Raw genomic sequence first — 50528 nt, forward strand, 5'->3', positions numbered from 1 at the left:
CTGGCGGCAGGGCTGGCGCTGGGCGTGGCGCCGGCGCTGGGCGTGGCTACGGGTGGCTGGTGGCCGCGGCCGGCGAGCATGGTGGCCACCAGGGTGCCGTGCTCAGGCTTGGCGCCAATGCTCTTCTGGCCGTCGGGGCTGCCTGCCCCGGAGATGTCGACTCCGCCGGCTAGGACGCCCGCCAAATCCGCGTGCTTGCCGTCCACGCCGCTGTCGATCACGGCGACCTTGACGTTGGCGCCTTTGGAGACCTCCCACGCCTTGGTGATGCCGGACTCGGCGAGCCAGTACTCCTTGTCCCGCCAGGGGTCCGCGTGGGCCGCGGGGGCCGCCGTCAGGGCTGCCGCGAGGGTGCCGCCCGCAAGGGCCAAGGCCATCAACGCGGAGGCGGTCCGGCGGGGCCGGGCTGTTGCTCTGGTCATTCGGGTCCTATCGGCGGGACAGCGGGTGGGCTGCAGACGCGGTGGCGCTGCGCAAAGGGTGTGCGGTTCCGTTCGATCCGGGGTTGCCTCCGGCTAGCTGATACTGAGGGCGATCCCGTCAAGAATATCGTGCTCGCTGGTGACCGCCGTGCTCACCCTGCCTTCTGTGACCTGTGCCAGCCGTTCCAGCACGCGCCGCCAAACGAGTCCGCCCGCACCGATCACGTCTACCCGGCCCGCGTGCATGTAGGGAAGTGCCGAACGCTCCGCCCGCGTCATCTCCAGCAGCCCGGTACACGCCCGTCGCGCGGTTTCCATGGGCAGTTCAGTGCCGTGGATGGCCGCCGGCGAATACGCGGGGAGGTCCAGGGCGTGCGCGGTGATGGTGGTGACGGATCCAGCGACGCCGACGACGACGGTGGCGCGGTCCAGCGGGACGGTCTGCGCCGCCATATCGATGGCAGCGTCGACGTCGGCCTCCGCCGCGGCGATCTGCCCGGGTGTCGGCGGGTCGCTGAGCAAGTGGCGTTCGGTCAGGCGGACGCAGCCGACGTCGACGCTTCTGGCGGCAATGACGCCGTCGGCGTCGCCCAGGACGAATTCGGTGCTGCCGCCGCCGAGGTCGACCACGAGGACCGGATTTCCGCCGCGGGAGGGCAGCACGCTGCTGGCACCTGCAAAGGAGAGTGCGGCTTCCTCGTCGCCCGTAATGACCTCCGGTTCGACGCCGAGGAGCTCGCGGATCCCGTCGATGAACACCTGCCGGTTGCGGGCGTCCCGGGTGGCCGACGTCGCGACGAAGCGCACCTTGCCGGCGCCGTGGTGGCGAATCAGCGCGGCGTATTCGCGGACGGCCTCGAAGGTGCGGTCCAGGGCCTCCTGGGCGAATTCGCCGGTGGCATCCACCCCCTGGCCCAGACGCACGACGCGCATTTCGCGGACGACGTCGGTGAGCCGCGGGACGGTGCTCCCCTGCTCCGTGTGGACGTCCGCGATCAGGAGCCGGATGGAATTGGTGCCGCAGTCGACCCCGGCGACGCGGGTCACTGGCTGGCCCCGGTGTTTTCGGTGTTTTCGGTTTTTTCGGTTTTTTCGGTGTTTTCGGTGTTTTCGGTGGGGTCCGTGCGCGTCTTCCGGACCGGAGCAGGCCGGCCCACAATCGCCGGCAGGCCCTGCGGCCCGTGCCGGCTGAGGTCCCTGGAGGGGGTCTCGCCGCCGGTATCCCAGGCGCCGTCACAGTAGCAGCGGTCCTCGGTCCACCAGTCGCTGATGGCCGCGATGGCTTCGTCGCCGAGCGGATTCACGCCTGGACCCGCGGCAAGCGAATGGCCCACCAGGACGTGCAGGCACTTGACGCGGGCGGGCATGCCGCCGGCTGAGATGCCGTCGATCTCCGGCACGGCGCCGATCCCGGAGCGTGCTCCGGTTTCGGCGCGGGAGGCCAGGTAGGCCTCATGGGCGGCGCGGTAGCCGGCAGCCAGCTCCGGATCGGCGGTGAGCCGGTCGTTCATCCGGTTCATCAGGCCGGCGGCCTCGAGCCGCGACACCGCGGACGTGATGACCGGGTGGGTCAGGTAGAACGTGGTGGGGAACGGGGTGCCGTTGCTGAGCCGCGGTGAAGTGGCGGCGACCAGCGGGTTGCCGCACACGCAGCGGGCCGGGATTTCGACGACGTCGCGCACCGGCCGCCCGAGCTGGCGGCTCAGGACGTCGAGGTCGTGGGGCGTGGGCCGGCGGGATTCCACCGGCGTCCCTGCCGCGGGATCCGTTAAAGGGTCCCCTGCCGTGAGGTTGCGGTCCACTCGGTTCTGGTCCACTGTCGCGGCACCTTCCTGCCCTGTACGGAGTGTCCGGGGACAATCCTGCGGCGGGCGCCGCGTCTTAGTCTGTTGCCGAGCGCCGGATGGAATCCCAGAGGGAGTCCACCCAGGGCAGCTTGGCCGGGTCCTGCGCGGACCCTGCCCCGGCGGCGCCGCCGGATTGTCCGGCAGGAAGATCGCTGCCGAATACCCAGTAGCCCGTCTCACCGGGCATAACCATGTTAATCCGGTCCCGGGCCTGCTGTTTCACGTAGTTCGGATCCTGCCAGCGGGAGACCTGGCGTTTGAGGTCCGTCTGCTTCGACTGCTTGGATGAAATATCGGCCTGCAGGGCGGCGATTTCGGCACGTTTTTCGAAGAAGATCTTGACCGTGGGGGCCAGCATGATGGTGATGGCAATCATGACGACGAACAACGCCAGCATGCGCCCGGAGAAGGCTTTGGCGGGGACGGGATCGAGATTCCCCTCCGACGGTTTGCCGGAATCCGTGCGGGCGTCTTTGCCGGCCGGCAGCTTGGCCGCGGGGCTGCTGTGCTGGCCGGCCGCCTGGCGGGGCTGTCCGCTGCCCTTGCCCGGCGTGTGGGTGCTGGCGGTGCTGCCCGCCGTTGCGCGGGAGCCGAAATCGGCCAGGATAACGTCGCCGCCGTCGCCCGCGTCCGAAGACTTCGGGGCCGCAGGCGTCGCCCGGGGAACCTTGGGTCGGCGGGTAGCCATGTCACTCCTGTAATGCCCGGCCCCTGCCGGGCTGGCGTGCTGCTTTCGTCCTGACAACCGTGGCCTGCACCGGCGGCGCCCCGCGCGGTCGGCGGTCGCCAACCGTGAACGGGACCACAACAGAAACCGGCAGCCATGGTCTTTCAACCATAGCCACCGGTTCCTGGTTTTTGCGGCTGCTAGCCCTTGAAACGCGGGAAGGCGCTCCGGCCGGCGTAGCGTGCGGCGTCGTCGAGTTCTTCTTCGATGCGCAGCAGCTGGTTGTACTTGGCGACCCGCTCGGAACGGGCCGGGGCACCCGTCTTGATCTGGCCGGCGTTGGTGGCCACTGCGATGTCGGCGATGGTGGTGTCCTCGGTTTCGCCGGAGCGGTGCGAGGTGATGGTCGTGTAACCGGCGCGCTGGGCGAGGGACACGGCGTCCAGGGTTTCGGTCAGGGAACCGATCTGGTTGACCTTCACGAGCAGTGAGTTGGCCGTCCGGGAATCGATGCCGGTCTGCAGGCGCTCCGGGTTGGTGACGAAGAGGTCATCACCAACGATCTGGACCTTGTCACCGATGGCGTCGGTGAGGATCTTCCAGCCGTCCCAGTCGTTTTCGTCCAGCGGGTCCTCGATGGAAACCAGCGGGTAGTCGGCAACGAGTTCGGCGTAGTAGGCGCTCATCTCGGCGGAGCTGAGGGCCTTGCCTTCGAACTGGTAGGCGCCGTCCTTGAAGAACTCCGAGGACGCCACGTCCAGGGCCAGGGCGATGTCCTTGCCCGGGGTGTAGCCGGCATTCCTAATGGCTTCCTGGATGAGGTCCAGGGCCGCGCGGTTGGACGGCAGGTTCGGCGCAAAGCCGCCCTCGTCGCCGAGGCCGGTGGACAGGCCCTTGGCCTGCAGGACCGCCTTGAGCGCGTGGTAGACCTCGACACCCCAGCGCAGGCCCTCGGAAAACGTCTCGGCGCCGAGCGGGACAACCATGAATTCCTGGATGTCGACGTCGGAATCGGCGTGCGAGCCGCCGTTGAGGATGTTCATCAGCGGCACGGGCAGGACGTGGGCGTTCGGTCCGCCCAGGTACTTGTAGAGCGGCAGGTCCGCGGAGGCCGCTGCGGCGTTGGCGACGGCCAGGGATACGCCCAGGATGGCGTTGGCGCCCAGCTTGCTCTTGTTGGCCGTTCCGTCCAGGTCGATCATCGCCTGGTCGATGCTGCGCTGGTCGGTTGCGTCGAAGCCGATCAGGGCCGGGGCAATCTGGTCGATAACAGCGTCGACGGCCTTCTGGACACCCTTGCCGAGGTAACGGCCCTTGTCCCCGTCACGGAGTTCAACGGCCTCGTGCTCGCCGGTGGAGGCGCCGGACGGAACCGCCGCGCGGCCGATCTGGCCGTCCGAGAGCAGCACTTCAACTTCTACGGTGGGGTTGCCGCGCGAATCGAGAATCTCGCGGGCGTGGATGGCATCGATAAGCGCCATGGATATGCTCCTTTGGTGAAGCGATCTGGAATCTGACTGCTGGGAACCCAGCTGGAAATCAAGCTGAAATACCGACGTCCTCGTCGCTACCAGCGTAGTCGAGAGCGGGATGGGTTACAGAAACCTATCCAGCCCCCGGACGTCATCAGCCGGAATCATCCGGTCGACGCGGACCCCTGGACCGACTGGAAGCGGCGGATCGCGCCGCGAAGGGCGCGTTCGGCGTCGAGCCCGCTGTCCCGGGCTGCAGCCGCCACACCAAAAAGCAGGTCACCGAGTTCCTCCTCGGTGGCCGGGAGTCCGGCAGCGGTGTGGGTCTGGCCCGCAGTTGCCGGCAGGCCGGCGCGCTCGGCCCGGTCCAGCAGCTTTTGGGCCCGGGCCAGGGACGGAAGCGCGGCCGGAACGCCGTCCAGGACGTGGCCTCGTTCAGGTTTCTCGGCTTTTTTGACCGCATCCCATGTCAGGACGATCTCCTCCACTGTTGCCGGGAAGGAATCCTGCAGTGAGCCGTCGGGCCGGAAAACGTGCGGGTTGCGCCGGACCATTTTGGCGGTGAGGCCGCGGGCGACGTCGTCGAGATCGAAGGCGTGGCGCTCCTCGGCGAGCCGGGCATGGAGGACCACCTGGAGCAGGACGTCGCCGAGTTCGGACTTCAGCTCGGCGTCGCCGCCGGCCGTCTCGATGGTTTCGGCAACCTCGTAGGCCTCCTCGAGGAGGTACTCCACGAGGGATTCATGGGTGAGGGCACCCATCCAGGGGCAGTGCTCGCGCAGGGCAGCGATCGTTTCGACCAGCTCTCCGAGCTGCCCCTGGACGGGTGGATTGTCCTCTTTAGCCAAGCTCGTCGTAGAACTCGTTGATGTATTCAACGAGGGCTTCCTTCTCTTCGAGCGGCAGGAATGCTGCTTCGGCCGCGTTGAGCGTCAGTTCCAGCAGGTCATCGAGGTCGTAATCGAAGGTCTCGACCAGCAGTTCAAACTCGTCCGTGAGCGTCACGCCGCTCATGAGCCGATTGTCCGTGTTGATAGTGACGTTGAAGCCGAGCTGGTAGAGCATGTCCAGCGGGTGGCTCGCGATGCCCTCGCCGAAGCCGGCGATGGCGCCGGTCTGCAGGTTGGAGGACGGGCAGATCTCCAGGGCGATCCCACGGTCGCGGACCCAGCCGGCGAGCTCACCAAGGGTGACCATGCCGATGCTGTCGTTGACCTCGTCGGTGCCGTCGTTGAATGCCGCGTCGGGGCCTTCATCCTCGTCGAACTCAACCGTGACGTCGTCGGCGATCCGGACGCCGTGGCCCAGGCGCAGGGCCCGGCCGTCGACGAGCGCGGACTGGATGCTTTCCAGGCCGGCGGCCTCGCCGGCGTGGACGGTGGCCGGGAAGTTGTGCTCGGCCAGGTAGGTGAAGGCGTCCTTGAAGCGGGAGGGCAGGAAGCCGTCCTCGGCGCCGGCGATGTCGAACCCGACGGCGCCCTTGTTGCGGTGCCGGACTGCCAGTTCGGCGATCTCCTGGCCGCGGTCGGCGTGCCGCATGGCGGTGATGAGCTGGCCCACCTGGATATCGCGGCCGGACTCGGCGACGGCGTCCACACCCGCTTCGAGGCCCGCCTGGACGGCCTCGACTACCTCATCCAGGCCCAGGCCCTTCTGCAGGTGCTGCTCGGGGGCCCAGCGGACCTCGCCGTAGATGACGCCGTCATCGGCCAGGTCCTCGACGAATTCCTTCGCGACCCGGAACAGTCCGTCCTTGGTCTGCATGACGGCGATGGTGTGGTCGAACGTTTCGAGGTAGCGCACCAGCGAACCGGAGTCGGCGGATTCGCGGAACCACTCCCCCAGCGCGACGGGATCGGTCGAGGGCAGCGTGTGTCCCACAGCCTCGGCAAGTTCAATGATCGTGGCCGGGCGCAGTCCGCCGTCCAGGTGGTCGTGAAGGGAAACCTTGGGAAGGCCCTTCAGGTCGAAGTCAAGGTCAGGGGCAGCGTCAAGAATTATCTCAGTCACGTTCCAACCTTAGGGTCGGCGGCCATGCAATGCCAGCCGGGAAACCGCCGGTGCGGACGGTCTCAGGCTTCGGCGTCGACGGGGGCCGGCGGCGGCGGTGCCGCGGAGGCCTGAGTTACGCGGGCCTCGAGGTGGGCGGCCTTGGCATCGGCGGCCAGGACAGCTGCCCGGCTGGCGGCCGCGGCGGCGCCGCGGGTGTCGCGCCAGCGGTGGAGCCAGGTCAGCAGGTGGTCGATCACGATGCCAAGCACGATCGCGAAGGCGATGGCGATGCCGACGCCGAGCAGCGGGTGCTCGTGGACCCAGTTCCCGGCCAGGATGCCGATGCCCGCCGAGTAGGCCACCCAGGTGACAGACGCAAAAATGTCCAGGATGACGAACCGGCGCCGGGGATAGGCGGTGGTGCCGGCGATCCAGTTGACGGCCACGCGCCCCACGGGAATGTAGCGGGCCGTGAAGATCAGCATGGCACCGCGTTTGTCGAGTTCGTAGCGGGCCCAGTGCAGGGCTTTCTGGACCTTGGGTTTGCGCATCCAGCGGAAGCGCTCGACGCCGACGCGCCGGCCCAGCAGGTAGGCCATGTTGTCGCCCGCGATGGCTCCCAGTGCGCCGGCGGCCATGACGAACCACATATTGGGCTGGCCGGAGGTGACGGAGAGTGCGCCCAGGGCAACGATCAGGGTTTCACTCGGGAGGATCGGCACGAAGCCGTCGATGAAGCAAAAGACCAGCAGAATCGGGTAAATCCACCATTGACCCGCGGCGTGGAGAATAGCCTCATTGATGAATTCCACGCGGGCTGTACTCCTAGGAAAGTGATGGAAAAGCGCTCTTCAGTGTCCCACGGCGGAGAGGTATCCGCCACGTTGCGTCCGGAGAATTCCGCCCGCGTTTCCTACGGTTCCGACGGCGGGACGGACCCGGCGCCTTCCGGCAGCCTCCCGCGCACCTTGCTGACGGCGACGTCCACCACGACGCCGAGGACGATCGCGCAGATGACCGCCACGATGGCGCCGAGCAGGTGGTTTTCTTCGAACCACTGGCCGAAGAAAAGCCCGATAGCCACGGAGTAGGCCCCCCACAGCACCGCAGAGAGCGCGGTCAGCGCCATGAACCGGGGCCGCGGGTACCGGGTGGCGCCAGCCGTCAGGTTGACGGCCACCCGGCCGATGGGGACGAACCGCGCCACCAGGATCAGCGAGGCCGGCCGTTTGCGCAGTTCCCGGCCGGCCCAGCGGAAGGCCGCCTGCATCCGTGGCCGGCGCATCCAGGACCAGCGCCGCGTGCCCGTGCCCCGGCCGATCAGGTAGGCCATGTTGTCGCCCACGAAGGCGCCGGCAGCGGCGGTCGCCGCGAGGAAAACCGGGTTCGGGATGTCCGCCGTAGCTGCCACGGCGGCCAGCCCGACCACCACGGATTCACTGGGGATGGGCGGGAAGAAGCCGTCAATCACGCAGCAGGCGAACACGAGGAAGAGCACCCAGGGTTGGCCTGCTGCGGCCAGGATGAAGTCGTTGATTGCCTGCACGGTTTCCTTACAAACAACGGGGTCACTGCTGTGGTGCCAGTGTACTGCCGGCCGGGGATGCGGTCTCTCAGGCGATGCGGTCGATAATGAGCTGCTGGGCGGGCCGGGAGCCCTCCGGTGCGATCACGGCCGCGTGCTTGAGCGCTTCCTTGGCCCGTTCGAACTTCTCCGGGGTGTCCGTCAGGAGCGTCATGAGCGGCTCGCCGGCCTTGACCAGGGCGCCGGGCTTGGCGTGCATCCGCACGCCGGCGCCCGCCTGGACCTGGTCTTCCTTGCGGGCACGTCCGGCCCCGAGGCGCCAGGCGGCGACGCCGACGGCCATGGCGTCGAGTTCCACCAGCACGCCGTCGGCCGGAGCGTAGATGACCTCGGATTCCCTGGCGACCGGCAGCTTGGCGCGGGGATCCCCGCCCTGCGCCTCGATCATCCGGTTCCAGACGTCCATGGCCCGGCCGTCCCGCAGGGCAGCCCGGGGATCGGCGTCGTGGACGCCGGCACAGGCCAGCATCTCCTCGGCCAGCCGGACCGTGAGTTCGACGACGTCTTCCGGGCCTCCGCCGGCGAGTACCTCCACCGATTCCTCGACCTCGATCGCGTTGCCCGCCGTGAGGCCCAGGGGCGTGTCCATGTTGGTGAGCAGGGCCACCGTGTTGACGCCGGCGTCCTTGCCCAGTGCCACCATGGTCTCGGCGAGTTCCCGGGCCCGGGCCACGTCCTTCATGAACGCGCCGCTGCCCACCTTGACGTCCAGGACCAGCGAACCGGTACCTTCGGCGATCTTCTTGCTCATGATCGAGGAGGCGATCAGCGGAATGGCCTCCACCGTGCCCGTGACGTCGCGGAGGGCATAGAGCTTCTTGTCCGCCGGGGCCAGCCCGGCGCCGGCCGCGCAGATGACCGCGCCCACGTCCTGGAGCTGCGCCAGCATTTCCTCGTTGCTCAGCGCCGCCCGCCAGCCGGGGATTGATTCCAGCTTGTCCAGGGTGCCGCCGGTGTGGCCCAGGCCGCGGCCCGACAGCTGCGGCACGGCGACCCCGAAGACGGCCACGAGGGGTGCCAGCGGGAGGGTGATCTTGTCCCCCACGCCTCCGGTGGAGTGCTTGTCACTCGTGGGTTTCACGCTGCCGTCGGGCCGGCGCAGGCTGGAGAAGTCCATCCGTTCACCCGAGGCAATCATCGCCGCGGTCCAGCGGGAGATCTCGGCCCGGTCCATGCCGTTGAGCAGGATCGCCATGTTCAGGGCGGCCATCTGCTCGTCGGCGATGGCGCCGCGGGTGTAAGCGTCGATGGTCCAGTCGATCTGCGCTGGGCTGAGGACGCCCTTGTCCCGTTTGATGCGGATGATGTCGACGGCGTCGAACGCTTCGGTGTTGCTGGCGTGCTTTGTCGGAAGTGTCATCGGGGTTCCTCCAGGTGTTGGGGGCCAAAGGCATCGGGAAGGACCTGGTCCATGGTCCTGATTCCCTGGGTGGTCATGAGCTCCATATCGGGAGCCCGGAATTCATAAAGCAGCTGCCGGCAGCGCCCGCACGGCATGAGGACGTTCCCGCTGGCGTCGACGCAGTAAAACGCGCGGAGCAGTCCCCCGCCGGTCATCTGCAGGTTCCCCACGAGGGCGCACTCGGCGCACAGGGTCAGCCCGTAGCTGGCGTTTTCGACGTTGCAGCCGCTGACGATCCGGCCGTCCCCGGTGAGGGCGGCTGCCCCCACCGGGAACTTCGAATACGGCGCGTAGGCGTTCTTCATGGCGGACACGGCCGCGGCTTCGAGCGCGGCCCAATCGACCGGGATACCCTCCACGGTCAGCCCTTGACGTACGGTATGCCGTCGGCCGCCGGCGGCCTGGAGCGGCCGACGAGCCCGGCCACCGCGAAGACGGTCACGACGTACGGCAGCATGGCCATGAACTGGCTCGGCACGGGGGTGCCGATGATCGTCACGATGCTCTGCAGGTTATCGGCGAAACCGAACAACAGCGCGGCGAAGAACGCCCCGATCGGATTCCAGCGGCCCAGGATCATGGCCGCGAGGGCAATAAAGCCGCGGCCGCCCGAGATTTCCTTGGTGAAGCTGTCGATCGCCACGAGGGTGAAGAACGATCCACCGATTCCGGCCACGGCACCGCCCAGGGTGACGTTCCAGAAGCGGGTTGCGTTGACCTTGATGCCCAGGGTGTCGGCTGCCTGCGGGTGCTCGCCCACAGCCCGGACGCGCAGGCCCCACTTGGTCTTGAAGAGTCCGATCCAGATCACGATCACGGCGACGTACATGAGGTAGCCCACCACGGACTGCTTGAACAGGATGGGCCCGATCACAGGGATGCCGGACAGGACCGGGATATCGATGATCGGCAGCCGGCCGGGCGAGTTGTACTTCGCCTTATCGGACTGCATCACGGTGCTGAACAGGAAGCCGGTGAGGCCGGAGACCAGGACGTTGAGGACGACGCCGACGATGATCTGGTTGACCACATACTTGATGCTGAACAGGGCCAGCACCATCGAGACAAGCGCGCCCGCCACGGCTGCCGCGAGCAGGCCGGCATAGGGGTTGTGGGTCAGGCTGGCGACGAGAGCGGCAGTGAAGGCGCCGCCCAGGAGCTGGCCTTCGATGGCGATGTTCACGACGCCGGCGCGTTCGCACAGCACACCGGACAGCGAGCCGAACACGATTGGCACGGCGAGCGTCACGGACCCGGCGATGAGGCCGGCCAGCGAGATGCTGGGGGTCCGGGCACCGCCCACCACCCAGATCAGGAAGGCGACCACGAAGATGACCGTGAACACGGCCGGCAGCCAGCGCGGGGGACGCCGGTTCCTGTTCGCCTTCAGGGCCAAGGCGTAGCCCGCGAGCACCAGCAGGATCACGGAGAGCACAATCCCGGACAGGAACGCGGGGACCTCGATCGCCGGCAGCTGGAAGAAATCCCCGCCGGAGGAAACCCCGAACTTAGCGGATCCTTGCGGGCCCAGCAGGCCAAAGAAGATGAAGGCGACGACGGCCAGCACCGCCAGCGTGACCGGCAGCTTCCAGGTTACGGGCTTGCCGGACTGCGCCGGCTTGTGGTTCGTGTCCGGCTGCGGTGTTGCCTGTCCCGATTTACCCTGGCCCGATTTGCCTGGTCCCGGGACGGGCGAGGTTGCTGTTGTGCTCATGCGGCACCTCCGGTGGTTACGGCCTGCTTGGTTTTGCCGGCGGTCGCGGCCTGCTTCTTGCGCGGGTTAAGTCCGAAAATCGCCCGGACCAGGGGCGGCGCCGCGATGAACAACACAATGAGCGACTGCACCACGAGCACGATGTCGATCGGGGTGCCGGTCTGGATCTGCATCTGGACGGCGCCCGCGCGGAAGGCCCCAAACAGCAGGCCGGCGGCAAAGGTGCCCCACGGCGAGGAGCGCCCCAGCAGGGCCACGGTGATCGCATCGAAGCCGTAGGTTGCCGCGACACCGTCGGTCAGGACCTTCTCGGTGCCTGCCACCTGCGCGACGCCGGCCAGGCCGGCCAGGCCGCCGGCAATGGTCATTACCAGGACCGTAGCCCGGGGGACGTTGATGCCGGCAGTCAGGGCCGCCTTGGGGTTTGCCCCGACGGCACGGAACTCGAACCCGATGGTGGAGCGGTTTAGCAGCCACGAGACAAACACCGTGGCCGCGATGGCCAGCAGGAAGCCGAGGTGCAGCCGGTACTGGCTGCCGAAGAGCAGCGGGTACACGGCGCTGGGATCCAGGATGGGGGAAATCGGGGTGGTCTCCCCCGGGCGCTGGAACAGCTTCGTGTCGAGCAGGTAGCGCAGGAAGTAGAGGGCGATGTAGTTGAACATAATCGTCACGATGACCTCGTGGGCGCCCGTCCTGGCCTTGAGCACGCCGACGATGCCGCCCCAGACGGCGCCGCCGATGACGCCGGCCACGAGGACCAGCAGCAGGTGCAGCCCGATCGGCAGGTGCAGCGCGAAGCCGACCCAGGAAGCGAGGATGCCGGCCATGATGATCTGGCCCTGCGCGCCGATGTTGAACAGGCCCGCGCGGAAGGCCAGGGCGACGCCGAGACCCGCCGTGATCAGCGGGGTGGCGATGGTCAGCGTCTCCATGAGCGGGGCGAACTGGCCGGCCACTCCTGTCCCGCGGGGGTTGAAGATGGCACCCTGGAAGAGGGCGACGTACGAGCTCGTGGCGGCGGACCAGACGGCGGCGAAGAAATCACCGGGCCGGGCAAAGAGGTAGCCCGCCGTGCTGGCCACTACCTTGTCCGTCATGGCGATCAGCAGGCCGCCGAGGATCAGCGCCAGCAGCACTGCCAGGATGGTCACGATGCCGTTGCCGGTGAAGATCCTGCGCAGCAGCGACTCTGACTCATCCGGGCCGCCGGGGAGGGATCCGCTCTGGGCCGTGGCCGGAACCGCCGATGGCTGCATCGCGCCTCCTGCGGTCTCAAGCGAGGCGACAAAGCCGGCGTCCTCTGCTGGCTCCCTCACCTCAGCGCCCGGAGAGCGCGTCTCTGGATCCGGTTCAGCCGGGGGTCGTGGCTGTTCAATCATTGTTCTCTCCTACGGCGTTGGCTCCTGCGGCGCCGGAGGTGGACTCCTGCACGGGCCGGGCGGCCGTCGCCCGGCCGTCGGCCGGGGTCGTTGCCTGGTTCTTGGTGGCTGTGTCTGCATGCGCGCTCTCCGGGGAAAGCCCGGCCATCATGAGGCCGAGGACGTCGCGTCCGGTGCCGGCCGGAACAATGCCCACCAGCTTGCCCTTGTAGAGCACGGCGATCCGGTCGGCGAGCTCCATGACCTCATCGAGTTCCGTGGAGACGATCATCACGGGCGTGCCGTGGTCGCGCTCGGCCACGATCCGTTTGTGCAGGAACTCGATGGATCCGACGTCGACCCCTCGGGTGGGCTGGGAGGCGATGAAGAGCCGCAGCGGCCGGGAGAGCTCCCGCGCCATGACGACTTTCTGCTGGTTGCCGCCGGACAGTGTCCCCGCCGCGAGCGAGCCTGACGGGGTGCGGACGTCGAATTCATCGATCCGGGTTTTCGCGTTTTCCAGGACCTTGGCCGGGTTCATGCTGATGCCGCTGGCGAAAGGCGCCTGGTCGTAGCGGTCGAGGATCAGGTTCTCGGCGATGGAGAACGTGCCGATCAGCCCGTCAAGCGAGCGGTCCTCCGGGACGAAGCCGACGCCGGCGTTGAGGACGTCCTTGACGCTGCGGCCGACGAGCTCCTCGTCATCGAGCAGGATGGAGCCGTGGACGCGGTCCTGCAGGCCGAGGATGGCCTCGGTCAGCTCCGTCTGCCCGTTGCCCTGGACACCGGCGATGGCGAGGATTTCGCCGCGCGCAATGTCGAAGCTGATGTTGTCTACAACGTGCTGGCCGCTCGGCGCGATGACGGTCAGGTCCTTGACCTGGAAAGTTCTTTCCTGGGGATTGGCCGGGGCCTTGTCCAGGGTCAGGTTGACCGCTCGGCCCACCATCATGGAGGCGAGTTCGGTTGTCGAGGACGAGGGGCTGGCGGTGCCGACCACTTTTCCGCGCCGGATCACCGTGATGGTGTCGGACACGGCCTTGACCTCGCGGAGCTTGTGCGAAATGAAGACAATCGAGGTTCCGTGGCTCTTGAGCTGGCGCATGATGTCCAGCAGCTCTTCGGTGTCCTGCGGGGTAAGCACGGCGGTCGGTTCATCGAGGATGAGCACCTTGGCATCGCGGACCAGGGCCTTGATGATTTCGACGCGCTGCTGCACGCCGACGGGCAGGTCTTCGATCAGGGCATCAGGGTCGACGTCGAAGCCGTACCGGTCCGAAATCTCCTTGATCTTCCGGCGGGTGTCATCCAGGTTCAGGAAGCCGCCCGCCTTCGTGGTTTCCGCGCCGAGTGCGACGTTCTCGGCAACGGTGAAGACCGGGATCAGCATGAAGTGCTGGTGCACCATGCCGATGCCTGCAGCCATCGCGTCCCCCGGGCCGCGGAAGGTGACTGGTTTGCCGTCAACGAGGATTTCGCCCTCGGTGGGCTCGTACAGCCCGTACAGGACGTTCATCAGCGTGGACTTGCCAGCGCCGTTCTCGCCGAGCAGACAGTGAATCTGCCCGGGTTCAACAACCACATCGATGTGATCGTTGGCTACCAGGGAGCCAAAGCGTTTGGTGATCCCCTTGAGTTCAAGTTTCAAAACTCTGACCAATCTCGAAGTGTCCGAATCGCGGGGCCCGGACGGGACGTAGGGCCGCAGCACCAGCCTAGTGCCTGGAGCCGGGCGCGGAGCGGGGTCCGCTCAACGAAAAGCGCCACAGCCCGTGCGGTGGATGACCGGACGGGCCGTGGCGCTGGAGGAGGAAGCTAGACCTTGGGGCTGGCGGCGGATTCAACCTTCAGCTTGCCGTCGGCAATGTCCTTCTCGATCTGGAGCAGCTCGGTCTTGACGTCGGCCGGGACCTGGGATTCCATGTCGTGGAACGGGGCCAGCTGCACGCCGTCGTTCGCCAGCGTGCCAACGTACGGCGTGTTGGTGAACTTGCCTTCGGTGTCCTGCTTGACAACGGTCTCTACGGCCTCGCCCATCTGCTTCATGACGGAGGAGAGCATGATGTCCTTGTAGTCCGGCGCCGTGAGGAAGCCGTCGGAGTCAACCCAGATCAGCTTGACGTCCTTGCCTGCAGCCTTGGCTTCCTTCAGGGCCGCGCCCGCGCCCTTGCCGACCGGACCGGCGACGGGCATGACGATGTCCGCACCCTGGTCCAGGAAGTTCTGGGTGAACTGCTTGCCCTTGTCCTGCTTTTCGAAGTCACCGGTGAAGGAGCCGTCCTGCTTGGCCTTGTCCCAGCCAAGGACCTTGACGGACTTCCCCTTCTTCTCGTTGTAGTACTTCACGCCGTCGGCGTAGCCGTCCATGAAGATGGTGACGGTGGGGATCTTGATGCCGCCGAAGGTGGCAACCGTGCCCGTCTTGGTGGTGGCGGCTGCGAGGTACCCGGCGAGGAAGGCAGCCTGGGCCGTGTCGTAAATGATCGGCTTGACGTTGGCGATCGGGGTGTCGTAGCCGAAGTCGATGATGGCGAAGTGCTTGTCCGGGTTCGCCGTGGCCTGGGCCTTCGTGGCGTCGCCCAGCAGGAAGCCGACCGTGACGGTCAGGTTGCAGCCGGCTGCCACCATGGCGCGCAGGTTCGGCTCGAAGTCGTTGTTGGTCTTGGACTCAGCCTGGTTGACCTTGATGCCCAGGTCCTTCTCGGACTTCTTCAGGCCTTCGTAGGAGGACTGGTTGAACGACTGGTCGTCGAATCCACCGGAGTCGGACACGATGCAGCCCGTGTAGTTGCTGGCGGTCTTGGTGGCGCTGCTGCCCGCGTCGGGGGCAGCCCCGCAACCGGTGAGCAGGAGAGCAGCCGCACCGGCGGTGGCGACTCCGGCCATCGAACCGCGCTTGAGGGTTGCACGCAGGGAGTTCTTCAATGTTCCTCCAGGAAGAAAAGAGTAGGCGCTGCGACAGGAGTTCAATGAGTGTCTGTTGGCGGTATGGCCGCTGGAACGCTGTTTTCACTGATGGGATTCGCAGCACTGCGCCGAGGCGCACTGATGCAAGTAACTTTAGTGGCCTGGGACACGTGCAGGTAGCACAGGTCACCGGGATTCCCCAGATTGTTGAGAATTTGTTACCAATTGGTAGTCACCAGTGCGGGGCGCGCGCACAAGCGCCCCCGGCACCGGTTCCGGGAGGAAACGGCGCCGGGGGCGGCGTGGTACAGGAGCTGGATCCGTCGCTAGATGCGGACCAGCATCTTGCCGGTGTTCGCACCGTCCAGGAGGTCCATGAAGGCCTGCGGCGCATTTTCCAGGCCGTCGACGATCGTCTCGTCGTAGCGGACGGTGCCGTCTGCGAGCCAGCCGGACATGGTCTCGATGAACTCGGCCATGTACTGCCAGTACCCGCCGACCAGGAAGCCCTTGAGCGTGAGCCCCTTGCCGATGGCCTGCATGAGGTTCCGCGGGCCCGACGCGGGCTCGGTTGAGTTGTACTGCGAAATGGCGCCGCACATGGCCACCCGGCCACCGGCGGTGAGCGCGGACAGTGCGGCTTCGAGGTGTTCCCCGCCGACGTTGTCGAAATACACGTCGATTCCGCGGTCGCCGGCGGCTGCGGCCAGCTGCTCGGACACCGGGCCGTCGTGGTAGTTGAAGGCAGCGTCGAAGCCGAGCTCCAGCAGCCGCGCCACCTTTTCCGGGGAACCCGCGCTGCCGATGACGCGGGACGCGCCCATGGCCTTGGCAATCTGCCCCACCAGGGAGCCGACTGCGCCCGCTGCACCTGAGACGAAGACGACCTCCCCGGCCTTGAAGTCGGCAACCTTGAGCAGGCCGGCGTAGGCCGTCAGGCCGGTCATGCCGAGCGCACCGAGGAAGGCGGAGGCGGGGGCCAGATCCGTGCGGGCCGGCGTGGTGGCGCCGGCGTCGAGCACGGCGTATTCGCGCCATCCCAGTGAATGGACGACGGCGTCGCCCACCTTACGGTCCGCCGAGCGGGACGCGATGACCTCGCCGACGGCACCGCCGTCGAGCGCCGCATCGAGTGCGAAGGGGGCCGAGTAGGACTTGACGTCGTTCATCCGGCCGCGCATGTAGGGATCGACGGAGATGTACAGGTTGCGGACCAGGATCTGGCCGTCCTGCAGTTCCGGCAGCGCCGACTCGGCGAGGCGGAAGTTCTCGGGCACGGGGCGGCCGTGCGGACGGGACGCGAGCTGGATCTCCCGCGTCGTGGCGGGAATCGCGGTGGCTTCGGTGTGGGTGCTCATGCGGCGACCTCCAGGATCTTGATGTCGACAGTGATGTTGCCACGGGTGGCGTTGGAGTAGGGGCAGACCTCGTGGGCCTTGGCCACGAGGGCCTCGGCGGTGGACCGGTCCACGGCGGGAAGGGCAATCTCAAGTTCCGCGGCGATGCCGTAACCGGTACCTCCGTCGAGGGCGCCGAGGTGGATCTTGGCTGCGACGGCGGAATCCGTCAGGTCCGCTTTCTGCTGGCGGCCGACGAGGCGCAGCGCGGAGTGGAAGCAGGCCGCGTAGCCGGCGGCGAAGAGCTGCTCGGGGTTGGTGCCTTCGCCGTTGCCGCCAAGTTCCACCGGGCTGGCCAGGGCCACGTTGAGCTTGCCGTCCTGCGTGCGGGCGTTGCCGTCCCGGCCTTCACCCGAGGCGAGTGCTTCTGCCGTGTAGAGAGTCTTCAAGGGGTTCCGATCTGTTGGGGAAATTTGTTGGGGAAATCTGTTGGGTCCGGGGGGTGCTCAGCGGTGGGCGTGGAGCGCGGCGGTGAGCCGGCCGAGAGTTTCCCGGAGGTGGTCGAGTTCGGCTGGCGGTAGACCGGCCGCGTCGGCGAGCCGTTGCGGGATGCCCGTGGCCCGCGCGCTCAGGGCCGCACCGGCAACGGTGAGAAAGGCCTCCACGCGGCGTTCGTCTGCGGCGGACCGGCGCCGTTCCACGAGGCCCAGCGCTTCCAGCCGCTTGAGCAGCGGCGAAAGCGTCCCAGAGTCCAGCCCGAGCTCCTCCCCCAGTTCCCGGACGCTGCGGGGCTGGTTTTCCCAGAGCACCAGCATCACGAGGTACTGCGGGTAGGTCAGGCCAATATCCTCGAGCATCGGCCGGTAGACGGCCGTCGCCGCGCGCGATGCGGAGTACATGGCGAAGCACAGCTGGCGGTCAAGCCGCGGTGCATCGGGGCTTGGCGCTTCGCGCGGAGGTGCATCGGTCATTCAAATAGCTTAGCCCACAATTGAATTGCACACAACCTAAATGCAGGGAGGGCCCCCGCCACGGACGGGGCTTGCCCGCCGCGGAAAGGTGCTCAGAGGTCGCGGAGGGTCCGCAGCGCCGCGGCGGTGAGGACCCTGATGCCCAGGCCCAGGGCGCGTTCATCCAGGATGTAGTCGCCGCGGTGAAGGTCGTATTCTTCGCCGCCGGGGGTCTTGGTCCCCAGCCGCATCATGGCGCCGGGCGTCTCCGCCAGGAACCAGGCAAAGTCTTCCCCGCCCATGGACTGCGGGGTCAGGACCACTGCGCTTTCGCCGATTTCCGCACGTGCGGAGGCCTCGATGAGTGCCGTCTCGTGTTCGGAGTTCACCACGGGCGGCACGCCGCGGGTGTGCTCGAGGTGTACGTCGACGCCGTAGGGAGCCGCGATTTCCTGGACCACTTCATCGAGGATTTTGCCGGCGCTGTGCCAGGCGTCCCGGTCCAGGCAGCGCATGGTGCCGGCCATAAAGCCGCTGGCCGGAATGGCGTTCGGGGCTGAACCGGCGGAGATCTGGCCCCAGACGACGGAGACGCCGCTGCGGACATCGACGCGTCGGGACAGCACAGCCGGGACGTTCACGGCGATCTGCGCCAGCGCGAAGACGAGGTCCTCGGTCAGGTGGGGGCGCGAGGTGTGGCCGCCGCGTCCGGTCAGTTCGATCCTGATCGTATCGGAGGCCGAGGTGATGGCCCCGATCCGGGTGCCGATCTTGCCGACGTCGATCCGGGGGTCGCAGTGCAGGGCCAGGATGCGCGGCACGCCGTCGAGGACCCCTTGCTCAATACAGGCGTGCGCGCCGCCGGGCATGGTTTCCTCGGCGGGCTGGAAGATGATCCGGACGGTGCCGCGCAGGGGCGACTCCTCGTGCATCCGCTGCAGGATCAGGGCGATCCCGAGCATGGTGGCGGTGTGCACGTCGTGTCCGCAGGCGTGCGTCACGCCATGGTTCCTGGACGCAAACTCGAGGCCAGTCTCCTCAATGATGGGCAGGGCGTCGATGTCCCCGCGGAGGGCGGCAGCGACGGGTCCTTCCCCGACGTCCACCGTCAGTCCGGTGCCTTCGAGGCGGCGGGGCTTGAGGCCCGCTTCCTGGAGCCGCTTGACCAGCTTGTCCGTGGTGCGGAACTCCTTGAAGGACAGCTCCGGATGCGCGTGGAGGTCACGTCGGAAAGCTATCAGTTCCGGCAGGAGGGGTTTCAGCCACGGCCCCACCAATGAGGTGGACTCAGCTTCAGTAGTGTAATTGCGCACAGAATAACTCTAGCGAGCGGACAATAAATAGCGGCATCGCGTACGGCGCGTTACGGCTGGTTGAATACCCGATCCGGGTCCGGCGGTGCCGGAGCGGACGCTACAGGACGTCGGTGTCTCCGCTGGCCTTGAGGGCGTCAACGGCCTGCTTGACGCGCTGCGAGTGTTCCTTGGTGGTGACCAGCAGGGCATCGGGGGTGTCGACGATGACGACGTCCTTGATCCCGATCAGGGCGATGACGCGCTTGGTATCGGAGACCACGACGCCGCTGGCGTTTTCCGTGAAGACGCGGGCACCCTCGCCGATCACGGTGACGTCATCGACTTCCTTGGCACTGTTGAGCCGGCCCACCGAGGCAAAGTCCCCGACGTCGTCCCAGCGGAAGGTGCCCGGCACAACCGCGACGTCCCCCGCGGCGGCGGCGGGTTCGGCCACGGCGTAGTCAATGGCGATCTTGGGCAGGGTCGGCCAGACGCGGGCGGTGACCTCATCGCGCTGCGGGGTGTCCCAGGCCTTGGCGATTTCCTGCAGCCCGGCGAACAGTTCAGGCTGGTTGGCTTCGAGGTGCTTGAGCATCAGAGACACGGGAGCGACGAACATGCCGGCGTTCCAGACGTACTCGCCGCTGTCCACGTACTGCTGGGCGACTTCCTCGCTCGGCTTCTCCACGAACTCGACGACCGCCTGGGCGCTCGGGGCGCCGGGCACGTTGAGTTTCTCGCCGGCCCGGATATAGCCGAAGCCGGTGGACGGGTGGGTCGGCTTGATGCCGATGGTGACGATCTTGCCGGCGGCGGCCGTGTGGATGGCCTCGCGGACGGCGTCCTGGAACAAACCGTCCGGGCTGATGACCTGGTCCGCCGCGAAGGAGCCCATGATGGTGTCCGGGTCCCGCTCGTGCAGGATGGCCGCGGCGAGGCCGATGGCGGCCCCGGAATCTTTCGGCTCGCTCTCGAGCACGAGGTCGGCGTCCTGCACCTCGGGAAGCTGGCGTGAGACCGCAGCCCGGTGCGCGGTTCCGGTCACGACGAGGACGCGCTTGCCGGCAAGCGGCTCGAGGCGGTCATAGGTTGCGCGCAGCAACGTGCTGCCCGAACCCGTGAGGTCGTGCAGGAACTTGGGGGCAGCTGCCCGCGACAGGGGCCAGAGGCGGGTCCCCACACCGCCCGCCGGAATCACCGCAATAAATCGGCTCAGGGGTGAAGCGTGGCTCGTCGAATTGTCAGTACTCATCACGGCTACTTTAGCCGAACGCGGCCCGCCGGCCCGTTAACGGGCCGCACACGCGCCCGACACGGGCCCGACACGGGCCCGGGGCGCCCCGCGGACACGGAAATGTGGCGTTCGTCTCAAATCCGGGCGAATTCCGCGCGGGTGACCGTCACCCAGCGGCCGCTGAATTGAATAAGCTGAGAGCGAAGCCTAGATTTAGGCTTACGTTTATGAGTGCTCTCGCAGCAGGCGTTCCCCCCGCGTGGATCCCATGCCAGCGCCGCTGTGTTGCAGGGAGGTTTATTCAGTGCCGACAAAACCAGCTGGCACCTTGTACCGCGGCCGTGAAGGCATGTGGTCCTGGGTTGGACACCGCATTACCGGTGTAGTGATCTTTTTCTTCTTGTTGGTCCATGTGCTGGACACCTCATTGGTGCGCGTGTCGCCCGAGGCCTACAACGCCGTGATCAGCTCCTACAAGAACCCCCTCATGGCCCTGGGTGAAACGGGCCTTGTCGCAGCGATCGTGTTCCACGCCTTCAACGGCCTGCGGATCATCGCCGTCGACTTCTGGAAGAAGGGCGCGAAGTACCAGCGCCAGATGCTGTGGACGGTTCTGGCCCTCTGGGTCGTCGTCATGGTGGGCTTCTCCATCCGCCACCTTTCCCTCGCCTTCGGAGGCCACTAAGCCATGAGTGCAACTGAAATCCAGAGCCCCCGCAGCGCCGCGAAGGTCGGCAGCGACCGGATTGCTCCGCAGTACCGCCGCAACGGTGCCTCCAAGGGCAACTTCGAAATGATCGCCTGGCTTTTCATGCGGCTCTCCGGCGTCGTCCTGGTAGTCCTGATCTTCGGCCACCTGACCGTCAACCTGCTCGTGGGCGAGGGCATCCACGCCATCGACTTCGGCTTCGTGGCCGGCAAGTGGGCCGACCCGTTCTGGCAGGTCTGGGATCTGGCCATGCTGTGGCTGGCCATGTTGCACGGCACCAACGGTGTCCGCACGATCATCAACGACTACGCCGAAAAGGACGCGACCCGTCTTTGGCTCAAGATCGTGCTCTACGCTGCCACCACCGTCATCATCGTCCTGGGCACCATGGTCATCTTCACCTTTGACCCGTGCCCCATGGTCAACGGTGTCCCGCTGCCCGGCGGCTTCTGCCCCGCGCCGTAGCGGCACTAAGCACTTCACGAGATTTCACGGGGCAGGCTCCGCCGCCGCGTGTGTTGTATAACGAATTTTGAGAGAAAGAGCGTCTGGTATGCAGGTCCATAAGTACGACGTCGTCATCGTCGGTGCCGGTGGCGCCGGGATGCGCGCGGCGATCGAATCAGGTCAGCGCGCGAAAACAGCGGTACTGACCAAGCTTTACCCCACCCGCTCCCACACCGGCGCGGCACAGGGCGGCATGTGCGCGGCCCTGGCCAACGTTGAGGAAGACAACTGGGAGTGGCACACCTTTGACACCATCAAGGGCGGGGACTACCTGGTGGACCAGGACGCCGCCGAGGTCATGGCGAAGGAAGCGATCGACGCCGTCCTGGACCTGGAGAAGATGGGCCTGCCCTTCAACCGGACGCCCGAGGGCCGGATTGACCAGCGCCGTTTCGGCGGCCACACCCGCGACCACGGCAAGGCCCCCGTCCGCCGCGCCTGCTATGCCGCGGACCGCACCGGCCACATGATCCTGCAGACGCTGTACCAAAACTGCGTCAAGCACAACGTCGAGTTCTACAACGAGTACTACGTCCTTGACCTGCTGACGGTCGAGGAAGACGCCGTCCGCGAGGACGGGACACCGTACAAGCAGAAGCGTGTTGCCGGCGTCGTGTCTTACGACCTCGCCTCCGGCGAGCTGCACGTCTTCCAGGCCAAGTCCGTCGTGTTCGCCACCGGCGGCGCGGGCAAGGTCTTCAAGACCACGTCCAACGCCCACACCCTCACCGGCGACGGCATGGGCATCGCGTTCCGCCGCGGCATCCCCCTGGAGGACATGGAGTTCTACCAGTTCCACCCGACAGGCCTCGCCGGCCTGGGCATCCTCCTCTCCGAGGCCGCCCGCGGCGAAGGCGCGATCCTGCGCAACTCCGAGGGTGAGCGCTTCATGGAGCGCTACGCCCCCACCATCAAGGACCTCGCCCCCCGCGACATCGTGGCCCGCTCCATGGCCAACGAAGTCCGTGAGGGCCGTGGCTGCGGCCCGAACAAGGACTACGTCCTCCTGGACCTGACGCACCTTGAGCCGGCGCATATCGACGCCAAACTGCCGGATATCACCGAGTTCGCCCGCACCTACCTCGGTGTGGAGCCGTACACGGAGCCGGTACCGGTCTTCCCGACGGCGCACTACGCCATGGGCGGCATCCCCACCAACATCACCGCCGAGGTCCTCCAGGACAACGACACGATCGTCCCGGGCCTCTACGCCGCCGGTGAAGTTGCCTGCGTCTCCGTGCACGGCTCCAACCGGCTGGGCACCAACTCGCTGCTGGACATCAACGTCTTCGGCAAGCGCGCCGGCATTGCCGCCGCGGAGTACGCCAAGACAGCGGACTTCGTGGAGCTCCCCGCCGACCCGGAGGCCTACACGCTGGACCTGCTGGACCACGTCCGCACCTCTGACGGCACCGAGAAGGTCGCTGCGATCCGCAAGGAACTGCAGGACACCATGGATGCCAACATGCAGGTGTTCCGCACCGCCGACACCCTGAACCAGGTCCTGACGGACATTGCGTCCTTCGAGGAGAGGTACGAGCGCATCAGCGTCCAGGACAAGGGCAAGCGCTTCAACCTGGACCTGCTCGAGGCCGTGGAGCTGGGCTTCCTGCTGGAACTCGCCAAGGTCATGACCGTGGCGGCCCTGCACCGCGAGGAATCCCGCGGCGGCCACTTCCGTGAGGACTTCCCCGAGCGCGACGACGACAATTTCATGAAGCACTCCATGGCGTACAAGGATGAGCATGCTCCGGCGGATGGGACGGCGCACACCGCCGAAGTCACCGCCGGCATCCGACTTGCCACCAAACCGGTGGTCTTTACGCGCTACGAGCCGATGGTGAGGAAGTACTAAGATGACCGCTGAACTCGCTGAGCCAGCCTCCAAGATCGAACTCCCGGCCCACATAGGCGGCGGCGGGGACATCCCGTCCTTCGACGTGCACCTGCGGGTGCGACGCTACAACCCGGAGGTCTCCGACGAGTCCACCTGGGATGACTTCCATGTGACCATGTACGGCACGGACCGTGTCCTGGACGCCCTGCACAAGGTCAAGTGGGAAATCGACGGCAGCGTCTCCTTCCGCCGGTCCTGCGCGCACGGTGTCTGCGGTTCCGATGCCATGCGCATCAACGGCCGCAACCGCCTCGCCTGTAAGACCCTGCTGAAGGACCTGGACACGTCCAAGCCCATCACGGTCGAGCCGATCAAGGGCCTCCCGGTGGAGAAGGACCTGATCGTGGACATGGAACCGTTCTTCCAGTCCTTCCGCGAGGTCATGCCGTTCCTGATCAACCGGGGTCACGAGCCGACCAAGGAACGCCTGCAGTCCGCCGAGGACCGCGAGCGGTTCGATGACACCACCAAGTGCATCCTCTGCGCCGCGTGCACCTCGTCCTGCCCGGTGTTCTGGACCGACGGCCAGTACTTCGGCCCGGCCGCCATCGTGAACGCCCACCGGTTCATCTTCGACTCCCGTGACGACGCCGGCGACATGCGCCTGGAGATCCTTAACGACAAGGAAGGCGTGTGGCGCTGCCGCACCACCTTCAACTGCACCGAAGCATGCCCGCGCGGCATCCAGGTCACGCAGGCGATCGCCGAGGTCAAGCAGGCCATTCTGTCCCGCAAGATCTAGCAACCGCTCTCTCCAAGTAGCACGACGACGGCGCCTCTCACCTTTCAGGTGGGGGCGCCGTCGTCGTATCTCCCGTCTCGAAAGGTCCACGTGTCCCGCTCCGAAAAAGTCTCCTTCCAGGGTTCCACCGGGGAAATCCTCTCCGGCGTCGTCGACGTCCCGGTGGGGCCGGTGAAGGGCTGGGGAGTGTTCTCCCATGGCTTCACGCTGGGAAAGGACAGCCCCTCGGCGTCGCGCATGTGCAAGGAGCTGGCGGACAACGGGGTGGGCATGCTCCGCTTCGACAACCTCGGCCTCGGCGAATCCGCAGGCTCGTGGTCCGAGGGCTCCTTCAGCCACAAGGTGGCGGACACCGTGAAGGCCGCCGAGTTCATGCGGGAGTCGGGCCGGCCGGTCTCCCTACTCGTGGGCCATTCCTTTGGCGGTGCCGCGGTACTGGCGGCCGCCCGGGAGATCCCGGACCTCGACGCCGTGGCCACGGTGGGCGCGCCGTTTTCGCCCAAGCATGTGGCCCACGTGTTCGATGCGGCGCTGGACCGGATCCTTAGCGAGGGAAGTGCGGAAGTTGACTTGGGCGGCAAGCGTGTGGAGATCCGGCGGCACTTCATTGAAGACCTCGAGAAGGCGGATCTCACGGACTGCATCAAGGGCCTGCACAAACCGCTCATGGTGCTCCACTCCCCCACGGACAACACGGTGGGGATTGAGAACGCAAGCACGATCTTCCAGACGGCCCGGCACCCGCGCAGCTTCGTGTCCCTCGAGGGCAGCGACCACCTGCTGACCGGGAAGGGCCAAGCGGCCCGGGCGGCGAAGATTATTTCGGCGTGGGCCGATCAATACCTCGACGCCTGAACGCGGCGGCGACGGGCCTCCTCCGGGCCCGGGGCTCCACGGGGGTCTTGCCCGGCTGGACCTTGCGGGCGCCCCACCCGGTCTTCGTGGCAGCGGGCTCACTCGCGAGGTCCTGTTCCCGGATCGCGACCCAGGCTGCGCAGATCACGTAGACCTGGCTGACCAGGTTGAACCAGATCAGCAGGCCGATAATGATCGCAAAGGGCGCCAGGATGGGGTTCTTCCCCGCACTGGCCAGCAGCTGGGTGCTGAAAATCTGCAGCACCGTGGTGCCCACCGCGGCGAGGATGGTCCCTTCAAGCAGTGAGCGCCGGGCCGGTTTAAGCCCCGCGGCCACCCGGAACATGATCAGGGCGGTGCCCCAGCCGAGCAGCAGCGGCACGAGGATCGTGACGGAGGTCGTCAGGGGCCCGGCCAGCAACGGATCGAGCCTGAGCTGTTCGGTCACCCAGCCCGCCGCCGTGCCGAACACCAGCGAGGCTGCCGCGCTGATCACGAGGGCCACGCCGAGCAGGAGCAGGGTGCCGACGTCGCGCAGTATCTGCAGGACCGGGTTCATTCCCCGCGGTCCGAGCTGCATCATGCCGCGCACGCCGTCGCGGACGCCGCTGATCCAGCCCAGGGACGTAAAGACCGTCACCACGGCGGCGATCGCGGCGGCCCAGCCGAGGCTGGCGGGGTTCAGCAGCTCGTAGGGATCCACCAGCCCCTCGCTGCCGTCGACCTTCAGGAGGCCGGGCGCGGTCACGGCCACGCTCTTGATAATTTGGTCAAGCAGGGCAGGCTGCCCGCTGAGGAACAGGCCGGCCAGGGAGAATCCGGTAGCCAGGAGGCCCGTAATGGAGAAGAACATCCTGAACCCGATGCCGGCGCTCATCAGCGGGCCATGCTGGCGGCCGTAGTGCTGGAAGGCGCGCAGGGGCAACAGCGTGTTCAGCCGTGCCAGCAGCCACGCCACCATCGCCATCAGCGACGCCATTCTCCCGCCGCCTGAGCGCCGAACGCGGCCCCAGTCCACCCTCTTCCGGATGACTTCCAGTTTCAGTCCGGCCAGATCGGTGGGAAGTGGCGGCTTAGCCGGCGCCTGCGGTGCCGTCCTGGCCTCTGTCGTGGTGAGGTTCGGTCCCAAAATCAAGTTCTTCCCGTAGCTGCCAAATGCCGTTGTCGTCGTGCTCGTAAAGTCCCATGCTAGCGACCGGGAACGTGGCCCTGTAATCCCTGAGCACCGTTTCGGCCTCGTCGAGGCTTTCCGGGGCAACGTCGTGGGCGACGGTGACGTGCGGGTGGTAGGAAAACTGGAGATCACGTTCCAGGGGCCCGGTCTGCAGCTGCTGGTGCAGGCTGACGCAGTCGCCAAAGCCGTCTTCGACATTGAGGAAGACCACCGGAGAGACCGGCCTGAAGGATCCGGTGCCAGCAATGGTGACCGTGAACGGCTTCTGCCGGCGCGCGACCTCGCGCACATGGTTGCGCGTAGCCTCCCAGTCCTGGGTCATGGTGGTGGTCACGAGCGTGATGTGCGCCGGGACGACGCCGGCCATCGGGTCGCCAAACGAGGCCCGCCAGCGCTGAAGCTCCTCGGCGATCTCGGCCGGGAATCCAAGAATGACGCCGATGCCGATGCCTTCGCTGCGCTGTCCGTACTTCGAGTGCGCTTGCGTCTGCGTCTGCGCGGCAGCTTTGCTGCCGGCACGCGCGGTGACGCGCTGTGGCTCGTGAGCGGCGACTCTGCTGACGGAAGCCATCGCTCTAGCGGACTCCGTGGCTTCCGGCGTACGGCAGGAAGCCAACCTTGGCATAGACGTCCCGGAGGGTGGCGGACGCGATTGCGCGGGCCTTGTCCGCCCCGAGGGCAAGCAGGCGGTCCAGCTCCGCGGGATCGTCCAGCAGCTCGTTCGTGCGGTTCCGGATCGGTGTCAGGCGCTCTGCCACGGCCTCTGCCACGTCCACCTTGAGGTGGCCGTACATCTTTCCCTCGTACGCGGAGACGATGGCCTCGACGCTCTGCCCGGTGATGGCCGAGTGGATGGTCAACAGGTTGGAGATCCCGGGCTTCGTTTCGCGGTCGAAGCGGATCTCCGTCCCGGCGTCGGTGACGGCGGATTTGATCCGCTTGGCGATGACTTTGGGGTCGTCCAGGAGGTTGATCAGACCGGCCGGCGACTCCGCGGATTTGGACATCTTGGCGGTGGGGTGCTGCAGATCGTAGATCTTCGCCGATTCCTTCTGGATGAAGGGCTGGGGAACCGTGAACGTCTCGCCGAAACGGGAGTTGAAGCGCTGCGCTAGGTCGCGGCTGAGTTCCACGTGCTGGCGCTGGTCCTCACCCACCGGGACGCCATGCGGCTGGTACAGGAGGATGTCCGCGGCCTGCAGGATCGGATAGGTGAAAAGTCCCACGCTGGCATGGTCGGAGCCCTGCTTGTGGGCTTTGTCCTTGAACTGGGTCATCCGGGAGGCCTCACCGAACCCCGTGATGCAGTTGAGGACCCAGGCCAGCTGGGCGTGCTCGGGCACCTGGGACTGGACGAAGAGTGTGCATTTGTCCACGTCCACCCCGCCGGCGATGTACTGCGCGGCCGTGACGCGGGTGCGGTGGGCCAGTTCCGCAGGGTCCTGCGGAACGGTGATCGCGTGGAGGTCCGGGATGAAGAAGATCGCGTCGTACTCGTCCTGCATGCGGACCCAGTTCACCAGGGCGCCCAGATAGTTGCCCAGATGCAGCGAATCGGCGGAGGGCTGCATGCCGGAGAGGATGCGCTGCCGGACCCCGGTGGACGGCAGGGCCGGCGTCGAGGCATCGGGGGCGACGGCGGCGTCGGTCACAGTTGAAGAAGAGGTCATTCGTGGAAGCCTTAAAACTAGAGCCGGTAGTCCACTACCAGCGGGGCGTGGTCGGAGAAGCGGGTGTCCCAGGACGGCGCCCGGTCAACAACGGCTGACACCGCGGCAGCAGCGAGGGCGGGGGTGGCCATCTGGTAGTCGATGCGCCACCCGGTGTCGTTGTCGAAGGCCTGGCCCCGTTGCGACCACCAGGTGTAGGGGCCATCGACGTTGCCCGCCAGGCCCCGGTGAACATCTTTCCAGCCGATGTCCTCGCCGAAGAAGCGGTCGAAATACGCGCGCTCCTCGGGAAGGAAGCCCGCACGCTTGACGTTGCCCTTCCAGTTCCTGATGTCCAGCTCCGTGTGGCCGACGTTGAGGTCGCCCACCACGAGGGCATGGTCGCTGTGCTTGGCTAGCTCGCGGAGCCGGGTGAGCATCGCGTCAAGGAAACGGAACTTGTCTTCCTGCTTGGGGGTGCCGGCCTCGCCGGAGTGCACGTAGGCGCTGACGACGGTCAGCTGCGAGGCGTTGCCCGCCGCGTCGCGCACCGTGTAGTCGGCCTCGACCCAGCGGCCGGTCGTGGCGAAGTAGTCATCGCCGATGCCCACCCGGGTGGCCAGGGGCTCTTCGCGGGAGGCAATGGCGACTCCGGCGCGGCCCTTGGCCTCGGCCTCCGCGTGCAGGATGTACCACCCTTCGCCGAGGAGCTCCCCGACGATCGCGTCAGGAGCGCGGACTTCCTGCAGGCAGAGGATGTCGACCTCGCGGGGCTCCAGCCATTCCGCCATGCCCTTCTTGTAGGCGGCGCGAAGACCATTGACGTTGACTGATGCGATGCGAAGGTTGTCCTTCTTCAATGCCGAGCTCACCCGCTCCACTCTAGTCGATGACGGTTCCGGTGACGGGCTCGTCGGTATCGCCCGAGGACCTGATCATGCCCCGCGCATTGGTGGCGGTGATCTCAATGGTCTCCAGCGCCCGGCGGATCGTGTCCTGGTCCGAGGCGGCGCCCTTGGCGCGCTCCTGCTCCACGACGCGGACCTGCACCTGCACGATCTTGAACGAGTGGTCCAGCTTCAGGTCGCGGACCTCGTCGGCGTCCCGGCGCACCGTCACCGTGCGGACGCCGTCGGAGTCGCTAGTGACCGACGACGGCGCCCGGCCGGTTGCCGCGTTGAAGGCGTTCTGCGCTTCCGTGAGCTTGGCGCCGGCCTTCCTGGCCGCCTTCTGGATGCTGAAGACGACATAGGCAGCCAGGGCCAGCCAGAAGCCGGCGATGATCGCGACGACCCACCCGACGACGTCGTTCTGGTTCGCCGCGAAGATCACCGCGACGACGAACGCGACGATGAAGACCATCATTCCTGGTCCGCTGACGCGGAACATCGAGAACTTGGCGGTGCCGGAGGTGTTCGCGGACGGCTTGGAAGACGCGGAGTTGCCCAGAGATTGCATTCCCCCATTATGGCAAACCCCCCGCAGCGCGGCGGCCCGCTTCCACCCGGGGCGAACGTTCCGCCCCGGGCTTGGATCAGGAACGTCGGATCAGGAACGTCGGCTCAGGACAGGACCAAACAGAAGGGGTGGCCGCTCGGGTCCGTGTACACCCGGAAGGACTTTCCGCCACCCGGGAGGCGCGTGGCGCCGAGCCGGAGGACTTCAGCCTCGCCTGCGTCGAGGTCACCGACTTTCACATCCACATGCATCTGCTGCGGATGCCCGGCATCGGGCCACTGCGGCCGGACCAGCCGGTCCACGCGCTGGAATGCGACGGCGGGACGGTCGGCGGCGTCGCCGATCGAAATCCAGTCCGCGTCCTCCTGCACCCGGATCATGCCCAGGAGCTCCTGGTAGAAGCCTGCGAGCCTGTCCGGATCCTCGCAGTCGATCACGAGTGCGTGCCATGTTCCGATCACGGGATCTCCTTATTTGAGGAACAGCCGGCGGAGCCGGCCGGTGGTGAGCAGCAGGCCGCAGGCGATCATGACGAGGTAGTAGCCGATGTGCACCGCCGTCGCCGGGGTGAAGGCTCCCACGCTGATCTGCCGGAGCAGCTCCACGCCGTGCCACAGCGGCATGGCCTGGATGAACCACTGGATGTACTGCGGGTACACGCTCAGCGGATAGAACGTGGCGCTGAACAGGAACATCGGCAGCATCACGAAGTTGATCCAGTCCATCTGCTGGAACGTCTTCATGAAGCTCGTGATGCCCATGCCGAAGCTCGCGAAACCGAACGCGATCAGCACCGCGGCCGGGATCATGAGGACGGCCCACGGCGTGGCGATCAGCCCCATGACGCCCATCACGGCGGTGAAGCCGGTGGCGTACATCAAGCCGCGCAGCAGGGCCAGGAAGATCTCCCCCATGGCGACGTCCAGCGGCCCCAGCGAGGTGTACAGCATGCCCTGGTACAGCTTGGCGAAGTTCATCTTGAAGAAGACGTTCCACGTGGAGTCGTAGACGGCGCCGTTCATGGCGGAGACGGCCAGCAGCGCCGGGGCGATGTAGGCGGCGTAGGAAATCTCCGCTCCGCCGGGGCCCTGCACCGAGCCGACGATCGGCCCCAGGCCCACACCCATGGCAATCAGGTACAGCACGGGTTCAAAGAAGCCGGAGAGCATGACCATCCAGTTACTGCTCTTGGTGGCCATCAGCCCGCGGGCGATCACGGCCCGGACGTTCCGGGAGTAGAGCGGCCCGAACTTCCGGTTGCGTGCGGCCTCCGTGGCGCTGTGGCTAGTGGTGACGGCGCTCATCCGGCCATCCTCCTGATGAACTGGCGTTTTGTCAGGCCCCAGCCGAGCACCGTGAGGGCCAGCAGGAAGACGACGTGCGCGATGGTCAGCAACGGGGCCTCCGGGTAGCCGTAGCTGAAGACCCGGCCCAGCTCGGTGCCGTGCCAGATCGGTGAGATCCAGCCGATCCAGCGCACGGCGAGGGGCAAGGTGTCCAGCGGGAAGAAGGTGCCGGAAAACAGGAAGAGCGGCATCACGATAAACCGCATGACCATGGCGAACTGGCCTTTGTCCTGCTTGATCGAGGCCGCGTAGGCCATCAGCGGCAAGCCAAAAGCCAAACCCGCGAGGGTGGCTACCAGGATCGAGACCCAGCCCCAGCCGCTCGGGGACGCCCCGAACAGCGCGACGACGGCGAAGTAGATCGCGGACTGCAGCAGAAAACGCACAGTGACGGCGATGATCTGTCCGAGGGCGATCTGCTCCGGCGTCAACGGCGAGGCGTGCGGCCCGTAGAAGACGCGGCGCCACTTGAAACCGTCCATAATCGGGAAGGTCAATTCGCTGGCGGCCGTCATGACCGCGGCCGAGACCAGCAGGGCCGGGGCGATGAAGACCAGGTAGCTGACGCCGCCGAAGATTGGGGTGCTGCTGGTGTCGACGAGGCTTGCGAGCCCCACGCCCATGGCGAACAGGTACGCGACCGGCTGCCCGACACCGTACATGATGATGGTCCAGCCGTAGCTCTTCATCACCCGGAGGACGTGTTCGGCGAAGTAGAGCGACCCCCACCGCCGGGCGCGGGCTGCCGAGACCTCCGGCGAATGGGCGCGTAGCGCGGTAGTGGCCGTCGTCTCCGCCCTACTCAACGAGGCTCCTGCCGGTCAGGCGCAGGAAGACGTCCTCGAGCGAGGACCGGCGCACCAGCGACGTCACCGGCCGCAGCCCGCGGGCGGAGACCTCTTCGAGGGCGGCCTCGCCGTCGTGGGCGTAAATCAGGACGCGGTCCGGCAGGGTTTCGAGCCGTTCGCCGATGCCTTTGAGTTCAGCGCCGATGGTGGCGTTGCGTTCCGAGCCGAAGCGCAGCTCCAGGACTTCGCGGGTGGAGTATTCGCGGATCAGGCTGGCCGGGGAACCCTCGGCCATGATCCTGCCCTTGTCCACCACGATCAGGCGGTCGCAGAGCTGCTCCGCCTCGTCCATGTAGTGCGTCGTGAGGATCAGGGTTACGCCCTGCTCCTTGAGCCGGAACAGCCGGTCCCAGAGGATGTGCCTCGCCTGCGGGTCCAGCCCGGTGGTGGGTTCGTCCAGGAGCAGGATCCGGGGTTCGTTGATGAGGGAGCGCGCGATCGTGAGCCGCCGCTTCATGCCGCCGGACAGGGCGTCCACCTTGGATTTGGCCTTGTCCGTGAGCTGGGCGAACTCCAGCAGTTCGTCGGCCTTGGGCTTGAGGTAGCTCATCGGCAGGCCGAAGTAGCGGCCGTAGACCAGCAGGTTGTCCCGGACCTTGAGTTCCTCGTCCAGGTTGTCCTGCTGTGGGACGACGCCAAGGTGCGCCCGCACCTCCGGCCCGTTCTGGTCCGGGTCCAGGCCCATGATGCTCAGGCTCCCGGAGGTCCGCTGGGACACCCCGCCGATCATCTTCATGGTGGTGGACTTGCCCGCCCCGTTGGGACCGAGCAGGCCGAACGCCTCCCCGGCGGGGACGGAGAAGGAGATGCCGTCGACGGCGACCACGTCGCCGTAGCGCTTCGTCAGGTTCTCGGCCGTGATCACATACTGCGGCGGGCCGGTTTCGGCGGGGCTCACGTGAGCTTCCTTGGGGGAGGATTCTTTAGAGTCGAGTTCAGGCACCCAAATCACGGTAGTGGATACTGCCGAACTATGAAAGAGTCTTTTCGTAAAAATCCGGACGTTTGCCGTTCCGCCACCCGATTAGCTCGTTAGCTCCCGTGTTCACTTTCCAGCTGGCGTTCCGCGGTTTCCACCACATTGGCCAGCAGCATCGCGCGGGTCATCGGCCCCACTCCCCCGGGGTTCGGCGAGAGCCAGGCGGCGACGCCGGCCGCGTCGGGGTCCACGTCTCCGGTGACCACGGCCTTGCCGGAACCGTCATCGACCCGGCTGACGCCGACGTCGAGCACGATGGCGCCCGGCTTGAGGTCCGCCGCCTTAATCATGTGCGGTTGCCCGGCCGCGGCGATGACGACGTCGGCCTGCCGGAGTTCCGCGGGCAGGTCCACGGTGCCGGTGTGGGCCAGGATGACGGTGGCGTTGACGTCCTTGCGGGTCAGCAGCAGCCCCACCGGGCGGCCAATGGTGACACCGCGGCCCACCACAAGCACGCGCTTGCCGTTGAGGTTGACGCCGTGCCGGGTCAGCAGTTCCACGCAGCCCTTCGGCGTGCAGGGCAGCGGGGACTTCATGGGTCCGTTGACGTTGGCGACGAGCCGGCCCAGGTTCATCGGGTGCAGGCCGTCGGCGTCCTTGTCTGGATCCATGGCCTCCAGGATGACGTCCTGGTCGATGTGCCGGGGCAACGGGAGCTGGACGATGTAGCCGGTGCAGTCCGGGTTCTCGTTGAGCTCGCGGACCACGGCCAGGAGTTCCTCCTGGGTGGTTTCCTCCGGCAGGTCGCGGCGGATGGAGGTAATGCCCACCTCGGCGCAGTCCTTGTGCTTGCCGGCCACGTACCAGGTGCTGCCGGGGTCGGAGCCCACCAGGATGGTGCCCAGTCCCGGGACGATGCCCTTGGCCGCGAGCACCGCGACGCGGTCTGTGAGTTCGGCCTTGATGGCGGCAGCCGTGGCCTTGCCGTCGAGGATCCGGGCGGTGTGTGCCCGGGCGGCGGTTGCGGAGTCAGCAGCGGTCATGGCGTTACCACTGCTCGTGCTGCGGGTACAGCGGGAAGTCGGCGGCGAGCTTGTCCACGCGGGACTGGAGCGCCTCGATGTCCGTCGCGGAACCGGCCTTCAGCGCGGTGGCGATGATGTCGGCAACCTCGGTGAACTCCTCGGCGCCGAAGCCGCGGGTGGCCAGGGCCGGGGTGCCGATCCGCAGGCCGGAGGTGACCATCGGCGGGCGGGGGTCGAACGGGACGGCGTTGCGGTTCACGGTGATGCCCGCCGAGTGCAGGAGGTCTTCCGCCTGCTGGCCGTCGAGCTGGGAGTTCCGCAGGTCCACCAGGACCAGGTGCACGTCCGTGCCACCGGTGAGCACGGAGACCCCGGCGTCGGACACATCGGCCTGGTTGAGCCGGTCGGCGATGATCTTGGCACCTTCGAGGACGCGCTCCTGGCGTTCCTTGAATTCCTCGGTGCCGGCGATCTTGAACGCGACGGCCTTGGCGGCGATCACGTGCATGAGGGGTCCGCCCTGCTGGCCCGGGAAGACGTTGGAGTTGATCTTCTTGGCCCACTCCTGCTTGGCCAGGATCACGCCGGAGCGCGGGCCGGCGAGGGTCTTGTGGACGGTGGAGGTGACGACGTCGGAGTACGGGACCGGGCTCGGGTGCAGTCCGGCGGCCACGAGGCCGGCGAAGTGCGCCATGTCGGTCCAGAGCAGCGCGCCGACCTCATCGGCGATCGAGCGGAAAGCCTCGAAGTCCAGGTGGCGCGGGTACGCGGACCAGCCGGCGATGATGACCTGCGGCTTCTCGGCGATGGCCTGCGCGCGGAGCTTGTCCATGTCTATCCGGAAGTTGCCTTCCTCCACCTGGTACGCGGCAACCTGGTAAAGCTTGCCGGAGAAGTTCAGCTTCATGCCGTGGGTCAGGTGGCCGCCGTGGGCCAGCGACAGGCCCAGGATCTTGTCCCCCGGTTTGATCATGGCGGACAGCGCCGCGGCGTTGGCCTGGGCGCCGGAATGCGGCTGGACGTTGGCGTATTCGGCGCCGAAGAGCTCCTTGACGCGGTCGATCGCGAGCTGCTCTGCGATGTCGACGTACTCGCAGCCGCCGTAGTAGCGGCGGCCCGGGTAGCCCTCGGCGTACTTGTTGGTCAGGACCGAGCCCTGGGCCTCCATGACGGCGCGCGGGGCGAAGTTCTCCGAGGCGATCATTTCCAGGGTGCCGCGCTGGCGGCCCAGCTCCTGGGCCAGTACTGCGGCGATTTCGGGATCGAGTTCGGCCAGCGGCTGGTTGCTCACGGCGGCTGAGGTAAGGCTAACGGAAGTAGTCACGAAGAACTCCTGGCTTGGCTACGGGCAGTGCTTTTGAGGTCAGGTTACCGGCTGGCCCGCGGCGGCGCCCCTAGATTACGGCTCCCGGAAGACGGGACACGCGCCAGGGACCGGCAGCCCTTGCGGGCGCCGACGGCGGGTTGGCAGCGTGGCGCTGCCAACCGGAAAACATGACCCTCGGCCCAGGCGTACGATCCGTGGTCTTCGTAAGTGCCGCTCCCTGGTGGTTAACCACCCAACGCCAGTTGCGACGGGTTAAGAATACCCCAGGCCCGCCGCCGCGCGCGGGTAGGCTGGTCACCGTGACTGACGACCAGCTGACAGCTTCCTACATCCTGACCCTTTCCTGCCCCGACCGGCCCGGGATCGTGCACGCCGTCGCCGGCGCGCTCCTTGTGGCGGGCTGCAATATTACGGACTCCCAGCAGTACGGAAGCCAGGGTACCGGCACCTTCTTTATGCGGGTCGAGGCGACGACGGCGGCCTCCCTCGCCGAGCTGGAGGCCGCCCTGGAGCCCGTGGCACAGGCCTTCGCGATGCGGTGGAGCCTCAACCCGGCAGGACGCAAGGTCCGGACCCTGCTGATGGCGAGCACTTCCGCGCACTGCCTCAACGACCTGCTGTTCCTGCAGCGCTCCGGCACGCTCCCCATCGAGATCCCGGCCATCGTCTCCAACCACCGTGACCTCCAGGGCCTGGCCGAGTTCTACGGCATCCCCTTCCACCACATCCCCGTCACGCCGGAGACCAAGGTCCAGGCCGAGGACGCGCTGCGCGCCCTGATGAAAGAGCACGACGTCGAGCTCACCGTCCTGGCCCGGTACATGCAGATCATCTCCGACGAGCTGTGCACCGAGCTGACCGGCGAGGCCATCAATATCCACCACTCGTTCCTGCCCTCCTTCAAGGGCGCCAAGCCCTACCACCAGGCCCATGCCCGCGGCGTGAAGCTCATCGGCGCAACGGCGCACTACGTCACGGCTGCCCTGGACGAGGGGCCGATCATCGAGCAGGAAGTCATCCGGGTGGACCACCGGCGCACGGCCGAGCAGTTCGTGCAGATGGGCCGGGACGTGGAGGGCCGCACGCTCGCCCAGGCCGTGCAATGGCATGCAGAGCACCGCGTCCTGCTCGACGGCAACCGGACGGTTGTCTTTAACTGACACCGGTCATTGACTAGGGGTGTGGCAGCTGTGAGGGAAGACCAACTGGCGGGGTTCGTGGCCCTGCTCAAGTCCGAGGGCCGGCGTTCGGTGCTGGGCCTCGCGTGTGGGGCGGGAGCGGACGGGCTGTTGTTCGTCCAGGCCGGCATCCATTTCACCGGCGTTGACCCGTCCGAGGAGAACATCCATGCCGCGCGTGCCCGGGGCCTGGAGGCCTCGGTCGCGGCGGCCGGGGTCCTGCCCTTCGCCGATTCGGCGTTCCCGTCCGTATGGGCGGTGGACGCCTTGGCGGCGCTGCCGCCCGGGGAGTGGGACGACGTCGTCCGCGAGCTGGGGCGGGTCGCGTCCCCGGGGGCGCCGATCGCCGTCGTGCTTCCCGAACCCGGCCACCCCGACCACGGACAGGGTTTCACCGTCCTCCGCTCCCCCGCCTGAAAAACATCCGTACCCGTGCTCAGGGGCGGCTCGCGCTGCGCATGTACCCGCCGAGGAACCCTCCGAGGATCAGCACGACTCCTCCCAGCCGGGCCAGGCGCACGCCCAAACGGTGGCGCTCCCTGCTCCGCGCAACCCACGAGGCCAGGAAGATCAGCGTGGCGGCAAGGTTGGCTGCGGCGTGGATGACGCCGACGCGCCGGGTGGAGTGGTCGGCGCGGGCCCATTCGGCCCAGCCGCTCAGTCCGGTGGGACCGGCGGCGACGACGCCGAGGGCGACGAGCCTCGCGGCAGCCCGCCGGGAGCCCGGGTCCGGGAACAGGTCCAGGAAGATCGCCATGAACCAGGCCCCAAAGGGCACATCGGTGGCGATGACGTGAGGCGGAATGCCGGTCGCGTCGCCGTGGAAGAAACTGCGCAGCCGGCGGTTGGCCACGAGCCGGGCCGCGAGCGGTTCGGCCGCGTGGACGGCCGGGTCGAGGCGGTCGGACTCCTCCAGCCGCTGCATCAGTCGAAGGAACATCCCGTTTCCCGTCATAGCGGACCACCTCCCGGACAGCGCGTTTGATGGCCCCGATCCTACTCAGCGCCGGCCCGGAGGCAAGGGCCCGTGTCCTAGGCTGGAGGCATGACCCCCATCTACGCTTTCGCCGGGGACACCCCGGCCGTCCACGAAACCGCCTTCATAGCACCCAGCGCCTCGGTGATCGGCAGGGCCACCCTGGCGGAGAACTCCAGCGCTTTCTATGGAGTGTCCGTCCGGGCCGACACCGCCGCCATCAGCGTGGGCGCCGGCACCAACCTGCAGGACAACGTGGTGCTGCACGCGGACCCCGGCTTCCCCTGCACCGTCGGGGCCCGGGTCAGCGTCGGCCACAGTGCCGTCGTGCACGGCTGCACCGTCGAGGACGACTGCCTGATCGGCATGAGCGCCACCATCCTCAACGGCGCTGTGATCGGCGCCGGCTCCCTCATCGCCGCCGGCGCGGTGGTGCTCGAAGGGACCGTGGTGCCGCCCCGCTCGCTTGTGGCAGGAGTCCCCGGGAAGGTGCGGCGCGGACTGAGCGACGAGGAATTCGCCGGTGTCCAGCAGAACGCCGCGCACTACCAGGAGCTCGCCCGCGCCCACCGGGAACTGCACGGCTGACCGTCGAGGGACCCTAGTCCAGCTCGATCGGACCCAGTTCCGCGAGCAGCTCGCCGGGACCGGGGTTGCCCGCCGCGGACTGCCCGCCCAGGTGGTTGACGACGCCCCAGACCGCGTTCAGCCCGGTGGTGACGGCACCTTCAGCCCACCCTGCGGTGAAGGACACGTCGTCGCCCGCGAGGAAGATCCCGCGTTGCTCCGCCGGGAGTTTGTCCTGCTTGAAGTGGCTGAAGAGGCGCTGCTGGTAGCGGTAATGCCCGGGAAGGTTCGCCTTGAAGGCGCCCATGAAGTTCGGGTCCGCTTCCCAGGAGACGGTGATCGGCTGGCCGACGATGTGGCCGGCGATGTCCACATCCGGATAGATCTGGGCCAGTGAATGCAGCATCAGCTCCACCCGCTCGTCCGCGTCCAGCGCCAGCCATTTCAGCGCGTCGTCGTTCCAGGTGTAGGAGAGCAGGATCACGGCGGGCTTGTCCGGGCCGTTGTCCAGCAGATACGTGGCACGGTTCAGCCGGTCCGTCAGGGTCATGGACAGGACCTCGCGTCCGGTGGCGGGATCGATGTCCTTCCAGAAGGGCCGGTCCACCATCACGAAGGTCTTGGACGACTGCATGTAGTGCGAGCGCTCAATCGCAGTCCACAGCTCGGCCGGGAACAGCGATTCCTTGGTGTGGATGCGGGTGGACAGGAGCCACGACTGGCAGGTCGTGACGACGGCGGGGAAGGCGGACTCGCGTCCCCAGCGTTCCCGCACGTGGAAGTCGCCGTCGCCCTCACGCGCAATCCGGTCCACGGCGCCGCGCGGGGCGCCGGCGTGCAGCGATGCCAGGGAGGTTCCGTCCGGCCAGTGGGCCATGCCCGACGGCGCGTGCTCCCACAGCGCCTCCGGGAGCCGCTGCGCCCCGCCGGCAATGAGGCGGTGCTGGTCGTCGGCGTCGGTGTATACGACCCGGAGGATTTCCAGGATGGAGTTCGGGAAGTCGGTATCCCAGCCGCCGGTGCCGAAGCCCACCTGGCCGAACGCCTCGCGGTGGGCGAACCCGGCATCCTTGAACGACGCGCTGCCGGCGATGAAGCCGTAGAAGGTCTGTTCGTCCAGTTCCGGGAGCAGCGCGTTCCACAGTTCCTTGATCCGGGCCGTGTCCCGGGCCCGGATGGCGTCCTGCATCTGGCCGAACTTGGCCCCGTCGTTAACGGCGGCCTTCCAGGCCTGCGCGACCTCGAGGAAGAACGGCGGCAGGTCCGCCGCCGTCGTCGCGTAGTGCTTCTTGCCCGCGAGCTCGATCACCGTGCTGGAGGTGGCGGCGGACAGCGGATTCGGGAACTCCTGGGTCTCCAGCCCGAGCAGCTCCACATAGTGGTAGAACGCCTTGCCGGAAACGGGGAAGCGCATCCCGCCGAGGTCCGCAACCACGCCGGGGGCGGAGGGGAAGCTGGCCGTCCGCAGGCGCCCGCCGATCTGGTCCGCCTCGTAGACCACCGGGCGCAGCCCCAGCTTCATCAACTCATAGGCCGTGACCAGGCCGGAGAGCCCGGCGCCGACGACGGCAACCTCGGTACCGTACAAGGCCGGCGGGACTGAGCCCAGCCCGGCCGGATGGGCCAGGAAGTGATCGTAGCTGAACGGGAAATCCGGATTCAGCATGGTGATGGGCGGCACCCCCGGGCCGGAGTCCGGCGTTGAGGGTACGGGTGCCGGCAGTTCGGTGGCGGTGGTCATAAGATGTCAGCCTTCATCGGTTCGGCGTCGGACGTGGCGTCGGACGTGCGTGCGTTGGATAGTTCACGGTATTCCTCGTGGCTCAGGGCTGCTACCCGGGAGTGCCTGCGGCCGTACCCGAAGTACGCCGCCACGCCGACGAGCATCCAGATCCCGAAGACCGCCCACGTCTGGGCGCCGAGATTAGCCATGAGGTAGGCGCACATGACAGCGCCGAGCACGGGTGTCAGCGGAAACAGCGGCACGCGGAAGCTGCGTTCGAGCTCCGGCCGGGTGCGCCGCAGGTAGATGACGGCGACATTGACCAGCGCGAAGGCGAACAGGGTGCCAATGCTGGTTGCGTCCGCCAGTGCGCCAAGCGGCACGAGCCCGGCCGTCAGCGCGACGGCGGAGCCCACGATCAGCGTGCCGGCCACCGGGGTGCCGGTCTTTTGCGAGACGCGCCCGAAGACCCTGGGGATCAGCCCGTCCCGGGCCATGGAGAGCAGGATGCGGGTCTGTCCGTAGAGGACGGTCAGCACGATGCTGGCGATGGCCAGGACGGCGCCGACGGCGAACACCACACCAACCCACGGCTGTCCCGTGGTTTCCTCGAGGATTTTCACGAGGGCCGCTTCGGTTCCGTCGAACCAGCCCCACGGCCGGGCGCCGATCGCCGCAACGGCGACGAGTACGTAGATGGTGGTGACAATCAGCATGGAGAGCAGGATCGCCCGCGGCAGGTCCCGTTTCGGGTTCCGCGCTTCCTCGCCCGCCGTGGAGGCCGCGTCGAACCCGATGTAGGAGAAGAAGACCCGGGACGCGGCGGCGGACACGCCGGCTGCCCCCATCGGCATGAGCGGCTCGAAGTGCCCGCCGTTGAAGGCGGTGAAGGCCACGGCGCAGAAGAACAGCAGGATGCCGACCTTGACCAGCACGATTGCGGTATTGATCCAGGCGCTTTCCTTGGCACCGCGGATCAGGAGCGCCATGGCCAGGACCACAATGACGATCGCCGGCGCGTTGAGCACACCGCCGTCGCCGGGTGGCTGGGAGATGGCGTCCGGGAGCGCCAGGCCGAAGACGGCCAGGGCCTCGTTGACGTACTGCCCGGCGCCGACCGCGACGGCGGCCACGGAGACGGCGTATTCGAGCACCAGGCACCAGCCGCAGATCCAGGCCATGCCTTCGCCCATGGTCGCGTACGTGTACGAGTAGCTCGACCCGGCCGCGGGCACAAGCCCGGCCATCTCCGCGTAGGAGACGGCGGAGAGCAGGGCCGCCAGCCCGGCGATCGCGAAGGAGATCCAGATGGCCGGGCCGGCCAGCGGCACCGAATCGCCGAGGATGACCAGAATGCCGGTGCCAAGTGTCGCGCCGACGCTGATCATCGTCAGGTGCACTACGCCGAAACTGCGGACCAGGCGTGTTCCGCCGTGGCCCGTTTCCGCCTCGGCGACCAGCTGCCCGATTGGCTTGCGGCGGAGCAGTTGCGCGGTGAGGCCGGGACGGCCCGTGGCGGCCGGCGGCCGTTGTCCAATAAGAGTTGGCACAGTCATCGTTGACGTCCTTTTCTTCAGTAGTCGTCGTTTTTCCCACCGCCCAGCCTAGGCGTGTGAGGCAGCTCTCAAAGCTGTGCAAAATGCCCTATAGTCTACATCCATGAGACTTAATGCACTCCCGCACCGGATGGGAGCGCACGTGGCGCCCGTGGCTGCCGAACCCTCCGAGCGGCTGGGCTTCGTCACCCTGGCGCAGTTCCTGCACCAGTTGCCGCCGGAACTGGCGGTCCTGCACGACGGCGGGAACGCCGGGGAGCGGCTGCGCTGGGTGGAGCCGAGCGAGCTGGAGGATCCCACTCCCTACCTGCTCGACGGCGAATTCCTGCTCACGGCCGGCCTGCCGTTTCTGGACGAGGGCGGCGACGAGGACCGGGTGGATGCCTATGTGCAGCGGCTGGTCGCGGCGCGGGTCGGCGCCCTCGGATTCGGCCTGGAACCCTATTTCGCCGCGGTCCCGGCGGCCGTCGTCCGGGCCTGCCAGCGGCACAACCTGACCCTCGTGGCCGTCCCGAACACTGTTCCGTTCGCCGCCGTCGGGCTGGCGTTCTCCCAGCTGCTGGAGTCCGAGAACGCCACCACGTTCCGGCAACTGGCCGAGACGAACAGGCAGCTGATGCGCGCCGTGCTGTCGGCACGGCCCGAGCACGAACTCCTGGCCGCTTTGGTCCACCGGGTTCCGGTCTGGGCAGTGCTCGTGGGCGCCGACGGCCGGGTGCGGGCCCGCGGGGCACGGGGCACCCACCGCGGCGGGACGGAAGCGGCCGTGGACGCGATCCGGCTGCAGCCCCTGTTGGCGAAGCTGCTGGCCGGAAGGGGCCCCCGCGTGGAGATGGACTCGTTCGACGCGGCCGGCTCGGCGCTGGTTTTCGGCTACCCGCTGCGCAGCACCCGGGACGCCAACCTGGGTGCCCTGGTCCTAGGCACCGACGCGCCGCTCACTCCGGCCCAGAACAGCGTGGTCTCCTCTGCCGTCGGTCTCCTGGAACTGCTGGTCCGCCAGCGCACCAGCGGCTCGCTGGCCCCCAGCCAGCTGGCCACCGCGCTGCTGCTGCATCCGGACAGCGTGGCCACCGGCGGGGTTCGGCATGTCAACGGGCTCAAGGACCTCCTGGCCCAAAGCGTCTCGTCCACCCGGTCCGGGCAATTGCGCGTGGTGCAGGGCCTCCGGCCGGCCGCTCCAGCGCGTGCGGACGCACCGGCCGGCGCCCCCGGAACCGGCCCTGCCCGATCCGGCGACAGCCCGGTCCGGGAACTGCTGGAATGGCGCAGGATGTTTGATACCAAGCTGGTGGAGCACACGGACTACGGCTTTGCCGCCATCACGAGGCTGAAGGTCGACGACGCCCTCCTGGCCGGGGTTGAAGGACTCGGCTGGCGGCTCGTGATCGGGAGTGCCACCGAGTTCCCCGGCCTGGCCAGCGCCTACCAACGCGCCTCGGCGCTTCGCAGCCGTGTCGAGGCCACCGGACACAGCGTCCGGGCCGATGAGGTGGCGTGGTCCGTGACGGGACTGCTGGGCAGGGAGGCCGGCGCCATGCTGGCCGCCCGGCTGTTGGCACCCGTGTTGGCGCTCGAGCCGGAACGGCGGGATGCACTGCTCGGCATCCTGCGCGCCTGGCTCGGCGAAAACGGCAGCTGGGACGCGACGGCGAAGGCCACGGGCCTGCACCGCAACAGCATCCGGCGCCAGGTCCGGATGCTGGCGGAGCTGCTGGAGACAGACCTTAACCAGGCCCAGGTCCGGGCCGAACTCTGGATTGCGCTGCAATACACGGGCGATGTGGATCTGCTATCCGCCCCCGGACCGGAAGGCGCTCAGCTGCCCCACGAGCGGTAGATCTCGGTCCGCCGGTCAGCCAGATACGCCACGTCCTGGCCGGCGGCGCCGGGCCGGTCGTGGGGCCGGTCGCCGGGCCGCGGCTCCGGCAGCTCAGCAAACAACAGCTCGGCCCCCGCTCCGGCGGCTGCCAGCAGCGAGCCTTCCGGAGCGGCGACCACGCTGCCGCCCAGGAAATCACAGCCGTCCTCCGTACCGGAGTGGTTGGCGTAAGCCACGGTGAGCTGGTTTTCCAGCGCCCGCGCCCTGACCAGCACCTGCGGAACGGACTCAAATCCCGCAGCCAAGGCAGTGGGGACCAGCACCAACTCGGCGCCGCGCACTGCGGCGGCCCGGACGGACTCAGGAAATTCAACGTCGTAGCAGATCACCAGGGACGTCCTGACGCCGTGGAAGTCCACCACAGCCGGAGCGGCCGCGGCGGGAACGAACGCCTGGCGCTCCGCCGGGCCGAAGAGGTGCACCTTGGCGTAGGTGAGCAGCTCAGTCCCGTGCTCATCGACGAGGGTGGCCGTGATCTGCCACTCCCCCGCCCCGGTGACGGCGGGGAGGCTGTAGACCAGGGCGATGCCGTGCCGGCGGGCGATCTCCGCCAGCTCCTGCCGGATGAGGGGGAGCCTGCCGGGGTCCAGCTCGGATCGAAGCCGCAGCGGCGCATAGCCGACGGGGAAGAGTTCCGGGGTGAGGAGCAGCCGCGCGCCGGCGGCAGCGGCCGTCCGCGCGGCGCCGTCGACCGCCCGACAGTTGGCTTCCACATCCAGCACGACGGCGTTCGCCTGCATCAGGGCCAGCAGCACCATTACCACCTCAGCGTCTCAGCGACGTCCGAGCTTTGTCGCGGACGTTCTTCTCCTCCAGCGTAGCCGTGCCGCACAATCCCCGTCCCAGTGCATTTCCGCCCGCACGAGCCTCCTTCAGTGCGGAATGCCCAGGGGACCCGGCTGGCGATCCGCGGCCGGCATCTTGAGGGCGTCATCAGGGCACGGACAGGGCGTCCGCAGGGCGTCATCAGGCCATGTACAGGGCGTCCTCAGGTCCGCCACCGGGGAACCGTACGTCCGTTCGGACGGGGAACCGGACCAGCCATGCGTTAACTTCTTGACTACAAGCCCGGAATGCGTCACGCTTCATGTCATGCCCTCACCATCGAGCTCAACGAGGAGCCGAACCAAAAACCCCGGATCACAGTCTGCGCTCCGGCACCTGAACCAACAGCGGATCATCGAATGCCTGCTGGCGGGCCCCTCTACGCAGGCAGAGCTGGCACGTCAGACAGGCCTCTCCACGGCGACGGTCTCGAACATCGTCAAGATCATGCAGGACGCCGGGCTGGCATCCACCGAACCCACCACGAGCTCCGGCCGGCGGGCCCTGAACGTCCGGCTCAACAGCAACGGCGCCGTCGCCGTCGGCATCGATTTCGGCCGCCGGCACCTGCGCGTCGTCCTGGCCTCCCTGAGCTACCAGGTGATCGCCGAGGAGGCCGTCCTGCTGCCGTTGGGCCACCACGCCGAGGAGGGAATTACCGCTGCGGTCGGCGTGCTGGACCGACTCCTGGCCGAAAGCGGCGTGGAACGCACCGCACTCGTAGGCGCGGGGGTCGGCATTCCCGGCCCCATCGACCGGCGCACGGGGAGCGTGGCGCAGGGCGCCATCCTGCCCGAATGGGTCGGCATTAACATCCTGGAATGCCTCGTAGAGGCCCTGCAGCTCCCCGTTTTCCTGGACAACGACGCCAATCTGGGCGCCCTGTCCGAGGTCACGTGGGGGCCCCACAGCGGCATCAGCAACCTGATGTTCCTCAAGATCGGCTCGGGAATCGGCGCCGGGCTCATCCTCAACGGGGCACCGTACTATGGCAACGTCGGGATTACCGGCGAAATTGGCCATGCCACGATCCACGAGCTGGGGCTGATCTGCCGCTGCGGCAACAGGGGCTGCCTGGAAACCATCGCCTCCACCACCACCATGATCGAGCTCCTGAGTCGAGGCGAGGACCGACCGCTGACACCGGAGGACATCGTCCGAAAGGCGATCGCCCGGGACTCCGCGACCCTGCGCGTCGTGGACGACGCCGGACTCGCCGTCGGCCGCGCGCTCGGAAACGTGGCGAACCTGATCAACCCTGAGGTGATCGTGGTGGGCGGGCCGCTGGCCGGACTGGGGGAACTCCTTTTGGACCCGATCCGCAGAGGCCTGGTGCGGCACGCTGTACCCGTGATCGGGGAGACCACCACGCTCACGATGTCCTCGCTGGGGGACCGCGCCGAGGCTCTCGGCGCCGCTGCGCTGGTCTTCCAACATGCCGCAATCCGGCGCAACTGAGCATTCGTTACCGGCCTGTTGCGTTAAAGACTTGACGACAAGTCCGTGATCCAGTTTACTTTTTCATCAGACGGCCCTGCGGTTTGTAGGGGCGGACAACGAAGTCATGCATTGGAGGCGTAAGGGCAGATGACGTCCCTCAACACGCACAGCGATCCGATAATTCTCGAGATGCGCTCCATCACCAAAGAGTTCCCCGGCGTTAAAGCATTGTCCGAGGTGAGCCTGCGCGTGAAAGCCGGCGAGATCCACGCCATTTGCGGTGAGAACGGCGCGGGCAAGTCCACTCTCATGAAGGTCCTCTCGGGCGTTTACCCCTTCGGCACCTACACCGGCGACATCGTGTACCAGAGCCAGGTCCAGGAATTCAAGGACATCCGCGCCAGCGAGGCCGCCGGAATCGTGATCATCCACCAGGAGCTCGCACTTATCCCGGAACTTTCCATCATGGAGAACATCTTCCTCGGCAACGAGCCCACCAAGCGCGGCGTGATCAACTGGGCCGAGGCCCGGCTGCGGTCCACCGAACTGCTGGCCCGGGTGGGGTTGCGGGAGGACCCGGACACTCCCATCAAGGAGATCGGCGTCGGCAAGCAGCAGCTGGTCGAGATCGCCAAGGCGCTGAACAAGTCGGTGAAGCTCCTGATCCTGGACGAGCCCACGGCAGCGCTCAACGAGTCCGATTCCCAGCACCTGCTGGACCTCATGCTGGGCCTGAAGGGCCGCGGTATCACCTCGATCATCATTTCCCACAAGCTCAACGAGATTGAGCAGATCGCGGATGAGATCACGATCATCCGCGACGGCAAGGCGATCGAGACGCTGAACGTCAAGGCCGACGGCGTCGACGAGGACCGCATCATCAAGGGTATGGTCGGCCGAACGCTGGAGTCCCGCTTCCCGGACCATGAGCCAAAGATCGGCGATGTCCTCTTCGAGGTCAAGGACTGGAACGTCGGGCACCCGCAGATCCAGGACCGCCTGGTCTGCAAGAACTCCAGCTTCTTTGTCCGCCGCGGCGAAATCGTCGGGTTCGCTGGCTTGATGGGGGCCGGTCGCACCGAACTGGCCCGGTCCGTGTTCGGGCGCTCCTACGGCCGCTACCTCTCGGGCCATGTCTACAAAGACGGCAAGGAACTGCAGCTCAAGAGCGTCCGCCAGGCGATCGACGCCGGGCTGGGCTACGTCACGGAGGACCGCAAGTCCCTGGGCCTGAACCTCCTCGATGACATCAAGGCCACCACAGTCTCGGCGAACCTGCGCAAGATCAGCAAGCACTACGTGGTGGATGCGGACAAGGAATTCTCGGTCGCGGAGGAATACCGGAAGTCGCTGCGGACCAAGGCGCCCTCCGTGGAGGAAGGCGTCGCGAAGCTCTCCGGCGGAAACCAGCAGAAGGTCGTGCTGGCGAAGTGGATGTTCACCGACCCGGACGTGCTGATCCTGGACGAGCCCACCCGCGGGATCGATGTCGGGGCCAAGTACGAGATCTACGGCATCATCCAGAAGCTGGCCAACGAGGGCAAGGCCGTGATCGTCATTTCCTCGGAACTGCCCGAGCTGCTGGGCCTGTCGGACCGCATCTACACGATCTTCGAAGGCGCCATCACTGGCGTGCTGAACAAGGGCGAAGCCAGCCAGGAAAGCCTCATGAAACTCATGACCTCCACCCGCAAGACCGCCTCACCCTCTGGGACCATCCAAGAATTAGCCGAACTACCCGGAAACAAGGACTGAAACAATGAACGCGCTCAAGAAGCTTTTTGGCGGCAACACCCGCCAATTCGGCATGATCTTCGCCCTCGTTGCGCTGATCGTGTTCTTCGAGATTTTCACTGAGGGCCGCACGCTCACGTCGGGCAACGTCATCAACCTCTTCAACGGCAACTCCTACATCCTGATCCTCGCCATCGGCATGGTTCTGGTGATCATCGCCGGCCACATCGACCTCTCGGTCGGTTCGGTCGCCGCCTTCGTGGGCGTCTGCGTGTCCCTCTTCATCCGCGATTGGGGAGTGCCGTGGTACATCGGCGTCCTGTTGGGGCTGGGGCTGGGCGTCCTGATCGGAGCCTGGCAGGGATTCTGGGTGGCCTATGTCGGCATTCCCGCGTTCATCGTGACACTGTCCGGCATGCTGATCTTCCGCGGCGCCAACCAGTTCGTCGGCAAGTCAAACACCATCCCGGTTCCCGGGGATTTCCAGTACATCGGCTCCGGCTACCTGCCTGAGTTCGGACCGAGTACCGGCTACAACAACCCCACCATGCTGATCGGCCTTCTCGCCGTCGCATTCGTGATCTTCAGTGAGATCCGCTCCCGCCGCAAGGCCAATGCGCTTGGCGCCGAAGTTCCCGAGGCCTGGGTCATGGTCCTTAAACTGGTCCTGATCTGCGGCGCCATCCTCTACGCGACCTACCTCTTCGCCACCGGCCGGCCGGGCACGTCATTCCCTGTGCCGGGCCTGATTCTCGCCGTCCTGATCCTCGTGTACGGCTTCATCTCCTCCAAAACCGTTATCGGCCGCCACATCTACGCCGTCGGCGGCAACCGGCATGCTGCGGAGCTCTCCGGCGTCCAGTCCAAGAAGGTCAACTTCCTGGTCATGATGAACATGTCCCTGCTGGCCGGCCTCGCCGGCATGATCTTTGTGGGCCGCTCCACCGCCTCAGGCCCGTTCGACGGCGTCGGCTGGGAACTGGACGCCATCGCGGCCGTCTTCATCGGCGGCGCGGCCGTCACCGGTGGCGTGGGCACCGTGATCGGCTCGATCATCGGCGGCCTGGTCATGGCCGTGCTCAACAACGGCCTGCAGCTCCTCGGCGTCGGCGCCGACCTCACCCAGATCATCAAGGGCCTCGTGCTCCTGATCGCCGTCGCATTCGACGTCTACAACAAGACCCAGGGCAAGAAGTCGATCATTGGCCTGATGATGAAGAACTTCAGCCGCAGCAATGAGATCAAGGCCGACGAGACGACATCCACCAAAGAGGTCATCTCCACGGGCGCCTAGCCCGCTCCCTGAACCATTCTCGCTACTTTTTCCCCGGAGTTTCCGGACCCATCTAAAGAAAGTGAACCAAGCAATGCGAATGATTGGTAAAGCAGGAAAGGCAGCAGCAATCGCTGCTATTGCGGCACTGGCGCTGACAGCCTGCGGCCGTGCCGACACCGGTACCACCGGCGGTTCTTCCTCCGGCGGCGAAGCATTCCCGAAGGGCTCCGCCATCGGTGTAGCGCTCCCGCAGAAGACCTCGGAAAACTGGGTCCTGGCGGAGAAGCTGTTCAACGACGGCCTCACCTCAGCCGGCTACAAGCCGGACGTACAGTTCGCAAACGGCGGCGTTTCGGAGCAGCAGAACCAGATCAGCGCCATGATCACCAAGGGCGACAAGGTCATCATCGTGGGCGCGATCGACGGTGCGCAGCTGGGCACCCAGCTCAAGCAGGCCAAGGACGCCGGCGCCACGATCATCGCCTACGACCGTCTGCTCCTGAACACCGAGAACGTGGACTACTACGTGGCCTACGACAACTTCAAAGTCGGTGAACTCCAGGGCCAGGCACTGCTCGACGGCATGAAGGCCAAGAAGCCTTCAGGCCCGTACAACATCGAACTGTTCGCCGGGTCCCCTGATGATGCCAACGCGAAGGTCTTCTTCGACGGCGCCATGAGTGTCCTGAAGCCGAAGATCGACGACGGCACCCTGAAGGTTGTCTCCGGTCAGACGTCCTTCGAGCAGGCCGTTACCCAGGGCTGGAAGGCAGAGAACGCCCAGAAGCGCATGGACACCCTGCTCGCGGGAACCTACAGCAGCGCCGCGCTTGACGGCGTGCTGTCCCCGAACGACACCCTGGCCCGCGCGGTCATCACCTCCGTCAAGGCCGCCGGCAAGCCGATTCCGGTTGTCACCGGCCAGGACTCCGAGGTTGAGTCGGTCAAGTCCATCATGGCGGGCGAGCAGTACTCCACCATCAACAAGGACACCCGCGCGCTCGTTGAGCACTCGATCACCATGGTCAATGACGTCCAGGCGGGCAAGAAGCCTGAGGTCAACGACGACAAGTCCTACAACAACAAGGTCAAGGTTGTCCCGGCTTACCTGCTGACGCCGGTCATCGTGACCAAGGAGAACGTCAAGACGGCCTACGCGAACGATCCGGTACTCGGACCGATCACCAAGTAGTTCCGGCTACAGGCACCGCCGCTTGAGGCGCTAAGCCCCGGGCAACACAAGAGCCCCGGCTCCCCCGTAAGGGAGGGCCGGGGCTCTTCTGCACCCTTCAGTGCAAACAGGCACACCGCCGGGCCGGGTGAGAGGATGGCTCCATGACTGTCCCCATCGCGAAGCCCTGGCTGTTCGGCCAGGCGGACCAGGATCCCCGCACCGCCACCGGAGCCCGACTCCGCTGGGGCGTCGTCGCCACCGGCGGTATCGCGGCGTCCGTCACCCGCGACCTGCAGCTCCTCGCCGACGCCGAGCTCTACGCGGTCAGCTCACGGACCCAGGCCGCCGCCGATGCCTTCGCCGCGGACTACGGCTTTGCGCGGGCCTACGGGGACAAGGAGGGCCGGACGGGCTACCAGCGGCTGCTCGCCAACGACGCCGTCGACGTCGTGTACGTCGCCACGCCGCACGCCCACCACCACGAAATCGTGCTCGCGGCCCTGACCGCCGGCAAGCACGTTCTCTGCGAAAAGGCCCTCACGGTCAACGCCCGGGAGGCCTCCGAGCTCATAGGACTGGCCCGGGACAAGGGGCTCTTCCTGATGGAGGCGATGTGGAGCCGTTTCCTGCCGAGCATGCAGCGCGCCTTCGAAATCGCCAACTCGGGCGAGATCGGCGAAGTCAAGTGGGTCGCGGCGGACCTGGGTTTCCCGGCGCCGTATTCGCCCACCTCCCGCCTCTGGGCACCACAGGACGGCGGCGGCGCCCTCCTGGACCTTACGATCTATCCGCTGCTGTGGGCGCTCGGCACCCTGGGCTTCCCGCAGACCGTCAGCGCCACGGGCTGGCTCAATGACGACGGCGTGGACGCCCAGAACGCGCTGACTCTCGGGTACCACCATGGCGCCCAGGCGCAGCTCACGTCGTCCCTGCTGGCGCATGGTCCCCGCACGGCCACCGTGGCAGGGACACTGGGGTTCCTGCAGACGAGCGGCTCGATCAACAACCCCAAGGAACTCCAGGTGCGGCTCGGCTTCGACGACCCGCGCCGCGAGCACTTTGCCGTGCTGGGGCGGGGTTACAGCTACGAGCTGCGCGAGGTCACCCGCTGCATCCAGCAGGGTCTCACCGAGAGCCCGGTCATGCCCCTGGAGGACTCCCTGAACACCATGCGGCTCTTCGACGGGGTCCGCGCACAGCTGGGCATCAGCTACCCGAACGACGCCCGCTGAGGCTGGAACCCGGCACCGGAGACCGCCGAATTTAGCGCGAGCTCTGGACTCGCCCCGTCGCCCGGACTTACCCTGTAGGAATCGTCGAACTCTCGGGGAATGGGGTGTGCGCATGGACCCAGCAACAGCTCCGCTGCGCATGCGCCGCCCGATCCGGCGGGTGATCCTGGCCGGCGTCGCCGGACTCGCCTGGCTGGCGCTCTCCGCGACAGCTGCCAACGCCGACGACGCCGCCACTTCCGTCCCGCTGATGGGTGACTCCAGCACGGCCGTCGCGTTCGCCACGGCACCCGCGGCGGGGCCGGCAAGCACCGTTGAAACAAG

The 50528-nt window shown here is 67.0% G+C and carries 49 protein-coding genes and 1 pseudogene; 15 read left to right on the plus strand and 35 right to left on the minus strand.

Features of this window, described 5'->3' with window-relative positions; translation table 11 throughout:
- The 20 genes from BJG92_RS04675 to BJG92_RS04770 all read right to left on the minus strand — a co-directional run.
- Window positions 1-422 (minus strand): S8 family serine peptidase (locus BJG92_RS04675; RefSeq protein ID WP_232082860.1); only part of this gene is annotated, 422 nt, incomplete at its 3' end.
- Window positions 423-515: 93 nt separating this feature from the next.
- The gene (locus BJG92_RS04680; protein ID WP_232082861.1) at window positions 516-1469 is read right to left on the minus strand and encodes a Ppx/GppA phosphatase family protein; all 954 of its coding nucleotides are present in this window, start codon (window positions 1467-1469) and stop codon (window positions 516-518) included.
- Complete coding sequence (locus BJG92_RS04685) at window positions 1466-2167, minus strand: DUF501 domain-containing protein (protein WP_232082902.1); 702 nt, start codon at window positions 2165-2167, stop codon at window positions 1466-1468. Before BJG92_RS04685 ends, BJG92_RS04680 begins: the two co-directional genes overlap by 4 nt.
- A gap of 136 nt (window positions 2168-2303) precedes the next feature.
- Complete coding sequence (locus BJG92_RS04690; protein WP_232082862.1) at window positions 2304-2957, minus strand: septum formation initiator family protein; 654 nt, start codon at window positions 2955-2957, stop codon at window positions 2304-2306.
- 179 nt (window positions 2958-3136) lie between these two features.
- Window positions 3137-4417 (minus strand): phosphopyruvate hydratase, encoded by a 1281-nt coding sequence (eno, locus tag BJG92_RS04695; RefSeq protein ID WP_232082863.1) that lies wholly within the window; start codon window positions 4415-4417, stop codon window positions 3137-3139.
- Between the two features lie 155 nt (window positions 4418-4572).
- On the minus strand, window positions 4573-5169 hold the full coding sequence (locus BJG92_RS04700) for a MazG nucleotide pyrophosphohydrolase domain-containing protein (RefSeq protein ID WP_232082903.1): 597 nt from the start codon (window positions 5167-5169) through the stop codon (window positions 4573-4575).
- 79 nt (window positions 5170-5248) lie between these two features.
- Window positions 5249-6418: an adenosine deaminase gene (locus BJG92_RS04705; RefSeq protein WP_232082864.1), complete on the minus strand. Its 1170-nt coding sequence runs from the start codon at window positions 6416-6418 to the stop codon at window positions 5249-5251.
- Window positions 6419-6480: 62 nt separating this feature from the next.
- The gene (locus tag BJG92_RS04710) at window positions 6481-7212 is read right to left on the minus strand and encodes a DedA family protein (RefSeq protein ID WP_232082865.1); all 732 of its coding nucleotides are present in this window, start codon (window positions 7210-7212) and stop codon (window positions 6481-6483) included.
- A 101-nt stretch (window positions 7213-7313) separates the two neighbouring features.
- Window positions 7314-7946, minus strand: a complete 633-nt coding sequence (locus BJG92_RS04715; protein WP_232082866.1) for a DedA family protein — start codon at window positions 7944-7946, stop codon at window positions 7314-7316.
- 67 nt (window positions 7947-8013) lie between these two features.
- Window positions 8014-9345 (minus strand): thymidine phosphorylase, encoded by a 1332-nt coding sequence (locus tag BJG92_RS04720; protein WP_232082867.1) that lies wholly within the window; start codon window positions 9343-9345, stop codon window positions 8014-8016.
- Window positions 9342-9746: a cytidine deaminase gene (locus BJG92_RS04725; RefSeq protein ID WP_308011627.1), complete on the minus strand. Its 405-nt coding sequence runs from the start codon at window positions 9744-9746 to the stop codon at window positions 9342-9344. The genes BJG92_RS04720 and BJG92_RS04725 overlap by 4 nt, the downstream gene beginning before the upstream one ends.
- A 2-nt stretch (window positions 9747-9748) precedes the next feature.
- Window positions 9749-11101, minus strand: coding sequence for an ABC transporter permease (locus tag BJG92_RS04730; protein ID WP_232082868.1), 1353 nt, complete (start codon window positions 11099-11101; stop codon window positions 9749-9751).
- A complete protein-coding gene (locus BJG92_RS04735; protein WP_374199758.1) occupies window positions 11098-12483 on the minus strand; it encodes an ABC transporter permease in 1386 nt (461 codons plus the stop codon). The genes BJG92_RS04730 and BJG92_RS04735 overlap by 4 nt, the downstream gene beginning before the upstream one ends.
- Window positions 12476-14110: an ABC transporter ATP-binding protein gene (locus BJG92_RS04740; protein WP_232082869.1), complete on the minus strand. Its 1635-nt coding sequence runs from the start codon at window positions 14108-14110 to the stop codon at window positions 12476-12478. Before BJG92_RS04740 ends, BJG92_RS04735 begins: the two co-directional genes overlap by 8 nt.
- A 167-nt stretch (window positions 14111-14277) precedes the next feature.
- Window positions 14278-15348, minus strand: a complete 1071-nt coding sequence (locus BJG92_RS04745) for a BMP family protein (RefSeq protein WP_232082906.1) — start codon at window positions 15346-15348, stop codon at window positions 14278-14280.
- A 347-nt stretch (window positions 15349-15695) separates the two neighbouring features.
- Window positions 15696-16727 carry an NADP-dependent oxidoreductase gene (locus BJG92_RS04750; RefSeq protein ID WP_232082870.1) on the minus strand — a complete coding sequence of 344 codons (1032 nt, stop codon included), beginning with the start codon at window positions 16725-16727 and terminating at the stop codon, window positions 15696-15698.
- Complete coding sequence (locus BJG92_RS04755; protein ID WP_232082871.1) at window positions 16724-17155, minus strand: organic hydroperoxide resistance protein; 432 nt, start codon at window positions 17153-17155, stop codon at window positions 16724-16726. The genes BJG92_RS04750 and BJG92_RS04755 overlap by 4 nt, the downstream gene beginning before the upstream one ends.
- 57 nt (window positions 17156-17212) lie before the next feature.
- Entirely contained in the window at window positions 17213-17677 is a 465-nt protein-coding gene (locus BJG92_RS04760; RefSeq protein WP_232082872.1) for a MarR family winged helix-turn-helix transcriptional regulator, read from the minus strand.
- A 92-nt stretch (window positions 17678-17769) separates the two neighbouring features.
- A complete protein-coding gene (locus tag BJG92_RS04765) occupies window positions 17770-18969 on the minus strand; it encodes an amidohydrolase (protein ID WP_232082873.1) in 1200 nt (399 codons plus the stop codon).
- 100 nt (window positions 18970-19069) lie between these two features.
- Window positions 19070-20203 (minus strand): mannose-1-phosphate guanylyltransferase, encoded by a 1134-nt coding sequence (locus tag BJG92_RS04770; RefSeq protein ID WP_232082874.1) that lies wholly within the window; start codon window positions 20201-20203, stop codon window positions 19070-19072.
- A 286-nt stretch (window positions 20204-20489) separates the two neighbouring features.
- Here BJG92_RS04770 and sdhC point away from each other — a divergent pair, with 286 nt between their 5' ends.
- The 5 genes from sdhC (at window position 20490) to BJG92_RS04795 (ending at window position 24895) form a co-directional block, all read left to right on the plus strand.
- The gene (sdhC, locus tag BJG92_RS04775) at window positions 20490-20870 is read left to right on the plus strand and encodes a succinate dehydrogenase, cytochrome b556 subunit (protein WP_232082875.1); all 381 of its coding nucleotides are present in this window, start codon (window positions 20490-20492) and stop codon (window positions 20868-20870) included.
- Between the two features lie 3 nt (window positions 20871-20873).
- A complete protein-coding gene (locus tag BJG92_RS04780; protein ID WP_232082876.1) occupies window positions 20874-21359 on the plus strand; it encodes a succinate dehydrogenase hydrophobic membrane anchor subunit in 486 nt (161 codons plus the stop codon).
- 88 nt (window positions 21360-21447) lie between these two features.
- The gene (gene sdhA, locus BJG92_RS04785) at window positions 21448-23256 is read left to right on the plus strand and encodes a succinate dehydrogenase flavoprotein subunit (RefSeq protein WP_232082877.1); all 1809 of its coding nucleotides are present in this window, start codon (window positions 21448-21450) and stop codon (window positions 23254-23256) included.
- Window position 23257: 1 nt separating this feature from the next.
- Complete coding sequence (locus BJG92_RS04790; RefSeq protein ID WP_226774031.1) at window positions 23258-24040, plus strand: succinate dehydrogenase iron-sulfur subunit; 783 nt, start codon at window positions 23258-23260, stop codon at window positions 24038-24040.
- A 90-nt stretch (window positions 24041-24130) separates the two neighbouring features.
- Complete coding sequence (locus tag BJG92_RS04795; RefSeq protein ID WP_232082878.1) at window positions 24131-24895, plus strand: S9 family peptidase; 765 nt, start codon at window positions 24131-24133, stop codon at window positions 24893-24895.
- Here BJG92_RS04795 and BJG92_RS04800 read toward each other — a convergent pair.
- From BJG92_RS04800 to glyA, 11 genes are all read right to left on the minus strand, one after another.
- Window positions 24858-25874 (minus strand): YihY/virulence factor BrkB family protein, encoded by a 1017-nt coding sequence (locus BJG92_RS04800; protein ID WP_232082879.1) that lies wholly within the window; start codon window positions 25872-25874, stop codon window positions 24858-24860. The two genes, BJG92_RS04795 and BJG92_RS04800, sit on opposite strands and share 38 nt — an antisense overlap.
- 94 nt (window positions 25875-25968) lie before the next feature.
- A complete protein-coding gene (locus BJG92_RS04805) occupies window positions 25969-26640 on the minus strand; it encodes a 2'-5' RNA ligase family protein (RefSeq protein WP_232082880.1) in 672 nt (223 codons plus the stop codon).
- A gap of 4 nt (window positions 26641-26644) precedes the next feature.
- Entirely contained in the window at window positions 26645-27739 is a 1095-nt protein-coding gene (gene trpS / locus BJG92_RS04810; RefSeq protein WP_232082881.1) for a tryptophan--tRNA ligase, read from the minus strand.
- 17 nt (window positions 27740-27756) lie between these two features.
- Window positions 27757-28590 (minus strand): exodeoxyribonuclease III, encoded by an 834-nt coding sequence (locus tag BJG92_RS04815; RefSeq protein ID WP_232082882.1) that lies wholly within the window; start codon window positions 28588-28590, stop codon window positions 27757-27759.
- Window positions 28591-28600: 10 nt separating this feature from the next.
- Window positions 28601-29176, minus strand: a complete 576-nt coding sequence (locus BJG92_RS04820) for a hypothetical protein (RefSeq protein WP_232082883.1) — start codon at window positions 29174-29176, stop codon at window positions 28601-28603.
- A 104-nt stretch (window positions 29177-29280) separates the two neighbouring features.
- The gene (locus tag BJG92_RS04825; protein WP_232082884.1) at window positions 29281-29637 is read right to left on the minus strand and encodes a VOC family protein; all 357 of its coding nucleotides are present in this window, start codon (window positions 29635-29637) and stop codon (window positions 29281-29283) included.
- A 9-nt stretch (window positions 29638-29646) separates the two neighbouring features.
- The gene (locus BJG92_RS04830; protein WP_232082885.1) at window positions 29647-30480 is read right to left on the minus strand and encodes an ABC transporter permease; all 834 of its coding nucleotides are present in this window, start codon (window positions 30478-30480) and stop codon (window positions 29647-29649) included.
- Entirely contained in the window at window positions 30477-31328 is an 852-nt protein-coding gene (locus BJG92_RS04835) for an ABC transporter permease (protein WP_232082886.1), read from the minus strand. Before BJG92_RS04835 ends, BJG92_RS04830 begins: the two co-directional genes overlap by 4 nt.
- Window positions 31321-32268, minus strand: coding sequence for an ABC transporter ATP-binding protein (locus BJG92_RS04840; RefSeq protein ID WP_232082887.1), 948 nt, complete (start codon window positions 32266-32268; stop codon window positions 31321-31323). Before BJG92_RS04840 ends, BJG92_RS04835 begins: the two co-directional genes overlap by 8 nt.
- A 134-nt stretch (window positions 32269-32402) precedes the next feature.
- On the minus strand, window positions 32403-33332 hold the full coding sequence (locus tag BJG92_RS04845) for a bifunctional methylenetetrahydrofolate dehydrogenase/methenyltetrahydrofolate cyclohydrolase (protein ID WP_232082888.1): 930 nt from the start codon (window positions 33330-33332) through the stop codon (window positions 32403-32405).
- A gap of 4 nt (window positions 33333-33336) precedes the next feature.
- Complete coding sequence (glyA, locus tag BJG92_RS04850; RefSeq protein ID WP_308011629.1) at window positions 33337-34638, minus strand: serine hydroxymethyltransferase; 1302 nt, start codon at window positions 34636-34638, stop codon at window positions 33337-33339.
- Window positions 34639-34940: 302 nt separating this feature from the next.
- Between glyA and purU the strand changes: the two genes are divergently transcribed.
- Together purU and BJG92_RS04860 are read left to right on the plus strand one after the other, a co-directional pair.
- Window positions 34941-35801: a formyltetrahydrofolate deformylase gene (purU, locus tag BJG92_RS04855; RefSeq protein WP_232082889.1), complete on the plus strand. Its 861-nt coding sequence runs from the start codon at window positions 34941-34943 to the stop codon at window positions 35799-35801.
- A gap of 21 nt (window positions 35802-35822) precedes the next feature.
- Complete coding sequence (locus BJG92_RS04860; protein WP_232082890.1) at window positions 35823-36236, plus strand: class I SAM-dependent methyltransferase; 414 nt, start codon at window positions 35823-35825, stop codon at window positions 36234-36236.
- Window positions 36237-36255: 19 nt separating this feature from the next.
- Here the strand turns inward: BJG92_RS04860 and BJG92_RS04865 are convergent, their stop codons facing one another.
- Window positions 36256-36774 carry a DUF2231 domain-containing protein gene (locus BJG92_RS04865; protein WP_232082891.1) on the minus strand — a complete coding sequence of 173 codons (519 nt, stop codon included), beginning with the start codon at window positions 36772-36774 and terminating at the stop codon, window positions 36256-36258.
- A 90-nt stretch (window positions 36775-36864) separates the two neighbouring features.
- Here BJG92_RS04865 and BJG92_RS04870 point away from each other — a divergent pair, with 90 nt between their 5' ends.
- Window positions 36865-37383 (plus strand): gamma carbonic anhydrase family protein, encoded by a 519-nt coding sequence (locus BJG92_RS04870; RefSeq protein WP_232082892.1) that lies wholly within the window; start codon window positions 36865-36867, stop codon window positions 37381-37383.
- 13 nt (window positions 37384-37396) lie between these two features.
- On the opposite strand, the gene BJG92_RS04875 is transcribed toward BJG92_RS04870, so the two are convergent.
- Both BJG92_RS04875 and BJG92_RS04880 read right to left on the minus strand, forming a co-directional pair.
- Window positions 37397-39103: an NAD(P)/FAD-dependent oxidoreductase gene (locus BJG92_RS04875; RefSeq protein WP_232082893.1), complete on the minus strand. Its 1707-nt coding sequence runs from the start codon at window positions 39101-39103 to the stop codon at window positions 37397-37399.
- Entirely contained in the window at window positions 39100-40641 is a 1542-nt protein-coding gene (locus BJG92_RS04880) for an amino acid permease (protein ID WP_232082894.1), read from the minus strand. The genes BJG92_RS04875 and BJG92_RS04880 overlap by 4 nt, the downstream gene beginning before the upstream one ends.
- A 103-nt stretch (window positions 40642-40744) precedes the next feature.
- Here BJG92_RS04880 and BJG92_RS04885 point away from each other — a divergent pair, with 103 nt between their 5' ends.
- Window positions 40745-42481: a PucR family transcriptional regulator gene (locus BJG92_RS04885; protein WP_232082895.1), complete on the plus strand. Its 1737-nt coding sequence runs from the start codon at window positions 40745-40747 to the stop codon at window positions 42479-42481.
- On the opposite strand, the gene BJG92_RS04890 is transcribed toward BJG92_RS04885, so the two are convergent.
- Complete coding sequence (locus tag BJG92_RS04890; protein ID WP_232082896.1) at window positions 42460-43281, minus strand: nitrilase-related carbon-nitrogen hydrolase; 822 nt, start codon at window positions 43279-43281, stop codon at window positions 42460-42462. The genes BJG92_RS04885 and BJG92_RS04890 overlap by 22 nt on opposite strands.
- 334 nt (window positions 43282-43615) lie before the next feature.
- Here BJG92_RS04890 and BJG92_RS04895 point away from each other — a divergent pair, with 334 nt between their 5' ends.
- From BJG92_RS04895 to BJG92_RS04920, 6 genes and pseudogenes are all read left to right on the plus strand, one after another.
- On the plus strand, window positions 43616-44806 hold the full coding sequence (locus tag BJG92_RS04895) for an ROK family transcriptional regulator (RefSeq protein WP_232082897.1): 1191 nt from the start codon (window positions 43616-43618) through the stop codon (window positions 44804-44806).
- Between the two features lie 129 nt (window positions 44807-44935).
- Window positions 44936-46543, plus strand: a complete 1608-nt coding sequence (mmsA, locus tag BJG92_RS04900) for a multiple monosaccharide ABC transporter ATP-binding protein (protein WP_232082898.1) — start codon at window positions 44936-44938, stop codon at window positions 46541-46543.
- A 4-nt stretch (window positions 46544-46547) separates the two neighbouring features.
- On the plus strand, window positions 46548-47816 hold the full coding sequence (mmsB, locus tag BJG92_RS04905; protein ID WP_232082899.1) for a multiple monosaccharide ABC transporter permease: 1269 nt from the start codon (window positions 46548-46550) through the stop codon (window positions 47814-47816).
- 73 nt (window positions 47817-47889) lie between these two features.
- Window positions 47890-48990: a sugar-binding protein gene (locus BJG92_RS04910; RefSeq protein WP_232082900.1), complete on the plus strand. Its 1101-nt coding sequence runs from the start codon at window positions 47890-47892 to the stop codon at window positions 48988-48990.
- A 143-nt stretch (window positions 48991-49133) separates the two neighbouring features.
- A complete protein-coding gene (locus BJG92_RS04915; RefSeq protein WP_232082901.1) occupies window positions 49134-50204 on the plus strand; it encodes a Gfo/Idh/MocA family protein in 1071 nt (356 codons plus the stop codon).
- A 112-nt stretch (window positions 50205-50316) separates the two neighbouring features.
- Window positions 50317-50528, plus strand: a pseudogene (locus BJG92_RS04920) (hypothetical protein); the annotation flags it as partial.

The sequence above is a fragment of the Arthrobacter sp. SO5 genome (assembly GCF_020532805.1).
In the GTDB taxonomy this organism is placed as follows: Bacteria; Actinomycetota; Actinomycetes; order Actinomycetales; family Micrococcaceae; genus Arthrobacter.

Coding starts and splice junctions, on each gene's coding strand:
- BJG92_RS04780 (WP_232082876.1), top strand. CDS start 20,874: ATGAGTGCAACTGAAATCCAGAGCCCCCGCAGCGCCGCGAAGGTCGGC.
- BJG92_RS04865 (WP_232082891.1), bottom strand. CDS start 36,774: ATGACGGGAAACGGGATGTTCCTTCGACTGATGCAGCGGCTGGAGGAG.
- BJG92_RS04750 (WP_232082870.1), bottom strand. CDS start 16,727: ATGAGCACCCACACCGAAGCCACCGCGATTCCCGCCACGACGCGGGAG.
- BJG92_RS04870 (WP_232082892.1), top strand. CDS start 36,865: ATGACCCCCATCTACGCTTTCGCCGGGGACACCCCGGCCGTCCACGAA.
- mmsB (WP_232082899.1), top strand. CDS start 46,548: ATGAACGCGCTCAAGAAGCTTTTTGGCGGCAACACCCGCCAATTCGGC.
- BJG92_RS04805 (WP_232082880.1), bottom strand. CDS start 26,640: ATGGCTTCCGTCAGCAGAGTCGCCGCTCACGAGCCACAGCGCGTCACC.
- BJG92_RS04790 (WP_226774031.1), top strand. CDS start 23,258: ATGACCGCTGAACTCGCTGAGCCAGCCTCCAAGATCGAACTCCCGGCC.
- BJG92_RS04770 (WP_232082874.1), bottom strand. CDS start 20,203: ATGAGTACTGACAATTCGACGAGCCACGCTTCACCCCTGAGCCGATTT.
- BJG92_RS04745 (WP_232082906.1), bottom strand. CDS start 15,348: ATGGCCGGAGTCGCCACCGCCGGTGCGGCTGCTCTCCTGCTCACCGGT.
- BJG92_RS04690 (WP_232082862.1), bottom strand. CDS start 2,957: ATGGCTACCCGCCGACCCAAGGTTCCCCGGGCGACGCCTGCGGCCCCG.
- BJG92_RS04735 (WP_374199758.1), bottom strand. CDS start 12,483: ATGATTGAACAGCCACGACCCCCGGCTGAACCGGATCCAGAGACGCGC.
- BJG92_RS04910 (WP_232082900.1), top strand. CDS start 47,890: ATGCGAATGATTGGTAAAGCAGGAAAGGCAGCAGCAATCGCTGCTATT.
- BJG92_RS04845 (WP_232082888.1), bottom strand. CDS start 33,332: ATGACCGCTGCTGACTCCGCAACCGCCGCCCGGGCACACACCGCCCGG.
- BJG92_RS04720 (WP_232082867.1), bottom strand. CDS start 9,345: ATGACACTTCCGACAAAGCACGCCAGCAACACCGAAGCGTTCGACGCC.
- BJG92_RS04830 (WP_232082885.1), bottom strand. CDS start 30,480: ATGAGCGCCGTCACCACTAGCCACAGCGCCACGGAGGCCGCACGCAAC.
- sdhA (WP_232082877.1), top strand. CDS start 21,448: ATGCAGGTCCATAAGTACGACGTCGTCATCGTCGGTGCCGGTGGCGCC.
- BJG92_RS04885 (WP_232082895.1), top strand. CDS start 40,745: ATGAGACTTAATGCACTCCCGCACCGGATGGGAGCGCACGTGGCGCCC.
- eno (WP_232082863.1), bottom strand. CDS start 4,417: ATGGCGCTTATCGATGCCATCCACGCCCGCGAGATTCTCGATTCGCGC.
- trpS (WP_232082881.1), bottom strand. CDS start 27,739: ATGACCTCTTCTTCAACTGTGACCGACGCCGCCGTCGCCCCCGATGCC.
- BJG92_RS04875 (WP_232082893.1), bottom strand. CDS start 39,103: ATGACCACCGCCACCGAACTGCCGGCACCCGTACCCTCAACGCCGGAC.
- BJG92_RS04700 (WP_232082903.1), bottom strand. CDS start 5,169: ATGGGTGCCCTCACCCATGAATCCCTCGTGGAGTACCTCCTCGAGGAG.
- BJG92_RS04730 (WP_232082868.1), bottom strand. CDS start 11,101: ATGAGCACAACAGCAACCTCGCCCGTCCCGGGACCAGGCAAATCGGGC.
- BJG92_RS04880 (WP_232082894.1), bottom strand. CDS start 40,641: ATGACTGTGCCAACTCTTATTGGACAACGGCCGCCGGCCGCCACGGGC.
- BJG92_RS04820 (WP_232082883.1), bottom strand. CDS start 29,176: ATGCAATCTCTGGGCAACTCCGCGTCTTCCAAGCCGTCCGCGAACACC.
- BJG92_RS04915 (WP_232082901.1), top strand. CDS start 49,134: ATGACTGTCCCCATCGCGAAGCCCTGGCTGTTCGGCCAGGCGGACCAG.
- BJG92_RS04760 (WP_232082872.1), bottom strand. CDS start 17,677: ATGACCGATGCACCTCCGCGCGAAGCGCCAAGCCCCGATGCACCGCGG.
- mmsA (WP_232082898.1), top strand. CDS start 44,936: ATGACGTCCCTCAACACGCACAGCGATCCGATAATTCTCGAGATGCGC.
- BJG92_RS04800 (WP_232082879.1), bottom strand. CDS start 25,874: ATGGCGTCGCTGATGGCGATGGTGGCGTGGCTGCTGGCACGGCTGAAC.
- BJG92_RS04890 (WP_232082896.1), bottom strand. CDS start 43,281: ATGGTGCTGCTGGCCCTGATGCAGGCGAACGCCGTCGTGCTGGATGTG.
- BJG92_RS04895 (WP_232082897.1), top strand. CDS start 43,616: ATGCCCTCACCATCGAGCTCAACGAGGAGCCGAACCAAAAACCCCGGA.